The organism is Halobacterium zhouii (assembly GCF_021249405.1).
GTDB lineage: Archaea > Halobacteriota > Halobacteria > Halobacteriales > Halobacteriaceae > Halobacterium > Halobacterium zhouii.
The window spans coordinates 1-56,166 of sequence record NZ_CP089595.1 but is presented as its reverse complement, the minus strand read 5'-3'; the positions used below and the strand labels follow the sequence as shown (position 1 = coordinate 56,166).

The window sequence follows — 56,166 nt, the reverse complement described above, 5'->3', positions numbered from 1 at the left end:
CGCGTTTGGGGAGAACGAAGGTGATGTCGTTCTGGCGGGCGAACGCTCTAACCACTCGATACCGACGGTTCGACGGTTGCCCCATCGCGACGAAGAGGCCGGTATCAGCGATGTGGATGGCGCTCACGCGTCGTCGTCGACGGCGTCTCGGTCGACACCCTCGATATCCGCGATCGACGCGCCCGACTCCTCGATATCGAAGTGCTCGTGGACGACGGGTTCGAGCGCCTGGAGGATGATCTCGGCGGCGAGCGGCGAGATATCGAGATCACGGGCCATCAATCGGTGGGTAACCTCGCCCCGTTCTCGGTCGACGGTGTAGGTGAGCGCTGTCGCGAGACCGGCGATCCCGTGCCGGTCGATGTAGGTATCGATGTCGTCGTCGGTCGCGCGCCGCCCGACGGCGTCGATGAGTGCGGGCGTGATCGTGTACTCGCGAGCGCCGTCAGCGGCCGTGACAGTCAGGTCAATCTCGCGAGCGACGTACGTCCGGGGTTGCTCGTCATTCGTCGCCTCGATGACGCCGGCGTCGACCAGCCGGTTCACGTAGGTGTAGGCCGTGCCCTGCGCGAGGTCGAGGGCGTCCATGAGTTCCTGAACGGTTGCTTCCCCCTCTCGGGCGATATGCGCGTACAGCTGGGCGAGGGCTGGCTCCTCGAGGAGGTCCGCGACTGAGAGGAAGTCGCGGATGATGTCGCCGTTGGCTCGGTTTGAGGTGCGTGACATAGGCAATCCGGTATTTACAGTTTACAACGAATCAGTAAAGAGTGTTGCGGTCAATCTATCCGGACTGGGAGCGGGCAACGAGATGCTCGTCGAGGTCTCGCGTCCAGTACGTCGCTGGCCCGTTGGGACTACAGCGGACACAGAGGTGTAGTGTTCCGTCGAGGTGGCCGAGTTCGACGCGGAAGGTCGTGAGTGCCGGCAACGTATCGACGATGCGTCCACAGCCGTCGCAGGCGTGGTGGTCGAGTTCGTCGGGATCAGGACGCTCCTGAATTGCGCAGTCGACGCAAATCGGGTGTGTGACGAGTTCGTCTTTCCCCCAGGTGCGGGCGTCGCCTAGTTCCGCGCCGGGGAGCGCATCGCAGAACGCACACCCGGAAAGTGTCTGTTGCATTTACGCGTCCTCCTCGTCGGCGTCGCAAGCGGCCGTCCACCCGCGATGGAAGACAGCCAGCTGTCTAATCGAGTCGAACGCCTCGCCACTTGGCTCGTGTACCAGGACTCGCTGGTCGGGAACCGGCCTCACGACACCGTCGTCGACGAGGTCACTGACGAGTTGTCGCGCGGTTCTCTCGCTGATGTCCGCGGTCAAATACCGGGCTGCATCCCGGTCCTGGGCGACGAGTTCGGTTTCGAATCGCTCGTGATCGTCTGTTGTGTCGTCACGTATGTCTGGACCAGTCATGGAATTCAGTCTCCGGCACGCTCGCAGGCGCGCCTCACGCCTTTCGGCGTCGACAAACTCGACGACTGTCGCTGGAACACAGCGAAGCTGCGGAATCACCCCAACCGTCTAATCTGAGGAGGCTCATGTTTCATGTAATGGAGAATTCGCGGACGCCGATCAACTCCCGCGAGGAAGCCGCGCTCGACCACCTCGAGCAGTACCTCGACGCAGCGGGAGAGGACGTGACCCTCACCCGAGAAGAGGCCGTCGCCCATCTCATGGACGAGGGCATCGAACGTCCCGACGCGCGAGCCCACATCGAGCAACTGCTCCTGAAGGGCTATCTCTACGAAGTCGATGACGAACTACGGATTCCACCGCGACCCTGACGCGAGGAGACGGCTGCCGTTTCTCGCCGTCCGTTACAGCCAGACTAACGCGACTGCGACTGTGAGGAGGACGAGCGCAATCCACGACTTCGTGGCCCAGAGACGTCGTCCGACCCGTCGACACAGCAGTCGGAGCTGATCGCGGAGGGCTGCACGCCGTTCTGCTTCCAGGACCTCTACCTCGTCGTAGTAATCGCGCCGATCGGCGGGAAGCGTCCGAAGTGTCGTCTGACACCCGCTGCAGGTGTATTCGAACTCTGCCCGGACGTGCTGGCGGCGGAATTCTTGCTCGCCGTTCTCGTCGTAGCCTGTAACCTCGTACACGAGAAGTTTTGAGACGAAGCGACGGGCCCCGCACTCCGGACATTGGTTCATTCTGAGCGTTGGCGTTCCACCCTCGCTGCTTGCATCGTCTGGCCATGATGGCTGCGAATCTGTGTCCTCGGTATCTCTGGGTGGACTCGTGTGGTTTTCTGACGGCGATGCACTCGCTGTCTCGGAGTTACTGAACGTAGACATGGATTCACCTGTGACTGCACTCAGCTGACACCAGGCTGGACACCACGACGGCTCTCGTGGTGGTGCCCATCGTGCTGAGTGCCGTCACCCTTGGCCGGCGCACAAAAACGTCTCTGCGGGTCAGTTACCTATTCGTCCCACAGTGCTGCGATCCGCTCTTCGACCTCGTCGAGGACGAGTCGCAGGACATCACGATGGTCGATCGGCCAAGAGTCATCGTCACCGGGCGTCGGGGCGGTGGGCGGGGGATGGAAGTGGTCGCGCGTATTGTGGGGGTTCGGATGCCGATCCCATCGGCATTCCCAGGTGTGCTCCGAATGTACCTCTCGATAGTGGATTGTGAAGTCGTCGTTCGTGTACCAGCGGACAGTCAGGGTTGCTTCGGCGACGGACGCTGGGTAGTATGACGATGAAAAGACGACCTGAAGCTCGAGATGGGCGCTTGCATCCGTGATGGCCGCGTGGGAGACCTGTCCGGTGGCTTGGAGCCGTGTCTGAAGGAACTCGAGGATGGGACGATCGATGGGGGCAAGGCTCCCGCCATCGCCTGTCGGTGGCACCATCGAGCGGGCTACCCGGACGCTTGTTCGCGCTCGCCACCCGTGCGTTGCTGGCGTGCGCGTTCGTAGCGGTCACGCTCCTCGCGGGCGGTCGCCCAGTCGGCGAGGTCGCTGTACACGTTGTCGATGGTCCGCTCCTCGCTGCCCTCCGCAGCGGCAACGGCGTCGACGGCGGCCGGTGACGCGGCGTCATACGCCTCCTCATACTCGGTGATGCGCATCGTGAGTTCACGAACACGTTCCTGCAGTTCCTCAACGGAGTGGTTGGCTGCGAGCTGATTGATTCGTCGCCACTCGAAGTACGCGTCATTGCGCTCGTAGGTGGCTGGATGGCCGTCGTGGCGGGTGACGATGCCGAGGTCGTCGAACCAGCCAAGGTACTTCCGGGCGGTTTTTGGATCACAGTCGACAGTGTCGGCGATCGCGCTCGCCGTCGTCGGCTCGCGGGTTTGCAGGATGGTGCCGTAGATGCGTTGTTCGACGTCGTCGCTGCTGAACGCGTCCTCGAAGGGGGGCGGCCCATCGGTGGCGTCTGTTTCGGACATACTTGGGATTGTAGTGCGAAGGATATAGTTCTTACTTCGGGGAATAGTTTCCTGAACTACAGTATCCTGCGGTATCCCCCGTTTTGCGGCGAGATTGAGCGTAGTTAACCAACAAATAGCGCGATATAGCGAGTCTGTTGGTTAATCCTTCTCGACTCGCGGAACCAGAACTCTCGAGGGAGGGCTTCTCGGATGGATGTGAACCAGCGCCACTACTTGGACCGACCACTGAAGAATCGACTCAACAGAGAGGCTGGCTCTGAGTCATCACTGGTCTCTCTCGCAGTACCGGGTTCTTCCTCGGGGGGCTGCTCAGTCTCCCGGTCACGGGCTTCGAGTTCGTCGGTGAGTCGCTCGATCTCTGCTTCCAGGGAATCGATCCGCTCAGTCTTCTGTTCGAGTGTTGCCTCGAGTTCGTCGACGCGCTCGCTCAACAAGCGATTTTTCTCAGCCAGATACGCACGACTCCGGTCTGCGTCATCAGGCGTCCCGCCAGTTGTGACCTCGTCAGATGTGCCGTGGGGATCTGCGGTATCGTCGCCGGCGTCCGGGTCGTAGAACTCCGACGTGGTCGCAATCGCTCGCTCGATGGTCTTCTCGCCGTACGTCGACCCGTCAGCGTAGTGGATCTCGTCCCATTTCTCCCGCATCAATCCCGACTGGCGGAACAGCTGCTCCATCTGTGTCTGGTCACCACCGGTCCAGAACGCCAGCAAACAGCACAGCGCCATGTCGGCCTCGGACTGACTGTCGTAGCCGACCGTATTCCCGTTCCAGAGCCGCTCGAACTTCTCGCCGTTCGATGCGTTTCGCGCTTTCTCGAGGAGGTCCTCGTCTTCGAGGTCGACATCGACGCCGGCTGCACCGGTCGTCGGTGACTCGTCGTCAGTGCCATCATGCTGCTCGGACTCGGAGGCTGTGTCACGCTCGGTGTCCTGGACGTACTCACGGTGAATTGCTGTGAGCGCGTCCTGCCGGCGTGCAACGCGAGTGGGTGTCCGCTTGACGTGGTTGCCAGTGACGGTGAAAAAGCGTGCCGTGTCGTACAGTTCGACGCTCCCGCGACGGTTCCGTCCTTCGGGGAGTGTGCCGGTAATCAGGACGTGATAGCCGGTACCGGACGGTGACACCTCCGTATAGGAGTCGAGTCGCTCGATGATGTCCAACGCTGCGTCGTCGACGTCGCCAGTTTCTGGGTCGCGGCAGTCGTCCAGATCGACGCCGACGATGGGATCGTCGTCGGTAAACACGAACCCGACGCCATCCGCGTACTCCGTCTCGGTGTACTCGTGTGCCGTCTCGAAATCACTCCATGTGGCGGATTCCGTCGACGACGCGAACCCGCCAGCCCCCGGCGTCACCGGGATCTTCGTCGCTTTCCCGTCTCGCTCTTCTTCTCGCCAGCAGACCCACTGCTCGCGCTCTCGTAAGTCCTCTGGAATAACCCCTTGATCGCCGACCAAACCATTACTCATGATCTCATGTCACCTCGCATGGCTCGCACCGCTGATGAGCCCCGACAGAAACCACTCCACATCGATGCTCGATCCAATCCCTTGGTCCCAACGGGGACCCTCCGTTCTATACTAGTTGGTTTTTGCCGTAACAGATCATCTAAATCCGCGAAATCCTGGGTTTGAGGCTCCCGATGCGTGCATACGGCAAAATCTCTCCAGAATGCTTGTGTTACGGCATTTCGGTTGATTGCCGTAACCCCTTGCCGTCTGCTGATTTCGGTGCTGCGGAGACGATATGCCTCGGTGTTCCCGTAATGGGGGATGTATTTCCTGTTATGCAAACTCAAATTTGCATTTACGATATATTTGGCGCTGAGTGTGGATTGCATTGTATTCACCTCCAGCTCTATTCTGATTTGAGTGCAAGCCCCTCGTAGTATCGAACAGAGTCGCCGTTCTCACTGTCTGTGTTCCGCTCGAACGTGACATAGTTCCCGAGGCGACGACCGAACCAGGGTTTGCTATCTGTATCAATCCCGTGAGCTTCAGCCCACTGTTCGTAAATTTCGTAGACATCTCCGGCGGCTACTCTGCTTTGCGGGTCTTCGACGAGGTGTGTCTCTGCGAATCGCTCAACAACCGCCTCTGGATCATCAGCAATATTATCAATCGATGGCTGAGGTGCCTGCTGGATATGGTCAGCCTGTTCTCCTGTCGTTTCTTCGCACTCACTTGTGGTGACGATATCGAGTAAGGTGTCCATCGAGTACGTACCGTCAGTATCGTACACGACCGGGTTGCCTTCCTCAGGGAGAATGACGATAGCGTACGACGTGGGGCTATAATCGGGTGTCTGGAGTTCGGCTTCGGGGACGAATGGCTTCTTGACACGCACCCAGTCGCCCTCGAACGCCGATTTCGTCTCGTAGATATGTTGCTCACCGTGCTCGTATACGATGTACTCGTCGGCAGCGTGGTCGTAGCTGTAGATGGCTGGAACACGATCCTTCGAGAGTTTTCCAAGCGACGGGAGGCGGATGTGTTTCGTCCCGCTGGAATCACGAAGGACGATCTCGTCGCCATCACGCTGCCAGATGTTCTGGGTCCCGTTCTCGTCGTCGGTCGCCGGTCGCACGGCCGTCACCCCACCTTCTTCGGTCGCTCCGCCGTTGAACGTGAGATTCGAGTCAGTCGTGTAGAACCGCGTCTCGCCATTCTGGAGGGTGCGAACGGGTGGTGTGAGAATACCGTTGACACGCTCGGCCCACTCAGTTTCGTCGTTTCCTGGTCGAACGACAAACAGCGGGATATCCCCTGCCACTTGGGCTTTCCGGAGATTCGTGAGTACCTTTGCGGGATTCTCGGGTGTCGTCGTTTCGACTTCGATGGCGAATCGATCGGTAACGTCGGGGTGGCTCGCCCTCGCGTCAGGTTTCTCGCTGCCATCCTGTGCGAGGATCGAGACAGTGAAGCCGAGTGCGGTGAGTTCTTCTTCGATCTGGAGGAGTGCTGCGTCGTGGGCACTCCCACCAGCGGCCTGCACGCTACCAGTATCGGGCGTCGCGACCTCCGCTCCGGCTTCAGTGAGCCGGATGCGGAGCTCGTCGGCGTCGATATCGACGGTCGTATCGAGGTATCGTGATCGTTCTCGGATGTCCGCGAGTGCATCATACGATGGTGGTTCGGCGTCGACGTCGTCGAAGAGCCGTCTGAGTTCGTCATCAACTGCTTCAACGGCCACCCAGCCGTTCTCTTCACGGCACCCCTCTCGAAGCTGGAGACTCCGAACCACCTTCGCAATCGCGACGTCCAGGTCGTCACTCCCGATATCGAGGACCTCGTGTCCGTCGGTAGGTGGTCTCGGTGTTGAGGCGTCTGTTGCAGCCGGCACACCGTGTCTGTCACTGATGTGCTCGTGCATCGAGGAGAGCGTCTCAGTGAACTGCTCCTCTTCACGCTCAGTGAGTGGGGATTCGCTCTCGGGGTGGCCCGGTGGAATCGGGAGTGGTTCGAGACTGAACGGATACGGCCCCGTTTCACCGAACGTCGGGCTTGGCAGGCTGGCGATCCACTCTCCTCGCGGTAACGAACGAATCCGATTGGCGAAATCCGCGGGGTCCATTTCTTCGTGGGCCATCGCTCGGGCCAGTTCCCGGTCGACGTTGATTTTCCCGATGAGCGAACTGCCGATGTTGTTCAGAGCGTTCAGGTAGATCTTCCGCCCACCTTCGGCCTCCATCTGTTCGGGGAACTGCATCGACAGGCCGACAGAGAGGCGAAAGCCCCGCCCTTTCTCGAGGAGATCATTCATGATGTCGGAGACCACGACCGACGCTGCCTCGTCGACGAGCAAGTTCACGACGTAGTCGTCCGGGTGCTCGGAGAGCGCCTGTTTGCGATCTTTGAGGGCTGCATCGAGATTGGTCAGGATCACACCAGTCATGATCCGGGCGGCGTCGTCGCGGAGGTCTCCGAGGTCGAAGAGAATGACCGTATCCTCGTCGAGGACATCCCGAAAGTCGAACTGGTTCTCGGTATTGTTGAAGATCTGCCGCAGGTGCGTATCCTGTGAAATGTACGCAAGGCGGTTTCCGACACCGCCCATCACGTTCGCGAAGGTGTTCGGATCTAACTGGAGCTGCCGTCGAATCGTCCGGGTGACCTCCTCGTCGCTCGACCGTGGGGCGTCGCCGATGTTCTCGTTCGGTGGCCCGGCCTCCCAAAGCTGGTCGACGACGTGTTCTAGCTGTCGGTGGGCGAAGTAGTCCGTCGACGCTCGGTACAGCCCGTTCTCACGGCCGTATTCCTCGTCGAACAGTGCCTTGATGAGTGTCTTGATGAGAGTTGGGGCCACAGTCGCCCGCTCGTAGCGGTCGGTTCCCATCACGAGCTTCAAAATCTCTTCGTAGTGGTCGGCCTTCCGTTGGACGGCGTCTTCGCGGCGCCGTCCGCTCTCCATCGACGGTTCGAGATCGAAAAACGAGAACCCGGGGAGGACGTCCGGGATCGGGAAGTGAACGACGTTCTCTTCGAGGTCGGTCATTCCGAACCGATGCGCGTGAGCTCGCATATAATTCTGGGCCATATCGTCGTTCTTCGGGATGATGAGGATCGTCGGCCCCTCCGTGTTGTCGTACAGCGACAGCATATCGTTGATGAGGGCTTTCGATTTCCCAGAGCCGGTTGTTCCGAATCGGCCGAAATGAGTGGGCAACAGCCCGGGTGGAATGTGTGTCGGCACATCTTCGGCCTCGCCGGTGTCGTCGAGGGCATACCCGATTGCCATCCCGTCTCGGAACTCACGCATGAGGTCCTGGTGCGGACGGGGCAACGGATTCCGACTCTGCTGTTCCGCACGCGTCCCCCGTGTCCCCTCGACAGTCAGCTGTTCCGAGGAGGGGACGAGTACGAAGTGCGCGAGTTCTCGGCCACTCAGGACGAACTCCGGTCGGGTCGTCCCACGGCCGGTCGTGATCTCACGATCCAAGAGCCGCTGCAACGCCGCTCGTGCGTTCCGTTCTTTCGCGGCTGCCCGGAAGCCGCTGTCGCGCAACCGTTCAGCTTCCACCTCATAGTACGGCCCGTCAAGCGGGTCGAATACCGGAACAAGTGATTGTATCCGCTCATTGAGATCATCGCGACCGTCACCACCGGATGGAATCCCGATGGCTCGGATGTTCGCGGTGAACGACCGCTTCGGATTTTTCGCCTCGATTGCCGCGACACGTTTTGCAACGGCGTCGCTCAGCTGGTTTCTGTCCCGGCTCTCCGACTGATCGTCGAGTTCGAAAAGGGAGCCAATAATTTCCTGAGCGAGTGTGTCTCGTCCGTCGATGACGTCCTCCTTGCGAAGATCGGCATCGGACTGCCAGCTCTCGCGTCGTTGGAAGACGACTTGGAACGCTACTGGTGCTGTCGCCTCCATCAGGTGGTCGACAAGCGACGCGAGCGCACCCCCTGGCTGATCGACCGCGGGGAGTTCTGCTTCGTCGTCGGCAGTAAATGGTGAGAGTGACGTCATCCAGTCCTGCTTCCGAGTTGCCGACCCTTGCCACCGCACGCCGAGTGGGGAGACGGTCTCGATCGCTGGCCGCGCGAGTATCGTCCCCTTCGATGTTACCGTTGGTTTGGCAAGCGTCGTGAGTGGCTCATCCTCGGGAATCGCATCTGGTGGGGCGAGTTCGAGGACAGTATCTTCGATTTCGATGAAGTGGTCGGCAGACTGATCGCCGACCGTTCCTCCATCCGCGACTGATTCGGCGTCCCCTGACCCCGCTTGACTGTTGTCGTCAGTGCCACTCTCGTATTGCTCGTCAGGGCCGAACTCGTACGTGAGCTCGCCTGACTCATAGTGCTCGACGAATGTCTCGCGGTCGAATTCGACAGGCTGTACGAGTCGGGATGCGATGTCGACCTCGGTACGCTCGATGTCGAACGTCTCGGGATAGACCGACCGGAGCCGTTTCTCAAGGGTATCCAGATGGTCGTCGGCACCGTAGTAGAATTCGACGGGGTTATCTTTCCCCTCGCTCAGCGCGAGGAATTCGAAGCGTAGTGGTGTGTCGCTATGTAGCGGATTGAGTTTGTCAGCTAGCCCTGTCGAGTCCGTTGAGGTCAGTTTGTGGAGGCTCTCCAGAGCCTGCGGCAGACGCTCCGGATTGAGGCGTTCGGAGGTTGGCGTCACGCGAAGGTACTCACGCATCCTCGTCACCTCCCGCTGCGCCACCATCAGTCTCTGCTGGCGTCTGCTCTGGTGGGCGTTGTCCGTTGTCGGTCGCTCGGCTTTCAATATCGTCTTGGAACGCCTGCACGTCCGCGTCTACAGCATCCTCGCCAGTACCAGGGAGCGAGGATCGCCGTTGCTCGGTTGGCTCGAAGTCGATGACTTGCTTCTCTTTGGGCATCGCTTTGACCTGGATGCCGCGCCACTCGCCGTCGACGCCCACGAGGGCCTCGGAGAAGCCGGCGTCCTCGTTGCCGGGCACGGCGTCCTGGACGAACCGCATCTGCGCGTAGTTCAGCCCGAACTCGTCGGCCCACTCATCATCCATCCCGTCGAGGCGGTGGAACTGCTTGACCGCACACTGGTCGAGAATGGCCTCACTCTCGGCGTGCTCGAAGAACTCGTCGACGGTCTGGGTGACCAGCCGGATCGAGAGGTCGTGGTGGCGGTGGTGCCGGAACACTGTTTCGAGGAACGCCAGGCTCGCGGCGTCCTGCATGATGTAGCGCGCCTCGTCGATGTAGAACACGACCTCCTTCTCCGAGACTTTCGCGCGCTCGTAGACCAGCGAGATGAGCAGTTGCATGGTCAGCGCCGTACTGCTGTCGACGCTCCCCTCCTGTTGGGCGAGGTCGAGATAGATGACCTTCTCGTCCCGGATGTCGAAGTCCGATTCTTGGCCGAGGTTGGCGTGGCGACCGTCGTCCTCGAAGGGGCGGAGCTGGTCGAGGAGCCACGTCGCATCCTCCTTGATCTTCCCTGCCTCTTCGTCGGACCGGACGACGAATTCCTCAGGTTCGTCGACCATATCCTCGAACACGTCCATCATCTCGCGGATGGTCGGACTCGGATTGCTGTGCGTCGAGATGTCGTCGGTGATCCCGTTGCGCTTGTACGCCCGCTTGAGCGCGAGTTCGAGCGTCGTCCGGCGGTCACCGAGCGAGATACCCCGGAGGGCGAAGAAGTTCGTGAGGAAGCTCATCGCGTCGTCGAGCTTCTCGTTGAACGGGCTCGCGTCCTCGCCCATCGCCCGCTGGACGTGTTCGGGTGTCTCTCGAATTTCCAACGGATTCAGCCCGAGCGTCCCACCGACGGTGATTCGCTTGGCGTCGAGCGCCTCTGAGACCCCCGCCCAGTTGTTCAACGGCTCGAGGATGATGCCGATACGGTCCTTGCTCTGCTCGATGGAGCGGATGAAGTTCTGCTTGGAGCTGAACGACTTCCCCGAGCCGGTATCGCCCACGGTGAACATTGCGTAGCCGTTGTCCCGGGCGAACGGATCGATGACCACGGGGCTTTGATTGTCTTTGTGAATCCCGAACTCGACGCCGCCCTCCTCGAGGATCGTCGCGTTGTGAGGCGAGGAGAGTAACGCGCCGACGGCGCCGCCGAGCGCAATCGATGTCCGCCCGAACTCGTTGTCGCCGATGGGTGCGGCGGACTGGAGAGCGAGATCCTGCCGACAGATTGCGGTCTTCGGCGTGAGGTTCGCCGGGTCGTCGCGGAGGGCGCTCTTGACCGTCTGGACGGCATCTCTGAGCTCGTCTTTCTCGTCGGCCCGGACGGTGATGAACATCCCTTGGTCGAACACGTTCGCGCCGTTCTCGACGGCCTTGTACGTCGCTGCGGCCTCGTTGGCGCGCTCTTGGAGATACGCGCTCCGGATACTCTGTTCGAGGTCAGCATCGACCTGGAGGTCGTCAGCGATGTCCTGCAGTTCGTTCCGGGCCAGCTCCTGATTTTTCGGCGTGATGTGGGCCGTCAGATCGAACTGGACATCGGTCATCTCGAAGAGGTCACTCAGATACCCGTCGTTGGGATAGTCGGCATAGTTAGCGATGTACAGCGTCGTCGTCCACTGTTCGCCGACCCGTGCCGCTCGCGTCTCCCACTCGACAGCTCCGGGCGCGGTGACGGTCTTGTGCGACTCGGAGATGTCGTCGAGGAGCTTGCGTTCGGCCTCGCCTTCTTCGAGTGTCTCCTCGTCGAGGACATCGGTGAAGTTTACCTCTGGTTCATCATCCGCAGTGAAGCGGTCCCAGAGGTACTTACTGCCGACGCCAAGGCCGAGACCCACTGCAAGGGCAAGTACTGCACTCTCTGCTGGCGTCAGGTTCTGGAGCCACCCGGCGATGGAGCCAAGCGCGCCACCACCAGTCTGGAGAATCACGTTACGCATCGTGTGGGTCCTCCCGGCGCGAGTGGCCGATGATCGATTGGTCGCGAACGACACGTTCTGCCTCGTCGTAGTCGTGTTCGCGGCCGTTCCAAAAGTCCATATTCAGAACGAACAGCTCGACCGTGCTGAGTCGACGTGCGGACCACCCCGACGCCTGCTGGATGAACTCGGAGCGAATGTCGTTCACGCGACTGTCGAGCTTCTCGAACATCTGCGCACGACGTTCGACGTCAGTGAGGTCCTCGCGGCGGGTGACGAACGGGTTGAACAGGAATCCGATGACGGGGAACTGGGTCAGCTTCTCGGCGGGGGTGCCCTCGTCGCGGAAGCGGTCGTACACTTCTATCGGGCTAACTTCAACGCCGATGTAGTACCGGACCTGCTGAATACCCCGGTCACGCATCTCCTTCGGCCGTGTTTCCCGGTACTCTTCGAGGAGTTCCCGGAAAATCGGGTTTTCCGTGACGTCTTCATCAGTGAGTCGATCCTCGATGGTCTCAGTAATCTGCTCCACCGGAAATGAACGGGTTGTGGCGTGGAGTTTGAGCTTCGAGTCCAGCTCTTTGTTGGCGAACTCTTCGCCAGCGTCCTGGAGCTGCGCCCAGTCGTCGGACATCGCGAAGTCCATGTTGGCCGGATCGATCTCGATGAACGCCTCCATCGCGCCGTCTTCACGCTGGATGGCACCAGCGCCCGGCCACGCCCGCTTGATGTTCGTGAGGTCCTGCGTTCGCTCGTCCGGCTTGAACGGCGTGTAGTTCGCGAGTCCACCTTCATTCCGCTCTGACTCGTTGGTACTCGTGTCGGCGTCGGCGGGCGCACTGAACGTGATCTGAGGTCGCTTGAGGTACCGATAGACGTCTTTGGTCCACGTCCAGGCGTTCAGGTGGGTTGGCGAGACGTAGATGACGGCGACGCCAAAGCCAAGCCCGCCAGCAACGAACGGGAGGGCCAGTGATTCGATCCCGGTGAGGCCCGCGATAAACAGCCCAATAATGGGGAAGGCGATGAGCATACCGACGTCTCCTTCCTCGATATTGAGATACGGGATGCGACTCTCCTCGCCGAACTGATCCATGATGCGCCGTGCGGCCGCGTCTTGATCTGCTGACATTGTTAATGGATTCCTCGATCAAACTCCATCCCACGGTCGTCACTCGCCGATTCCGCTGTCGCTCCACCAGGGTCATTCTCTGTTCGACGGTACGATGGCGTCCCGCTATCGTCTCCTCCATGCCCACCGCGGGCAGCTGCCTTTTGTGCGACGGCGTGGCCAGCGGCGGCTTTCGGCCCCCACCGAGCGGCGGTCGTCGCGACGCCGGCGCCACCGACGTAGGCTCCAGCGGCGACACCGCCAACGAGTGCTGCGCCTTTCGTCGCACCGCCGACGACTTTGGCCGTCAACGGGGTCGCGTATTTGAACGTCTTCCACGTGATGTAGAGGGCGACCAGCGGGAGGGACGCCGCGACGAGATATTTGAGGAACGCTGTTCCTGGTGTGAGCGTTCCACCGCCGTAGATCAAATCGTATCCCTTGAGGACCATCGCTGCTGGGAGCGGGAGGACAGCCAACGGGACAAACCGTTTGCAGAACCCCATCGCGATATCGGATACGACCGGAATATTTCCGTAGGCCAGTGCAAATGCAACCGGCATTCCGTACAGGTAGACATAGAGCAGAATCATCCGGATGTAGAACAGCGCCTCCAGCGCCCACATCGAGATTCCACCAATCACGGCGAACAATAGCCCCAGCCCTGGGTTTGTGATGGCTGCGCCCAAGAACTGAAGCATTGCAGAGGCTACGGAGGAAAGCTCCGGCATTAGTGCAATGGTGAACCCGTCGACGAGGTAGAGTGCGAGAGTTCCAACCCAATACCACGTAATGATTAGAAAAGCACCGACCCAGGCCGTCTTCTTCGTTTTTCGGGCTTCGTAGGTACTTCCAATATTGAAGATCCGAACCGTGTGACGGCCCTGAACACTCATCACAAGGAGCAAAAGGGCAACCAGCATGATTTCGCCGCCGATGAGAGCATCGTGAATCGCTGGCCAGGGTGCGTTGGTTGGTTCACCGAAGACAAATGCTCCGTTCGTCTCTGGGGTCGGGGTTCCGAACATTCCCTCAGTCAGAGTCTCATACCCCGACCTGAGACCGTCCATGAAGAGCCCGATGAACCAATCAACGACGCCTTTGATACCCTCAAGAACGACGTCAATGAGATCAACCATCGTCAGGCCTCTGTGATCGTGACCTCACAGTCTGTCATCTCGTCAGACCCGGAATACTGGACATTGTAGGTACTCGTGACCCGATTTCCACCGACTCGAGTCTCGACGATAACCGTGAACTGCCCGCTGTTACCATCTGGGGAACACCCCATTCCGTCCTCACTCTCTGAACCGAACGGGAACGAATTACTGAACAGGTCGGCCGTCTCGCCAGGGGAGACCACTACCCGGTCGGTTTCGTGCATTCCACTACCTCTGGGGTTCTCAATTGGATTGGGAACGTCCCCAGAGAAGATTAGTTCAGTTATCGCTTCCGGACCACTTCCTGTGTTCTCTACCGTGACGAATGCCTCGCCATTCTTGATCCGGTCTGTCTCGCTCTCACCATAGACTTCGTCCCACGACTTATCTGGGTTATTCCGATAGAGTCCGACATCCTGTATCTGCATCTCTGGACGGAGTTCAGTCGTTGTCTCAACTACTGTCTCCTCCCCTTTCAACGCGAGTACGCGATATTCACCGGGCGCATATGCGGTGCCGATCTCAAACGAGACCTGTTGAGCACCCGCAGCTACGTCACGCTTCCCGAATAGCTCGTCGTTCGGTTGGATGAGATTGACCTGGTCAATGTCGGCCTCTCCGGAGAGTTCGACGACGAGTGTTGTCCCCTCGACAGCGATACGCGTGAGTGGGCCGTTGCCATCTGGAGAGGTCGTTCCGTCACCAGGCGTCCCAGAACCGCCATTGTCGTTCAGACAGCCAGCGACGCTCACGAGGGAGGCACCTGCGACTGTTCGGAGGGCGGTTCGCCGACTGATGTGTGGGTGGTTTCTAGTCATGACTATGGGTTCCGTTGGAAGATGTCTTCTGGACCGAGCATTCGAAGGAGCCGCTTGCCAGCGTAGAACATCACAATGAACGGGATGAGCTGCCAGCCAACCTCGAAAATGAACGCGAACCAACCGTCGATGGTGCCGAGCGGATGCCACCGAGCTGTTGCCGTCGCACTCACATACGCGGGGTCGTGCCCGAGCCACGAACCCGGATGGTACCGTGCCGTGTAGATACCCGGCTCGTCGATCGTCACGATCGCCACCCCGGAGGCGTTGGTCTCGACGCGTTGCTCCGCGACGGTGATGTACCCGTTGCGAGTGGCCCCACCGATTGGATATCGTCGGTCGGGATCGCTGAGCACGATTGGTGCGCCGGTCTCGTTGTCCCGGAGTTCGATGCGGAGTGTGGCCTGACTTTCGTTCTGCTGGAGCACCTCAACAGTCAAATTACTGCGCCGGAGCTGCCGCTCAGAGCCAGCGTCAGGTGCCACAATCGAGGCGTTCACGCCCCGTACGATCCCCGCTACCTGGAGCGCGTCACGGTCGACGTTCTCCGCGCGAACCGCAACACCGTACGTCGTCGTGTACGACTGGTTGACGATGTCGATGTTGATGTCCTCGCCGAGCGTGCCGACCGGAGACGGTCGGTCAGTGCCCCAGATGTCGATGATCTCTGGGCCATCGCGAACTGGTTCAGCACGCGGGCCGATTCGCGACGGGTACGCGTGAACATAGACCGGAATCGCGTCAGACTCGACGGTGGCGCTGTCGGTCCGGTTCGACCTGACGAGTGTATCCCAGTTGGTGTTCCGAGCGGTATAGAACCGCCAGACGCCACGGACCCGTGCCTCACCGTCTTCCGTGAGCGTATATCCCTGCCACGGCCGCGACTGGAAGATGGCCACGCCGGCGTCGCCGTTCGGGTACTCGGCGTAGTAGGGGTACGCCGAGAGATCGTAAATCTCGACGGCGATCGAATCAGAGACGTTGCGTGATTCCGTCCGGTAGGTGATGTCGACGTCCGTCTGGTCACCCAGGTCGGTCCTGACGGTCTTCTTCAGACGAACGCTGATCTCTGCTTCTAGCGTGAGATTCGCGCTCCAGTCGTCCTCGATCTGGTAGTCGAGGGCAGGCGTATGGGACCCGTCACGCTCGGCGATGGTCTCGCCGTTCTTCTTCAATCGGACCTCGTCGATCTCGTGCTCGGTGAGCGACCACGAGATAGTCGTGTTGCCGGAGGAACTCCCGTTGGGCACGCGAACCCGGTAATCAACGAATCCGCGCATCGTCCCATTCGGCGCGATGTACAACGGTGTCTCTCCGGACTCCAGGTGTCCCCGGGTAGAGGGTTGGACCGCGAAGATGGTGGCGTGGGCATCCTCGATGAAGACACCGTCCTCAAGGTCCGCGTGCTGCGGATGCATGGAAGTATCTGCTCCGCCAGCGTCGAGGTCCTCGAAGTCGTTCCGCGTCCACGTTGCCGCAGTCGCCGGCGGCTGTTTGAACGTGATATCCGTCCCGTTTGCTACTTGATGGACAGCGGAACGGTCCTCGCCGTATCGCTGCTGGTACTCCTCCTGGCTGATGTAGTTGTCCGCGTCGCGAGACCACAGCGTCGCTGATTCATTCGCAGTGAGTCCATTCCCCTCCGTGCCTGGCCGTGGCGGGCTTGCAGTAGCGAGACCCGTGACTAGGCTCGTCACGAACAGGGCGGCCATAAGCACGGAGAGCTCTCGTTGTTTCATAGGGGCTCGCGACGGGGGCGGTAGTCGCCTACCAGGGGGCGAGATCTACGCACTGCGCCAGCGGGAGGTTCATCATCGATCCGGCAACGGTGTAGAGTGGTCCAAGGGCGACGAGAACGACCGTAGACTTCATCGCCGATCGCTTGTGACGCTTGAGACCCTTCTTCTGCTCGGGCGTGATCGTGAACATCTCGATGAGGGAGTCGGCCTGCCACACGACTGCGAGGCCGACAATACCCAGCGCCGTGGTAAGCTGGAAGAAGCCCTCGATCATGCTGGGGAGGTTGTCTGCGCTACAGACGGCGTTCGTCTGTGCGGCGGCGGGTTCCACAGCGAACAGACTCAGGACGACGACGATGAACACAGCTTGCCTGGGAAGCCTACTCGATGCCGTCGGCTGACTTTCGGCGCGATTCGGGACCGTCTCGGAGGGCGTATTGTCCTGTGACATAGCGGGTTACTCCTCTGCGTCGTCGACGAGTGCTTTGAGATCGGCGTAGCGATTGGTCTCCTCGACGATTTCTTCTTTCGTGTAGCCCTGTTCGCGGGCCCGTTCGAAGAGATCTCGAAGCTCGTCAGGGTCGACGTCGCGAAGCTCCATCTCGTCTCGGAGGGCGCGGCGATAGAGGGCGGAACCGTTGATATGGCTGTTCCACGTCAGATACAGATCATCGATGTCTTCGATGGTGACTGCCCGTGTGATCATATGTGCGGGGTGGGTATGCACCGGTTGAGCCCCGGTCCATGGTGGTGCGATAGCTAGAAGATCGGTATATGCTTTCTGGCCACCAACTGGCGCAAAATTCTAAAGTAAATTATAATCAGATAGTCCGTTCACCTTGCAAAGGTTCCGTTAACCAACAATGGGGTTAGATGCCGTTGACTGTTGGTTAAGATTGGTATGGCACTCTACTCGAGTTCCACGACCTCTCCACGCCCGTTGTCGAGGATTTCTCGCACCTCGGCCAAGAGTTCCTGACCTTCCTCGTGGAGCCTTGTACCCTTATCGAGGTCACACTCGTCCGCATCGAGCTGCTCAATGATTTCTTCGACACGGGTCAGCCGGTCGTGGATCTCTTGGTCGTTTGCCACGCTTAGATCACCCCCAACCAAAGCCCAGTAATGGCCAACAACAGCAACAGCAGCACAGCGATTGCGGCCTTGTAGTAGACCGGCGGGAGACCCTCGGGTGCGGCCGCCTCGTCGACTGCTTCGGCAAGCTCCCGTTCATGTTCGTGCTCTTGCTGGAAGGTTTCGTACGCGGCGTCGAGTTGCTGTGCCAGCGGTTTGACCTCGCCCGCGAAGAACTCCTCGCGGGAATTCACGATATACTCGCCAGCGGCCGTCGGCGTGATCGTCGCGACGTCCGCCACCTGATCCGCGATTAGCCGGTCGTCAGTATGCCCGATCGCGGTGACAATGGACGTGTTCGCGGTGAAGATCGCCTCCGCGACTCGCTCGGTGTTGAACGCCTGGAGGTTCGAATCACTTCCCCCGCCACGGCCGACGATAATCGCGTCGACATTCTCGGAGCGGTCGAGGTGGTGGATGCCGTTCGCGATGGACGTGGGCGCCTCCGACCCCTGGACGGTGGCGTCCTTCACCAGGATGTCGACGGTGGGGTCCTGCTCGTGGATCGCGTTCTGGATGTCGTACCGGGCGTCGCCCCGGAGCGAGGTCACGACACCAACCCGTTCTGGAAACGCCGGCGGGCGCTGTTTCTGCTCGTCGTCGAACCAGCCACGCTCTTCGAGTTCGCTTCGCAGTCGCTCGACGGCAGCTGCCTGGTCGCCGTCGCCGACGACGATCACCTCCCACGGTTTGAGGTCGATTTTCCCGCCCTCTGTCCAGTAGTCGATATCGCCTTCGAGGATGACCTCCGTCCCGTCCTCGAGGTCAGCGTCCATCTTCTGATAGCGGTTCGCCCAGAGCATACAGGGAAGCTCGGCGTCGCCGTCGGTCAGGGTGAAATAGAGGGCGGTACTGTTCTGGTGGAGATCCGTGACCTCGCCAATACAGCGGACGCCGTTGAGGGCAGGCGTGTCCTGGACGACCGATGCAATTCGGTCGTTCAGCTCTTGGACTGAAAGAACATTCCCGGACGGGGCATCATCTACCTCCCGTTCGGCATCAGCCATCGCACTAACTTAAGACGGGGAGAGCAGATTCAAAAATGTACCTCTCAGTGCCAGTGTACCCTGCCAACTGTTCGGTATCCTTGAATTACTCCAGTAACCCGAGATCAGTGAGCCGATTTTCGATCACTGTAAGCGCTTGTTCAGCATCGTCAAGCTGTTCTCCGCCCGTGATGACGAGCTTGCCACTCCCGAAGAGGAGTGCGACGACGTTCGGGTCGTCAAGCCGGTAGACGAGTCCCGGGAACTGCTCTGGTTCGTATTCGATGTGTTCGAGACCTAGGCCGATCGCAATCGCATTCAAATTGAGTGTGTGGTCGAGGTCCCCACTTGAGACAATATTCTGGATTTCGATTTCTGGGGAGGTAGCGACATCGACACCCAATTCACGGAGCTCGTAGAAGACGTATTCCAACGCAGTCATCACATCGTCGACGCTTTTTGCACCCGTACAGACGACTTTCCCCGAGCGGAAAATGAGCGCTGCTGCTTTGGGATCATGCATCCGATACACGAGTCCAGGGAAGTTATCGGGATCGTAGTCGGTGGCTCCTAAATCCTCAGAAAGCGTTTCCAGATCGATTTCTTGACCGATATCGGACGACGCGACCACATTCTCGACTTGAATTGATTCGGCTGTGACACTCATAGGAGTACCTTCCAGTCACAACCCCCTTAAAACGGGGAGTGACTTCGAGCGTCGTTGTGGTACCTTCCGAATTAGAGGTCGCGGGGTTGGACCGTCTTCCGGTCGTTGGCCTCGGCACGCTCTGCGGCGTCGTCGAGCAGTTCGGCGACCTCTTCGTTGAGGGCGTCGTAGAAATCTGCCGAGACGTTGTGGTCCGAAAGTGCGTCCTTCACGGCTGCTTTGACGATTAGGTCAGACATTCCATCGCGGAATTCTCTGACTACGTATATGAAATTGGGGGAATCATCGCCGAGAACGCGAGTTGTATCGGGAAATATAGTGGCGAAAGAGCAGAAGCAGGTCCATTCCGGGGAGCAGATCCCGGAACGACCTTCAGGTTGGTCGTTCCCACGTATGGCGTCCGTGGGGCCCACGGTGTGCCTGCGGATCGAATCACCGGAGGCGGTCTGTGCGTGCCCTCAGCCGCGGTGGCCTCATCGGGCGACGCTCCCCGAATTCCGGCGCACTCTCGCGACTCGCGAGGGTTATAACGAGTACTCCTTCAGCATTGAATCGCTTAATCGTTGGGATTTCGACTCACCAACACCGGATCTGAGCCCGGAACGAGGCGTCGGAAAAGGTTTATATCGCCCCTCGGGTAGTCTCAATCGAACGATTTCATCCGTTCGCACGCTGGAGAGCATACTGTATCGGTCTCTCCCGACCTCAGCACCGCAGGGATATCGTGGAAAACACCGATCAGTGAATGTCTCCCACCACTCGAAAATCCATGGTCATGGAGTCCCCTCATCAGCCGACATCCCCGTCGAGAGACGGGTATATCCGCCGTATAGCCCACCGCTCACAGCACATACTCTCGCCCACGTATGAGTTCTGACCACGAGAACGATCCACTCGAGACTGTGCGGGCTCAGGTAGAGGCTGAGATACCGGACGATCTCGATATCTCACGGGTGACCTACGAGGGTCCAGAACTCGTCATCTACACTGAAACGCCACGAAAGTTTGCCGAGCGGGATGGAGTGATCCGGAAACTCGCCAATACGGTTCGCAAGCGAATCACGGTCCGGCCCGCGGCGGGCACGCAGGCGAGTCCGGCAGATGCCAAGCCCCGCATTCTCGACCTTATTCCGGCAGATGCCGGCATCACAAATCTGCAGTTCTATCCCGCCACCGGTGAGGTGCTCATCGAAGCTGAGAAGCCGGGCCTTGTGATCGGTCGTCGCGCCAGCACCCTCCGTGAAATCACACAGGAGGTCGGCTGGACACCCGAAGTGCTCCGAACACCGCCGATGGAATCGTCGACGGTCGATAACGTCCGGAACTTCCTGATGCAGGAGCGCGACGAGCGCCGCGAGTTCCTCGAACGCGTCGGGGACCAAATCCACCGCGAACCGATGCACGAACCCGAGTGGGTTCGTGTCACCACACTCGGCTGCTGTCGTGAGGTCGGGCGGGCGAGTTTCATCCTCAGCACCCCCGAAACACGGGTTCTCATCGACTGTGGGGACAAACCTGGGGCGGAAGGCGAGGTTCCATACCTCCAGATACCCGAGGCAAACCCCATCCCAGACCTCGACGCGGTCGTTCTGACCCACGCCCACCTCGACCACAGCGCGTTGCTCCCGCTCCTATTCAAGTACGGGTACGATGGACCAGTGTACACGACGCAGGCGACCCGCGATTTGATGGGCCTACTCCAGCTCGATTATCTGGACGTCGCGGCCAAGGAAGGACGCACGCCGCCGTACGAGAGTGCGATGGTGCGCGAGGAACTCAAACACACGATTACAGTCGACTACGGAGACGTCACCGACATCGCACCGGACATCAAACTCACGTTCCATAACGCCGGCCACATCCTCGGCAGTGCAGTCGCACACTTCCACGTCGGCGACGGCTTCCACAACATCGTCTTCTCGGGCGACGTTCACTATACGGACACCCGCCTGTTCAACGGCGCATCGAACGACTTTCCGCGCGTCGAGTCGCTCATCATGGAGTCGACTTACGGCCGTCGGAACGACTACCAGACCGACCAGGAGGATAGCGAGCGGAAGCTCACCGAGCTGATCAACGACACGTACGAACAGGACGGGATAGTCGTGATTCCAGCGTTCGCTGTTGGCCGGTCACAAGAGTTGATGCTCGTCTTGGAGGAGGCGATGCGTGAGGATCGACTCCCGACGATGCCGATCTATCTCGACGGGATGATTCGCGAGGCGACGGCGATCCACACGGCCTATCCCGAGTTCCTTCGAGATGGACTGCGCCAGCGGATTCTCCATGAAGACGAGAATCCGTTCCTCGCCGAGCAGTTCCACCAGGTCGACGGTGGCCAAGAAATGCGAGAAGATATCGCCGGTGGCGAGCCCTGTATCATCCTCTCGACGTCCGGGATGGTGACCGGCGGCCCGATTATGTCGTGGCTGGAACTGCTTGGGGGTGACCCAAAGAACACGCTCATCTTCGTCGGCTACCAAGCGCAGGGTACGCTGGGACGGCGCATTCAGAGTGGGCGCCGCGAGATCCCGTTCAGTGACCGCGGCAGCCGTAGCGAGCAATTGACGCTTCGGTTCGACGTCGAATCGGTCAGTGGATTTTCCGGCCACGCCGACCGAAACGGCCTCGAGAACTTCGTGCGGACGATGAACCCTCGTCCGGAGCGAATCCTCTGTGTCCACGGCGATGAATCTTCGACGGACCAGCTCTCGTCCGGACTGTATCAAGAATTCAATATCCGAACCCACGCGCCGAGAAATATGGAAACATTCCGCTTCGATTGAGAGACGTGCGTTCCACGCTCAGGAGCGCCGAAAATCAGGACCGAAATGTTCAATCGCGTGAAGCGGCTGTCCGAAACCTATTTATTCGGCACACAGCAACTTCACGTCGTACTAAGGGCTCCGTCCCGTCCTTTCTTCGCTCGCCCATCGGTTCGCCGCCACTGCGGGGGCGTCCCTCGATGGCACTGCTCTGAGATGCGCCGTGCCGGATGCCGACCCGTCTGCGGTGGCCCTGGGTCTCCCTGACGGGACTGGGCACGACCCACGTATCCACCCATGAATGAAACAGACATCCCCTGTTCGGACTGTGGCACGGAGCTTATCGAACGGACGGTCCATGCACGGGACCTTCCAGTCGCGACGAGCTGGCAGGGCCACGTGCGCATCGCCGAGTGCCCGGCATGTGAGGCTCGATACTACCCCGAACAGGCGCTGTCTCAGCTGACGGGTTCAACGAATAATCCCCAGCCTCGTGGTGACAGCTGACTAATGGACGAGAACGCCAACAGCACTGTCGAGACAGAGGCCTTGCAGGTCGATCCGCTCCCGGACAGCCTCAGCGGGGGCGCGACCGTTCTCGTCGCGACCACCGGTGATCCGTCTCAGTACGCCGTGTGTCTCCGTATTCTCTGTGCTCAAGGGACCGAAGAGGATACAGCTTTGTCGTCACGACGACGGAGAGTGCCGATCGAACGATTGCCGTCTATGACCGTCTGGGAGGGGAGACCGGGCGACCATCGATCAGCATCGTCGACACAGTTTCAGAGCAACAATCCGTCTCAGCGCTCTATGGCGAGACACATGTCGTCTTCACACCCTCGCCGGGCGACCTTGAACGGCTGGTCATGGCCCTCTCAGAACTCTCCGACAGTTCGGCACCGAGCAATGGAGCGCATCACCTCGTCATCCGCTCGCTCACACCGATCCTCAAGGCGTCGTCTGCCACTCGTGTGAGTACTGTTCTCGAGCGAATCACTGGGCTTCGTTCCGAGTCGGGCCTCTGTCTCCTCGGGATCGACTACACCGCTCACGATGAAGAGACGATGGCAGCGATTGCTACCCTCGTTGATGGCGTGCTCTGGGTCACCCAGCCATCACCGGCCCGTCTCGCCTTCGACTATCAGCCGACGAGGGGACGACACAGTCGTTCCGTTCTCGACGGTGGTCCTGATGACTGATATCGATATTGCCCTTCCAGCAGAGTGGACGAAGAAACGCGAGGAGGCCCAGCATAGCACCGCAGTCGTCGAGTATCAACACGAAACGGCAGATGACACGACGTTTGTTGTCTCTGTACTATCGAAGACGGCCGATGAGGGAGTCAAACTCCGGTTATCGGCGATCAATCGAACGTCGACGCATGTCCGGCATGATTATCCTGTCGACGAATACGATACAGTCGACAATGCAGTGGAAGGTGCCCAGTCATTCATCGAGATGTTCTCACAGCGGATACAGGAGGGGTCGATTTCGGAAGCTGACCCCGAAATCGAGGCAATACGCGAGACGATCGAGACGTTCAGAGGGGAGCGAGTATTCCCATCGATTGGGCGGTTACTCCGACGGTTTCGGTGACTGGTCGTCTTCGTCGACCGATTTGAGCTCTGGTTCTGTATCGTCGTCCTGTCCGTCGTAGACGAGCTCGTAGGTGGTAGTGCCATCACCAGCTGGCACCTCGATCATCGTCCGTTTCTGTCCGTCTTCGAACGTATAGGTGACGGAGATCGTTTCCGGATGACCGAATGCTTGGACAATCGTATCTATCGCTTCTTGGAGTTGCGAGGTGCTTCCCGACGGGAATCGGTGTGCATCGACCATATCAGGGGCTTACTCTGCGTACGCGTCAATAATTTCATCGAGTGATTTCTCGTCGTCTGAGGAGTTATCAGCGGAGACAGACTCCTCAGATGTGGATTCCTCGTCCGAATCGTCAGGATCGGTAGTCTCCTCTCTCGCAAGAGTAGGAACACGAGATTGCATACGTATCCCTACTCGCGCTGTTGCTATAACGGTACAGGATGGTTTGTACCGCGTCTATGCGAGATCCGGCGTCTCGTCTTCGACACGTCCGGAGAGTTCAACTTCGATCTCCAGTTCCGGCTCGCCGTCGCCTTCGAATTCGATATCGAGTTTGACGGGCTCGCCGAACGCGAACGGCAGCTCCCAGTCGTCGCCGGTAATGGTAATCTCGTCTTCCTCTTTGAACTGCTCCCCGAGCTCGATCAAGAAGTCGCCGGCATCCTCAGCGCCGATGTAGTATTCTTCCTCGAAGTAGCCGTCGGTGACTGTTTCGATGGACGGTTCTTCCTCTTCTTCGGCAGGGACTTCGGGCATAGTACATTCGAGACGTGCGGTCCGTAACAGATAAAATTTCGTTGGAATATTATCTCTATATGGATTCGCTCGACGTACTCGGATCGAAGCCACGCCTCGAGCTGCTCCGATTGCTCTCTCGGCGCGATATGTACGTTTCCGAGTTGATGGAAGCAGTCGGGATGGACGGGAAAACCGCGACGCACCACCTCAAGGTCCTCACTGACGCGGGCATCCTAGAGTCGTATAAAGACGGACGCCGACGGTATTACACGTTGGTTCGGGAAGTACGACTCGAAATTACACCGTCTCCAAACCGTCGTTTCGTTGCTCGGTTTCCCGACCCCGAACCGTCCTGATAGCAGGCAGTATCGGAGAAAGAGAACGCTGAATACAGCGGGTCGAAAAGAGGCGTTGGAGTGCGGCGATGACGATCCTTTTACCCCCGCACTGAGCCCCTTGTGATGACGGCCACCACCGAGCCGCACTTGCTCTCGCCAATCCCAAAGGAGACTTGCCGCCAAGTGCTGACGCTTCGGGTGGCTTTTATCGACGGTCACTCGTAGGTCCGTATATGCCTCGGGAGTTCATTTCTGAGTACGGACTCGACCCGGGAGATTACGTCCAGCACCTGGTGGATACCTTCTGTGAGCGCTGTCCGAAGTTCTCCGAGCAGCCCGTTGAAGAAGCAATCTTCGTCGACGACGGCCCGATCGACTACCTCGTCTGGTTTGCGCTCGAGGACTACGAGACACACACCTTCTTTTACCACGATGACGCGCCCAATCAGGAGGTGCTTCAGCGCTTCATCTTCCTCTCGCCATCACGCGAAGAGATGTCGAAGTTCAAACTCCTCCTCCGGAAGCAGTATGGTGTGTATCGAGAACTCGAGATTGCTCGGCTTCTCGAACTCCCAGATATCTATCAGCCACAGCTGGGTGAACGGCCGCGGGCGAATTTCGGCGTCTGTCACGAGCCAGGAGACGATCGGATCGTCTCCGGCATCAGTGGAACGCCGCGGATTCGAGAGCAGGAGATCTTCGAGGACGTCGACAAGATCGTCCCGGACAAGACGCTGGAGAAATTCATTTCGCGAACGGTGCGGACGGTGAACACGCGAATCGAGGAGGATGCCGACCGGCACACGATCACGGCAGATATTCGAGAGCGGCTCGAGGCAGATCCGGACTTCAGACAGGAGACGACGAAACCTCTCCCCAAGGGGATTCATCCGAAATACACCGATGAGCCGGCTGAACTCTGGCAAAAACCGGCCTCGAAAGTCGACTACATGGACGGCTCACAGGGATTCCTCCAGATCTGGATTCCAGTCGACGAAGACGATATCACGCTCGTCAGCGCAACTGCGGGGGACTACGACCGAGAAGCGATCGTCGATGCGATTCGCGAGGAGTTCCAGACCGCCGCTGTGTGACCAACAGAATCGCCACTAGTGGTCGAACACGAACGAGTCACCCGAGAGGGTTACTCACAACGACTGGAGTCGATCCGCGATATCGGTAACGGTCTGATATTCTGGCTCCGAATACGCGATCACACGAACATCGGTGAGCGACGTGGGCTCGTACGACCAGACTTCTTCACAGACCAGTTGTGCACCCGTCTCGAAATCGAAACCGGCAGCTCCTGTCCCGAGAATAGGAATGACGAGTGACTCACAGCCGAGTTCGTCGGCTTTTTCGAGTGTATTTCGAGTGGCTTCGCGAATGCTCTCGGAGGTCGCTCGACCGTCTCCGTAGTGGGGCATCGCCGCTGCATGAATCACGTAGTCAGCGTCGAGGTCATACGCATCAGTGACGGCCACGCCGCCGAGGTCAACTGGACCTTTCGAGACGGCCTCCTCGTTGATTGGGCCGTTCGCGCCGCGTCGGAGCGCGCCGGCGACACCGCTGCCCATCTGTAAGCTCGTCCCAGCGGCGTTCACCAGTGTATCCGCACTCTCGGCCGCGATATCGCCTTGAATGACGGTGAACTCCATACGAAGACGTACACGGACTGAACAGTAAAATCCACCCGACGATCAGCACCACTTCTCGAAGCAGTTCCGCGAGCAAAAGACGACCGTCCGTGTCTCCGTCGAATCTGATCGGCCAGACCGAAGCGTCGCGTAATAGTGTGCAGTATCGAGATCGACCGTCGAGCCACAATTCAGACACTCCGTCGTCTCCGGCGTCCACATAGCTCGTCGCATCAAATCCTCTACCGTCCACTCTTCATCACCACAGGCTATTGATGAGCGATTCTCAGTCACCTCACCCTGTAGGACGACCAACCATACAATCCCTTCGATGGATGGTCTACCCCCACACCCACTGGACTACTCGTCGTCGCTCTCGGGATAGGGAATCGTAATCGTATCTCCATCATCAGGGAGGAACGCATTGTCACCGAATCTCTCGATAGCCTCGTTCTCGAGCGGCTCAGCATCGGTCGCGTACCGTGAGGAGATATGTGTGAGTGCGAGTCGCTTAACATGGGCCTGCGAGGCGACAGTAGCTGCCTCCTGGGCCGTCGAGTGGCCGGTTTGTTGCGCCCGCTGCTGTCGGTCCTGAGTGAACATCGCATCGTGGATGAGCAAATCCGCTTCCGAAGCGACCGAAACAACAGGCTCTGTCGGTCGGGTATCGCCGGTATAAACGACGCGCCGCCCCGGACGTGGGTCATCGACGACCTCCTCTGGCTGAACGACAGTTCCGTCCTTGAGTTCCACGGGGGATCCCTCGTGGAGCTGTTGGAACTTTGGCCCGACAGGAACACCAAGATCTTCGGCTCGCTCACGGTCGAATCGACCTTTTCGCTCGGCTTCGACGAGTGCGTATCCAACGGAACGTGTTCGATGGTCGGTCTCGACGGTTCGAATCGTGTACTCGTCACGCTCGATAATCGGCTTCCCAGGCGTCGCATCGTGTACCTGAACACGAAAGCCCGGTGTCGTCCCTGTCGCGTCGAGGAGATTCTCAACATCTCCAGAGGTACCTGCGGGTGTGTAGATGTCAAGAGGTGCAGTTCGCTCGTTGAAATCGAGCGTCTGTAGAAGCCCAGGAAGACCAAGGACGTGATCACCGTGGAGATGTGTGAGAAAGATTATGGAAACGTCGAAACCGGTCGAGAAGCGCATCATCTGTCGCTGTGTCCCCTCTCCGACATCGAAAAGAAATCGTTCCCCTTCTCGGCGAAGCAGGATTGCACTCGGATTGCGCTGGGTCGTCGGAACTGCCCCACTCGTTCCGAGAAAGGTCACGTCCATAGTCTCAGTTCGGGGTGCAATGCGGAAAGCAACTTCGAGATTCGCGGATACGACTCCGACGACTCCATCGGTACGATATTACTCGCTCTTGTCCTGTCGCTTGATCTCGTGACGACCGAACCCATACCGGAGACGATTGGCAAGACGCCGTGAGAATCGCGAGTTGCGACTACTGAAGCGTTCGGCCAGTGCGCCGTAGATGAGGGGAACAGGGACCTCCTGTTCGAGCGCTTCCTGGACAGTCCACGTTCCAGTCGAGCCACCCGCAACGTAGTCTGCAACGCCATCCAGATCGTTCCCCTCTTCGCGGAACGCCTCTTCACAGAGTTCGAGCAACCACGAGCGGATTACCGCTCCGTTGTTCCACGTTCGTGCTACTGCTTCGAGGTCGAGATCGTATCGTCCGTTCGCGAGCAGTTCGAAGCCTTCACCGTACGCCTGCATCAGCGCGTATTCGACGCCGTTGTGGATCATCTTCACGTAGTGTCCGGAGCCTGCTGGCCCCATCCGTTCGTGGCCGTCAGGGCCTGTCGCGACGGCATCGAATACGGGTTCGAGTTCGTCGTATGCCCACTCCGGACCACCAACCATCAGCGAGAAACCGCGTTCTGCACCGGCGGGCCCGCCACTCGTTCCACAGTCTAGATACGCAGCATCAGTTGACTCTGCTCGCCGAATCGAATCCTGAAAGTTCGAGTTCCCGCCGTCGACGACGATATCATCACTGGCGAGCGATGGTTCGAGTTCGTCAAGCGCAGCGTCAACTGGGTCACCCGCTGGCACCATAAGCCAGATGCGTTTGTCGTCGCCAAGCTGATCCGCAAGATCCGAAATCGATGCTGCCCCCGATACTCCCCGTTCAAGAGCCGTTGCAACTGCGTTCTCGTCAATATCGAAGGCCACGATGTCATGACCGGCAGCGAGAACCCGATCCACGACGATCTGGCCCATTCTCCCGAGCCCAATTATACCGAGTTTCATACGTGTTCTCCTCTGTAGTCGTGACGGTCGGGACTCGACAGTTTCGATACTGAATAGAGCACCCGGTGGGCTCAGATACACCTCTTTGCGGTCCAAGGGATTGTTACGACTGAGCAGAGAGTGTGAGATGGCGGCAGTGACGAATGGTTACCCCTCTGAGCCCCTTGTGATGACGCGGGAATCCGAGCCGCCATTTCATTCCGATAGAGTCCAGAGTTACTGCTGTCGCGTGGAGCGAGCTGTTCGAACGTCGGCCCCATCCCGAACTTTGTCTTCACAGCTAGGACACACTCGAACAGTCTCCATACCCTCTGGTGCAAACACTCGCACATAGGCCTCAGTCACGAACGAGCCACAATTGTCGCAGGAAGGCATCGTATTTCTCTCTGGTCAACCAGTAGGTATAGGTATTCGGTTCGCTGGATACTGAATTCAAACCCGTTTCATCGTGTATTGACACACAGGGCACTTTCGCTCGTTGCCGTCTACCTCGAAATCAGACTCCTGACCGGTCCACCCGCATTCCGGACACTGTGCAACGTCAGCGGTCATTCTCCTTCGAGATGGAGAGCCCAGCCCCATCTATCTTGGTATATGATACCGAACGTCTCATAACCACCTGCAAGCGGACCGGTTGTTTTTAGTCCACGCCACCGCTATCGTCGCATATGGGTTTTGGGAGCTATGACGAATCCGAGCAGCAGAACCAGGACGTCAATGCCGATGATGACGATAGTGAAGGCGTGAGTGTCCACGAAAACGAGCACGAAGGCGAGATCACGTTCGAAACGGACGCCTCCACCGATGAACTCATGGACCAGCTCGCAGAGATCAAGGACGGCGCTGACGAAGAGTAAAATCGACACCTGGCCCTATTTTCCGGTATTACGAACTGGTCGACCGCACGGCATCTTTGACATCCTCCCAAACCGCTTCGATGGATTGCTCCCCATCGATTTCGATTAGTTCCCCACGGTTCCGATAGAACTCGATGAGCGGCTGCGTGTTTTCCTGGTAGACGCGTAGCCGCTCACGGGCGGTTTCTTCCTGATCGTCCTCCCGGTGATAGAGGTCACCACCACATTCCTCACACGTCCCAGTCTCCGCCGGTGGGTTGAACTCGACGTGGTAGTTTGCCCCACAGTCAGAACACACTCGTCGCCCAGTAAGCCGGTCAACCAGTACATCTTCGTCGACCGCTAAGTAGAGTACCCCATCGAGATCGGTGATCGAGTCGAGATATTCGGCCTGATCGTGATTCCGGGGATAGCCGTCGAGCACAAACCCATCTGCAGCCGTTAGTTCTGCTTCGACGATCTCGTTGACGACAGGGTCTGGAACGAGTTCGCCTTCGTCCATGAAACTCCGGGGCATACCGTACTCTGTCTCCATGTCCTTGTTCGCGCGGAGCGCGTCACCGGTCGTGACGTGCGCGAGATCGAATTCGTCGACGAGGCGTTCGCACTGCGTTCCCTTCCCGGCACCAGGCGCTCCGAGAATGATGAGGCGTAAATCTGCCATACAGGTCAGCGTCTACGAGCAGCCCTAAAACATCGCTGAAATCGAAACTACGCCTCGCAGCGTGTCATAGAACTATTCTCGTACGCTTCGAAATGACCGAAATGATCGATACAGACGACCTATCTGCCACTCAATACAGAAAACGAGCATATCGGGAAGTGATTTCTCGAGGTACTATTTTCTCCCTCCGGAGAGAAACTATGAATATGGATGGCGATTCGGATGTGACTAATATTGCCCTAGAGGAACCAACGTGGCTCACGAAGTTGCGTCCACAGGTTGTCGGTTCACGCTGTTGGAATCGGCTGCATTTAGAAGCCGAAAGCCACGGTAAGTTCTTGAGTTTCCTCAGTTATCTGCCTGCGATAGTCATCACAACTATCGGTATCGTGATTTCCCTTCTTCTGTATGCCATCGGATATACCCTCACACGTCCAGATGCTATGATGGGCGGAGATTAACGACACGACTGTTCAATACAGGGGAAGGGGTGAGTCCTTCAAAGGGTTTATGTCACATGACAATCGATAACACACTTGGCGGCCTCCCCAAAGGTTGGGGCCAACGGGAGCGTCTGAGGCCATCGCTCCCATCTCCTCATAATATGGTCGAATAGATGCTCCTCTGTGAAGTTCGCAATCCTACCTAACGGCTATTTCAGCCCACTCATCCTGTAACAATCTCTTGTGGAGGATTCTATGACACGCTGCCTAGTATCGTGCAGTCCCGACGGCGTTCGACTACCGAGAACGACGTTACAGCTCGAGTTCGGTGGCGCTATCGACGTCGAACCGAATAACTTCGGGTTCGCCGGCGAGGAGATCCGGCAGTGCCGCCTCAAACTCCTGGAAGTGTGCTGTTTCCGTATGCGACTCGAACGCCTCTCCGTCTTCGTACTGCTCGAAGAAGCGGATGACGTTCGAGTCTTGGACATCCGTCGTCGCCCGGTACTCGATCATCCCGTCCTCTGCCTGCGACTGCTCGACGAGGTCGTCGACCAGTTCGAGCGCTTCCTCACGCCGATCCGGATCGATCGGAAAACTCGCGTGAAGTACGATCATCGACAGCCCGGGCCACAAACTGCCAGCCCAAAAGTTCTCCTGATACCTCCCGTTGCTTACTGGAAGCCACGGGGACCGCTCCCGGTCGTGTTCGGCCAGCGTTCTCGGTCGAGTTCTTCATCAATCCGCTCGTAATACTCACTGGTCGCATCGGTCATCGTCGGTCGGATCCGGTCGATAGCGCGATCGAAATGACGCATCGAAATGACCTCCATGTCATCTCGTAGCGCTTCGATTGCGGCCTCTCGGGTGAGATTCTCGAGATCGCTCCCCACGTAGCCGTCGGTCTGTTCGGCTAACTCGCGGAAACTCACGTCGGAGGCGAGCGGCGTTTCTTCGGTATGCACCTTGAGGATCTGTTCGCGATCCTCGAATGTTGGTTCCTCAACTTTGATCAACCGGCCGAACCGTCCCGTCCGCAGGAGTGCCGCATCGAGCATATCCGGCCGGTTCGTCGCCCCGATTACGACCACGTCTTCCATCGACTGGAGGCCGTCGAGTTCCGTCAGGAGCTGGTTGACGACGCGGTCGGAACTCCCACCGTCCGGACCCTGGGCACGGCTCGTCGCGAGACTATCGAGTTCGTCAAAGAAGACGATCGAGGGCGAGACGTTTCGTGCTTTCTGGAAGACCTCCCGGATCGCTTCTTCAGATTCGCCGACCCATTTCGAGAGGAGTTCCGGCCCGCGAACCGGAATGAAATTCGCGTCCGTTTCGTTGGCGACGACTTTCGCGAGGAGCGTCTTCCCCGTTCCGGGAGGTCCATAGAGAAGGACGCCCGACACTGCATCGATCCCGAGTCGTTCGAACTTCTCCGGGCTATCGAGTGGCCAGACAACACTCTCGCGAAGCTCTTGCTTGACGGTATCGAGCCCCCCGACGTGCTTCCACGTTACCTCTGGAATCCGAACGTCGACCTCGCGGAGCGCAGAGGGCTCGATTCCGGAAAGGGCACGTTCGAAGTCGACCGCTTTGACGACTATCTGCTCGACGAGAGACGGCGGTATCTCGTCCTCCTCGATATCGATCTCCGGAAGATACCGTCGGAGGGCGTGCATCGCGGCCTCCTTCGTGAGTGATTCGAGATCTGCACCGACGAAGCCCTGCGTCTGCGTCGCGAGATCACTTGGATGGACGTCTTTCGCCAGTGGCATCGCTCGGGTATGAATACGGAGGATCTCCTCCCGGTCGGCTTCGTTGGGAACATCAATCTCGATTTCCCGGTCGAAGCGGCCAGGGCGTCGAAGCGCTGCATCGACCGCATCGTGTCGATTCGTCGCACCGATAACCACGACCTCCCCGCGGTCGTCAAGTCCGTCCATCAACGAGAGTAGCTGGGCGACAACCCGGCGTTCGACCTCTCCCGTGACCTCCTCTCGGCTCGGAGCGATCGAGTCCAGTTCGTCGATGAAAATGATCGCGGGGGCCTCTGCTTGCGCCTCCTCGAAGGTGTCACGGAGCTCTTGCTCGGATTCGCCGTAGTACTTCGAGATGATCTCCGGCCCGGCAATCGAGTGGAAGCTCGCGGCGGTCTCGTTGGCGACGGCTTTTGCAAGGAGCGTCTTTCCTGTGCCAGGCGGCCCATACAGGAGGACACCTTTCGGTGGTTCGATACCCAGCCGGTCGAAGAGCTTGGGATGATTGAGTGGGAGTTCGATCATCTCCCGGACGCGGTCGAGTTCGTCCTGAAGTCCGCCGATCTCGTCGTACGTTATGCCGTCCTCTGTTCGGACTTCGGGATTCTGCGAGACTGGCGTTTCGCGAACTTTAATAGTAGTGTCGTCAGTGACTTCGACGACCGTTGCAGGATCGACATCGGTCGCAACGAAGGTGAGCGTATCTCCGGGCGAGCGCAGGAACGGCTGCGTGCTCTGGGCAGTTATTGGAACGAGATTATTTTGGGTGACAGAGCGGTGGAGTAACTGCTGTTTGACGATACCGACAACATCGGGATTGAGCGGGATCTGTATCTCGTCGGTCGGTGCGAGCGTGACCTCGTCGGCGAACTGAATCGACGCTGACCGTACAGTAGCTCGCTCCCCGAGAGCGACGCCCGCATTGTCCCGAGCAAAACCATCGATACGAATAATATCCTCCTCCCAGTCCTCGGGATCGGCCCGCTGTGCTTTCATAACCGCCGTCTGCTCCCCCTCGATAGCAACGAATGCGCCAGGACTCAGTTCGAGTTCCTCGAGGCTAGACGGGGCGATTCGAGCAATCCCTTTCCCAGTGTCGGTCGGATACGCTTTCTCGACTGTGAGCTGAATCTCGGTCATATCCCAAACTCTTCGGCAGTAATCACGTGTAGGTCGGCAACCGATACTGAAAAAGGGTGTGGAGGGAGACAACGGCTCTCAAAGCGACGGCCACGCAGACTTTTTACTACTACTGCGAGAATCGGCTTCCGTGGCGAACGCACCCGAACAACGGACAAACATCCCGCGGCAGCGGTTCGATTTCACTCACCAGCCCGAGACGGATCAATCGTTCGAGAACGCGTTAGACAAGGCGAGAAGCGGCGAGCGACTGACTGTGGCCGACGGCGTCGAGCTGATGACTACAGGATCGGATCGACAGGGAATTGATCCGACGCGCAAGGAGGCTGTTCTCGAAGCGGCGGATCGTCGACGGGCAGAACAGGTCGGTGAGGAAGTCACGTTCGTCGCGAATCTCAACAATAACGTCACGACCGCCTGCAACACGGGTTGTCTCTTCTGTAATTTCAAGGATCGCTCCGAGCAGTTCCGAACATCGTATCAAGACGACCATGGCGGCTTCACGAAGACGCCTGCAGAATCGCGGGCCATCGTTCGTGATGCGCTCGAGAAGGGCATCTACGAGGTAACGTCCGTGTCAGGCCTGCATCCCGCATTTGCGCTCGACGATGAACATCGCGAAATCCTCGAATCGAACGAGCGTGGGGATCTGAACTATCGACCTCCCAGCGAGTACGAAAAGAACCCTGGCACGTACTGCGCCCAGATGGAAGCGATGGACGTCGGTGGTGTCCACGTACATTCGATGACACCCGAGGAGGCGTATCACGCCCAGCGCGGTGCGGACTGGGGCTACCGTGAGGTCTACTCGCGGCTGCAAGACGCCGGGCTCGACTCCGTTCCGGGGACAGCTGCTGAAATTCTCGTCGACGAGGTGCGGTCGGTCATCTGTCCCGGGAAAATCAGTACCGACGAGTGGCTCGACGCGATGACCGCAGCGGCCGACGTTGGCCTGCCGATGACCTCGACGATCATGTACGGCCACGTCGAGAACGAGATGCATCGCGTGCTCCACCTCAAGCGGATTCGCGAGCTTCAGGACAGGACCGGAAACATCACCGAATTCGTCCCGCTTTCGTTCGTGCACCAGGAGACGCCGCTCTACGAGCGCGGCATGGTCTCTACTGGGGCCTCCCATGTCGAGGACGAACTGATGATCGCCGTCGCTCGCTTGTTCCTCGACAATATCGATCACATCCAGTCGTCATGGGTGAAGTTCGGGAGCGCAAAGGGATTGAAACTGCTCTCCTGCGGAGCAGACGACTTCATGGGAACGATACTCTCCGAGGAGATTACGAAGCGGGCCGGCGGTGAGTATGGCGAGTTCCGCTCGTTCCAGGACTACGTCGACATGATCACCGCCATCGGTCGGATCCCAGTCGAACGGTCGACGGACTATCAGCAGTTCCGACGACTCGACCCTGACGATCCGCCGTATGGACCGGCTCTCGGTCCGGAGGCTGATGGAACTCCAATGCTCCCTACTGCGTGAGTCCCGACACTACAGTACTTCCCTCACGGGCGAATCTACATCGGCGAAAAGCCGTGGGAGGGGATCGAACCCTCGACTAGACGCTTACAAGGCGTCTGCTCTGGCCAACTGAGCTACCACGGCACACAGCAGAGGTCAGAACGAGAAACGCTTAATCAGTAGCGATATTATTTCGTGGACATGTCAATAGCGATTCTGCCTCACTACTGACTCAATAACTGAGAGCAGGGCGATTAGCTATCAATTCGAATTGCAGTATTATTGCTACCAGTCTGAGTATCATCGAAGCCCGCGAATGCAGTATGGAGGCGGTCGTAAGTTTCCTCGACAGCTTGGACGATAACTTTGGTATCTCCGATAACGGGCATGAAGTTAGTGTCCCCTTCCCATCGAGGAACGATATGGGTGTGCAGGTGATCGTCAATCGACCCCCCACTTCCATCCCCGAGATTGAGTCCAGCGTTAAATCCATCGGGGTCGAACGCCTTCCTCATCGCTTCGAACGTCCGTGTCTTGAGCTGCGCATGACCAAGCAATACCTCATCAGAGAGGTCCTCGTACGTCCCTGTATGCACCCGCGGGATGACCATGACGTGCCCTGGGTTATAGGGGTAGTTGTTGAGCATGACGAACGCGTGGTCGTTTTCCGCGACGATTAGATGCTCACGATCGTCGTCTCGCTCCGGGAATTCACAGAAGACGCACTCGTCCACATCGGGATTCTTATCCTCCCGCTCGATCCATTCAATCCGCCACGGAGCGAAAATCTCGTCCATACCGTTCATTCCGCCATCACCGATTTACCTCCTGTGAAAGGCAACTGTCGATTCTCTCGATGCTGAACTCTTCGGGACGATCCTTGGCGACAGTATTACAAAACTCGTGACTCGCCGGGAGACTTTCGATTAGTCGTGCAACGGAAGGCATCTATCGAACTCTTTTAAGTCGAATAGGATCAGCAGTCCTCGACGGGCGGTGCAGGATTTGAACCCGCGACAATCTGGTCCGAAGCCAGATACTCTATCCAGACTGAGTTAACCGCCCACGGACAGAGGTATCGAATTCTATCGCATAAGACCGACGATGTGGTAATCGATCCTGCTACAGTTCCCCGTGGACCAACTACTCTGGTGAATTAGACTCGTTCGAAGAGCGCAATCCTTTCCACGCGGGGATTTCTAGAGTTAGAGGTGCCTTTGGACGATACTATTCGAGACCGTGTTATCTTCCTGGCCGGGAAAGCAGCGGGTGTCGATTGTCCAAACTGCGAGTTCAGAAGCCGCGACGTCCAACTGGACGCCGTCAGCCTCACGAACACCTCCTGCCCGGAATGTGGGACGACGATCCTAACCGAAGACCAGAAATCACAGCTCCGACAGGCTGGCAAGCTGTGAATTGCGGTATTTAGAAGTGGAGATCCTGAAACGACCAGTCCGAGGGTAGATCCAGCTCGAGATCAGCAATCAGCGCTCTCAATCGTGATTCGATCGATGGGTTCCAGTCGAAGGTGTATTCAGATTTGTCCCACCACTTCCAGTACCGTGGCACAGTCGGTTCAGACGTCCGATCAGGGCCTACGAGACACTCGATAAGGAACCGCTCCTTTGGGACTGTCCGGTCGGGAGTCAACTGGACTGAGAACTCGATCGACTCGTCGGTGACAAGTCGCTCCAGCAGCTCTGTTGCAGCCGCCTGATCGGCATAAAATGCCAGTTCGAGTGCCGACTGCACCCACCGAGGGTTGTCCTCGACACTCTCCTGGAGATACGTCGCGACAGAGTGTGAAGAATGACCGATACCCCAGCCGTACGTCCACGCTTCCTGGCGAGCAAGGAAGCGATCAGACACGCTCGAATAAGCACGGAGATATCGAAGTGCCGTGCTTGGAATCGCCTCGACATCGTCTGATACCGGGTTCGAATGACGAACCGCCCCACGCCATTGACGAGAACGTGACTACAGGCGGGGACGCCAAACTCATCACGCGGTGAATATGTTTCGAGCAGCTCGTCGTAGAACGCCCATCCATGCTGTAGCGCAGTTTTTTCGAGTGAGTTCGCGATCGGGCGATAGTACTGCCAGCGAAGTGAGCGGAGATCCGATGATGAATCCGAGGTCGCTGTGAGTGCTTCCTCGTACGTAGCAACGACTGTTCGCACCGAGTCCGGCTCCTCCGGCGTTGCATTGGTCACAACCTGATCAAGTTCGTCCATACTCACACTTTACCTATTAGAATGCGAGACGGGACTACGAAAAGTAACTCGCGGTTCTATGACCCACTTATCGACGGTGTTCGAGTTCGGCTCGAAGATCGTCGAGCGTGAGATCGTGCATCGAGAGGAGTACTAACAGATGATAGACGAGATCAGCACTCTCGGCGGCAATCTCGTCGGTATTTTCGTCTTTGGCGGCCAAGACGAGTTCGGTCGTCTCTTCACCTAGCTTCTCGAGGACGGCGTTGTCTCCCTTCTCGTGGGTGAACAACGACGCCGTATAGGAACCGTCAGGAAGAGTCTCTTTCCGGTCCTCGATGATCGCAAACAGTTCGTCGAGTATGTCTTCGGTCACGAAAGCACCACCCTGGATACGAGTCTCATACTGAACGTGCGTCACCGCGTTGCCAGAGATGTTTCGATATCCGCCTCATCGAAGACGTATCCAAGACGCAGTACCCGAAGGAATCTATTCCGACCCAGTAGCATCCGACTCGGTGAGCCGATAGAGCCGCTGTCGCGCGTCTGCGAAGTAAATATCGTCCTCGACGACGCCGGCGGATTCGAGTTCGTTTAGTGCATAGCGTACCGTCCGTGGAGACAATAGGGATTTTTCTGCGATCTGTTTCTGGGTCAGTTCGCCGTTGTACTCGAGGACCTTGTAGACAAGCTTGGCACTCGGCGCTAGATCGGACACGCCCTCCGTGCCACAGGTCGACATATCGGACAGATCCATTTGGCGTAGGATGCCCGTTTGAAAATAGTCTGCGATACGTGGCCTTCCCTACGTGAGTTCGTATTATCGGGAGGAGAGACTGATGGCTAAGAGGTAAGATTTTATCGCCTCCCTAGCGAGGGCTAACTGGATTGTGAAGAATTTGGACGAAGAGGAACTCTTCACGCATATCGACTCGGGACAGTTCATCGATCACTATGTCGATCGGTTCGTTCAGGATGTCGAGACGGACCGTATCTCTACATATGAGTTCGACAGGATGCTTCTCGCGGAGGGCGGCGAAGGGAACATTCCTGGAGAAGTGATCTGGGGAGCTATTCGTGATTTTTCGAAGCACATCGGGATGCTCTCTGATATCCCAGACGACGCCGAGACAATACGAGACGTACAGCGATATCTCCAGCACCTCAATGCGAATCCGAATGAACAGGCGGTCAGTGCCTTCTTCACATATCTCCAGGAGAACTACGAGTCTATCACGACTATTTCCGAGAACGCGCTCATCGAAATCCCCGATCCGACCGCTCCGAAGATCGGGGACTACCCGGTCGTCGACGTGATTCTCTACGCGCATCCCGATGGAACAGTAATGAAAACGGTCGAAGCGACACTCTACAGCGCGAGTTTCTCCGTCGACGATCCGGATGCGGTGTTCGACCACGTTAGCCAAAAAATCCCGTCGAGAGACGTCGGGCAATACGCCGATGACGTCTATCAGGCGACCGTTGAGGAGTTCCGAACCCGACTGACGTCCAATCTGATCGATAATCTGGATCGAGAAACGCTCACCGAAGCAGGCTATACAGAACTAAAGGAAGAACCGATCCCCGAAGACATAAATCGGCTTCACGCCGGGAAAACTGCCAGCTACTGGCAGAAAGAGATCTGGAACGTCGACGGGGTCGACGCTACAACGGGGTTTGCTCGAATATGGTTCCTCCCGGACGAAGAGGTCGGCGTCGTTGGCCCATCCGCAGGTGATTTCGACACGGACACTGCGATCTCTCGAATAAAAGCCGAATTGCAGTAATGGCACTCCCCAACCGACGGTCTATCAAGCGTAGAGAAACCATTTCATTTATAATGTATTTTATTTGCCTGGAGAGACGAGAAAGGGTATGTCACCCTCAGAGCTGATCGAGCGACTGAGCGAACACACCCCAGAGGGCGTGACTACCCACGATCAGCGGCAATTAGATGTCTTCGACAGGGACTCTTCGTGACGGAGAATCGAACGAAGCAGTCGCTAGCTCTCCGATCGATACACTCTGATCCAGAATGGACTTCCGCGTCCTCCAAGGCGACATTGCCCAACAAGAGGCGGACGCACTGGTGAACGCTGCGGGGACCTCGCTCAAGATGGGAAGTGGCGTTGCCGGCGCGTTACTCGACGCAGCAAACGGGCCACTCGAACGCGACGCAGTCGCTCGTGGACCAGTCGAACTGGGAGACGTGATCGTCACAGACGCGTACAATCTCGATGCCGACTACGTGATTCATGCAGCTGCGATGTCCCATTCAGGCCCGCACCCAATCGCAACTGCCGAGAGTCTCCGTGAGGCCACGCAAAATTCCCTCAAAACAGCCGATAATCTCGACTGCAAATCGCTGGTACTGCCATTGCTTGGCTGTGGCTCTGGCGGATTCCACACGCACGAAGGCGCACCCCTCATCTGCGACGAGATCCGGGCGTACGAACCGATAACACTCGAAGACGTTCGTGTTATCGCCTACTCGGACCGAGACCGAAACATCCTACGACAGCTCGTGAGCGACCAGTAGCACCCCGAGACGGGTCGACTGAGTGGTGTTTCAAACCTGTTCTCATGGGTCCGCTACTCCAACGGCGGGAAGGTAGTAGCAATACCTGACAGAAAGGGCGTGACCGATAGAGAGGTCCCATGCGCCACGGCGGCTTCTTTTTTGTACTGGAGACGCTAAACCAGCCGCTCAGCAGCCGCGGAGTTCGCGAGAGGTGTCGTCAGGACTCGCGCCACTTGTGGCCGCACTCGACGCAGGTGAACAGCCGAACCTCGTAGGAGCCACCCGGCTTCGGCATCATCTCGTAGTAAGCCCGGTCGCTGTCGCAGTCCTCGGCCGGACAGGGCTCCTGCATCGTCTCGGTGGAGTCCTGATTCGCGTCGGCTACGGCGGGTGCCCCGTCGTCCCGCTGTCCATCCCGGGTCGTCATCGCCGCTTCTGCTTGCGAGTCTCGCGGCTCCTCGTGCTCACAGGAGCGACACACCCACGTGTCGCCCTCCGTGTGCATCAGCGAACCACACTCATCACAGAACTGCATATAAATGGGAGTACACGGGTGCCGGATTTATGTGTTAACTTCCGATCCGTGGAGTTCAGGCAACTGCTCATACTGACTGTATCTCGCACGGCGTCAGAGACGTTCCACGTATTTGGCAGTTGAATATCGGCCACGAGAACTCACACTTTCAGGCTTGAAGCTACACTGAGAGACGTACGATATCAGACGTCCGCTACTGGAATTCGATATCGGCGCGGTCGGTAGTTTCGCCGAACAGCCAGTCGGCGTGCTCGACGGCGTACTCGCGGTGGCCCTCTTCGATGAAGCCGAGCGCATCCTGCACGACGACCGGTCGGTAATCGCGGAGCCCTGCGCTCCCGGCCGTGTGGAGGACACAGACGTTCGCGAGCGTCCCACAGATCAGGAGGTCGTCGATCCCGTGCGTATCGAGATGCCCTTCGAGATCGGTCCGATAGAACGCGTCGTAGGTGTGCTTGACGACGACGTGGTCCTCGTCTCGCACATCGAGGTCGTCGACGAGCTCCGCATCCCACGTCCCCTCGACGACGTGCTCGCCCCACCGCTCGAACTCGTCGTAGTAGTGGGCATCATCGAACTGTTCGGGCGGATGGACATCGCGCGTGAAGACGATTGATGCGCCGGCATCGCGGCCAGCCTGGATGACCTCGTTCACGGGATCAATCGCCTCCTCGCTCGCCGGCGCATACAGACTGCCGTCAGGGTGACAGAATCCGTTCTGCATGTCCACGACGATAACCGCGGTGCTCTCTGGATCGTATGCCATATGCGAACGATTCGGCTCATCAAAGATAGATATTGTGTCGAATCGGGTTCTGAAGAATCTCTACTACAACGTAGGGAGGTGTACAAGGTTTTTGTCCAGATAGGTGCGAGGTAGCATACGGACGAGCCTCATCGGCTCCCGGTGATATCACCGTGAGACGCGGAGGCTCTAGGCAGGTAACCGCTATGAGCCAGTTCGATATCATTCCACCCGAGACGATCAAGTCAGGAGATGCAACCGACGCCTACTTCGACCGGACAGTCGAGACACTCGAATATGCAGACCGGAATCCACAGGTTGTCGCCGAAATCACGGCCGACCAGTTCCCAACCGGCGAGTTCGAACTCCTCGCCGGCGTAAAAGACGCGGCCCACCTCCTCGAGGGATTGCCCATCGACGTGGATGCACTTCCCGAGGGCACGCTCTTCGATGGCGGTCCCGTGTTCCAGATCGAGGGGAACTACCTCGATTTCGCCCGGTACGAAACAGCGCTATTAGGCTTTCTCTCTCACGCCTCGGGGATTGCGACGAACGCGCTCCGTGCTCGCCGCGCTGCTCCCGACTCACTCGTGTTGAGTTTCGGAACCCGACACGTTCATCCGTCGATCGCCGCCGTTGTCGAACGGTCGGCGCTACTCGCTGACCTCGATGGAATCTCACACGTCGCTGCCGGTGAGCTCATCGGTCACGAAGCTGGCGGAACAATGCCCCACTCCTTGATGATCTGTTTTGGAAAAGGAAATCAGGAAGCAGCATGGCGAGCGTTCGATGAAGCCGTCAATGAAACCGTCCCACGAGTGACCCTCTGTGATACCTACTCCGACGAGGTAGACGAAGTCCTCCGTGCGGCGAATGCCCTCGGCGAGTCGCTCGAAAGTGTCCGGCTCGACACGACCAGTTCACGTCGGGGTGACTTCCGCCATATCGCCCGTGAGGTTCGATGGGAACTGGAAGCGAACGGACACGAGGAGATAGACATCTTCGCGAGTGGAGGAATAACCCCCAAGACGATACAAGAATTGCGGGACGTTGTCGACGGGTTTGGTGTCGGAGGCTACGTGAGTAATGCTGATCCGATCGATTTCGCCCTCGACATCGTTGAAGTCGAAGGGGAACCCGCCGCGAAGCGCGGGAAACTCTCGGGCCGTAAGCAGGCCTATCGAACTGCTGATGGCGGGCACTACGTCGGACTTGCTACACACGATGGGCCAGCGGATGGAGAGGCATTACTTACCCCCCTCATTCGTGACGGCGAAATCGTTCACGACTTCGACCTGGACACAGCGAGAGAACGGGCCGTAACCGAGGCAAAGCGAACAGAATTCACGCCATAGAATATCCTACGTCGGCCTCGTAGGGGATCACAGCGATATCATCACTCGGACTTGAAAAGCGTCAGTTCTTCGGTTTCGTAGATGTTGATGAGTTCATTAATGAGTTCGTCATAGGTTTCGTCCTCGATACGGAGCGAATCGAGTCGCTCAACCGTATCTTCATCAAGTGAAACTTCGGGCATCATCCGATCGTCACCACGGAAGCGATATAATCTCTCGGAAGCATCGCTCAGAAATTCCCTCGATCTATTTTCTTATATGATTCACTTCGCACACGGGGTGCCGAACCGGGATATCAACGGGAAACAAACGGACTGCGTCGAGTGGGGAAGAAGATCAAATTCCGGGATAGTGGCACAGAAGTAGCTTACTCAGGTACCGAATCAGCGACGATCTGTTCGTGATCAAAGCCTATCTCGGGCAACAAAGCAGGATCAAACGTGTCTACTTGATAGGCCTCCTCTCGCGGTATCGGTGTCTCGTCCCCAACGGGAGTACATCGATAGGCTGCACTCACGTTTCCGCGCTCGTCTCGGTCGGGATCATCGTAGAGACCGACGAATTCCTCGATAGTTACGTCGAGGCCGACTTCCTCCTTCGTTTCTCGGATACACGCTTCCCGTGCAGTCTCATTTGGTTCGACGAGTCCACCGGGAAGAACCCACGATCCTTCGAACGGTGGATGATTTCGTTCGAGAAGGACAACTTCTCCATCGATTACGATAACAGCGTCGGCCGTCAGTGCCCGTACATCGACCATACGGATTGGTTCAACAACCGGGCACTAAGATATGCAGGAGAAGCAGTCAGGGGGTCAGAATACCTCAGCCGTGACTGTCCCCAAGATTACAATCCCGGAGTATGAGAACGACGAGCATACCATATGGGGTTGGAACCCGTAGAACTAGCTGATGCCCGAAGAAGTACTTTTCAAGACAGAGGAACCGCACTCCCGGTCGGAGATCGCCGAAACGCTCGTCGCTGCTGCCGAGCAGATCGAAGCAGGGACAGTCCAGCTAGAGAGTACGGATCAATCAGAGACTGTCACTGTTCCCGAGGAACCGACGTTCGAAGTCGAGCTCGAACGTCTCACCGACTCGGAAACCGGAGAACAACGATACGAGCTCGAATACGAGCTTCACTGGACGGAATAAGCGCCCCGATAATGGGACCGATCCTCAAAAGGCGGTTCCCTGAGACGCCTCGTAGGTGCCGACTAGCTGCGTCGCTGCGAGAATCTCAGTCTCCATCGCGATCGCCGACCCCAGCCGTGCTTTCCGCGTTTCCTCGGGCATCTCAAGTTCGGAATCGAGCGCGAGGAGCTTGAACCGGTAGTCGTGACTCCCCTCTGGCGGCGAGGGTCCACCGTATCCCTGTTCGACGTAGTCGTTGTAACCCTCGACAGCGCGAGCAGCGTCCCAATCCTCCGGAATCGTTCCGATATCGGGGTCGATGTCCCAGGCCAACCAGTGGTCCCACGTGTGGCCGGCGACGGGCTGTGCATCGGGGTCGTCAAGCACTAACACCAAAGTATCAGCCTCAGCCGGAACGCCGCTAATATCGAGCTGTGGATTGGCGTTCTCGTTGACGTAGCCGGTCGAATCAGGCATCGGCTCGCCGTCATCGAAGGCAGGACTCGTCAGTTGAAGATTGCCTTGCTGTTCGACATCTCCGTGAAGTGGTGTTGACATATCCTATCGACCTCCGTAGTGGGCGACAGACAGGGCTGTCAACCCTCAGATGAGAGGTAACGTGATGGTCTCTTAGTAGTTCAGGATTGAGACAGAGCTTGGTTTTCAGAACGGCCACTCACCACTGACGAAGGGCGCGTGACCCGTGTTCCCACGAGAGAATTCCAAGGAACGTTGCGACGCCCGATAGCGCGGCGAATCCGCCGACGAAGAACACCCACTCGATACCGAACTGGCCCATCACCCATCCACCGGCAAGCGGGGCGAGGACGCTTCCGGGTTTCCAGACGAGCGAGCGAACGCCGAAGCTACTCGCAATGCCCTCGCCTTTCCCCTCATCCGCGAATAGGGCCATACTCGCAGGTTCCCGGAATGCGTCTGCGATACCGAGCAACCCATTCAGAATCAGGACTACGAAGACGGCACCAGTAATTTCTCCTGCCATCGGAACGGAAAACCTGAGAAGTCCGTCGAACGTCGACGCGAACGGGAACGCGAGCGCGATCAGCCCATAGGCGCCGCCGCCGACGAAGACGAACAGCGCTCGACCCTGCCGATCCGAAAACCGCCCCGTGATTGGCTGGCAGAGCATATTCGTCACCTTCTCGGTTGCGAGGACTGCACCGACAACGACAGTACCGTACGCAAGCCCGCCTTGGGCAGCCGACACGCCGACGAAAATGGGCACCCACTTGCGAACGAGGGAGACAGCGACGGCATACTGAGCGCGAAAGCTGGTGAGCGTCACGATCCGGCGATTCAGGGCGAGGTCGGTGAATGCGAAGCCGGTAATCGTGGTTTCATCACTGTCGACGAACAGCCAGATACTCGCAGCAGCGACAACCAAGAGGACCGTCAACAGGCCAAATAGGATATCAAATCCGGTGAGTGCGAAGAGAATACCGGAACCGATCGTCCCCGCGATACCCGCGGCCATCCGAAAGGCGTTGTACTTGCCGATGAGATTCGCACGGCCGTCGTTCGGAGCGAGTTCACCCACAAGGGCGAGCCCCAACAGTCCCGTACCTGTGAGACCGAGTCCCTGGAGGAACCGTGCTGCGAGGAACCCAGAGATGGTCGTGACCCGGGCGAGGGCCAGATATGCCACGGCACTCACGAGCAGTGCGCCGACGAGGAGCAGCCGCTTGCTATACCGATCACCCGCCCAGCCGAGTGGAACGATACCAACCGTCCGGGCGAGTTCGAGCGCGGTGATGAAGAGGCCGATCGTCACGCCGGTTGCCCCGAGCGCATCGATGTAGTCCGGCAAGAGCGTCAAGACCGTCATGAACCCGAAGCTGGTGGCGAATCGAGTCAGATAGAGTGAAGAAAACTGCAACTCGTCGTTCGTCACAGCCATATCAAGTCAGGGTTCCGTCGACATCGCAAAACGGGTTCCGAAACTGAATTCGAATCAGAGTAGACGTACACCGCCGACCCCCCGATATCCTGTCCTCGATCGCTCATCCGTGAAGTTCGGGATGACATCGTTCGATCGCCTCGTGAACTGCATCTCGACGCCCGACAAAGGTGAGATGATCTCCACGACGGAGGGTGAGGTCGGGCTCGGGGATTTGAGACTCACCGTCGCGACTCACCAAGGCGACGAGAACCCCGTCAGGGAGTTCGGTGTCGAGGTCACCGATCTGCATACCGACTAGATTCTCTGCCGTGACCTCGATCTCCTGGACGTCGCCCGTTCTGCCAAGTTCGGTCATCCATTCGGAAAGCGCCGGTCGCTCGATCGCGTTGTCCATCGACTGAGCGATCGACTCGTCAGCTGCGATCGCACGGACACCCAGTTCTTCGAACGCCGAGGCGTTCCCGGGCGTATTTACCCGGGCGATCACGGTATCGACATCGAAGTTCGAGTTCGTGAGCTGGGCGACGAGCAAGTTCGAATCGTCGTCACCGGTGGCTGCCGCAACGATTTTCGCGTTCTCAGCTCCTGCAGACCGGAGTATATCGATGTCGGCGCCGTCCCCATGGTGAACAGTGAAGCCGAGATTACGAGCCTGTTCGACCTGCTCCTGGTCTTTGTCGATGAGAATGACGTTTTCACCACGATCCTCCAACCGTTCGGCGAGGCCGCGACCGACGCGACCGGCACCTACGATGATGACGCGCATTGGTAGTACCTTGAGTGTTTGTGCGATGTGCCGTGCGAATCCGCCCTGCAGAACGACCGTCGTCAGAATGACCAGAAACACCGTCCCGACAAGGACCGTGGCAGCATCGGGATTCGAAGAACGGAGTTCGAGCGCGAACAGGGTCGCGACACTCGCCGGGATGATGCCGCGCGGACCGACCGCACTCATGAACACCTGTTCGCGGAATGAGAATCGGTTTCCATAGGTACACAGCAACACAGCAATGGGACGAACCACTGCCACGACGGTAACGACAACAATGACTCCGCCGAGACCGAGAGACAAGAGATCCTCGAACGACAGGAGCGTCGCGAGCGAGATAAACACGAACGACAGGACGATCAACGTGATATCGCCCTTGAACGCCGCAATCTCGTCTTCGTAGGGCATATCGACGTTGCCGAGGAGGATACCCGCGGTTGCGACGGCTGCGATCCCCGCCTCGGAGGCGATTCCCTCGGCAATCCCATACGTCGCGATCGCCCCGATGAGAACGATCAGCCGGGAATTCCGCACGGCGTTCGACGGCGAGAGATCGACGTGATTGAGCAAATACCACAGGATGCCGGCCGTCAAGATACCGACGAGGAGGCCGGTCCCAAGCCGGGAAATAAACGAGGACACCAGCAACTGGAGCTGTGTCCCACTCCCAACGACAACCTCGAAGATCGCCACCGCCAGAATCGCCGCTGTAACGTCGTTAACGATCCCCTCAGTCTCGAGTGCTGCAGCCACACGGTCTCGCACCGGGACGACCTCCAGGATGGGCGTGATAACGGTCGGCCCAGTCGCAATGAGCAGCGCGCCGATGAGGAAAGACAGCTCCCACGACGCACCGAGTGCCAGCCGGACGACTACCGCCGTGCCGAGAAGGGCAATACCCGCACCGAGAGTGATCAGTCGAAACGCCTCGCGAGGGGTCTGTCGCAGTTTCGAGAGCTTCAGATGGAATGCGCCCTCGAAAATGATGATCGCGACCGAGAGACCGACGATGGCCGAGAGGGGTTCGGGGCCACCGAAGGCTTCGAGGCCAACAATATCAAGACCCTCAGGACCGACGAGAATTCCAGCGAGAATAAGAAAGAGCACGCTCGGGATCTCCAGCCGGTCGGCTAACACCTGGGCTGCGACACCCAGCCCTAAGATGGTCACGACGAGGGGAATCAAACCGGTCCCGGAACTCACAGGGAGCGCACCTATCTGGACGAAACTGCTCCCGATATAAAATCACCGTGAAATCCCTGTCCGGCGATTCCAGCAGATTTCTTCTGATTGTGTCGAAGTCGGAACGGCTTTTTCAATCCTTCAGAAAGTATTCCTATGCGAGTAACTGACGTCGAGACGTTCGTCGTCGACGCCGACTGGCGGAACTGGTTCTTTGTCCAGGTCAAGACAGACGAAGGTATCACCGGTGTCGGTGAGGCACTCAGTGGTGAAGGACTGACCGCAGCCCTCGAAGCCACCGCAGAAGCACACAAGCACTACGTGATCGGCGAGGACCCGCTGAATCGGAAACAAATCAATCGAAAGCTCCGACGCTATCCCTTCGCGTGGCGAGCCGGGAAGCTCATCAACGCGGTCGCTGCGGCGATCGACATCGCACTCTGGGATATCGCCGGCAAGCACTACGGCGAACCGGTCTGGAAACTTCTTGGCGGCAAGGTTCACGACGAGATCCCCGTCTACGCGAACGGCTGGCACATCGGCGACCGCACGCCAGAGAACTACGCCCATCACGCCGAGAAGGCGGTTGAAGAGCAAGGCTATCCGGCGCTGAAATGTGACCCGTTCGCCCACTATGAACACTCGTTAACTGACGCGCAGCTCGACGAAGTTGCGGACCTCCTCGACGCCGTTCGCGAGGCAGTTGGCTGGGACGTCGGCATCGCCCTCGACTGTCACGGTCGGTTTACCCGGCGTGGGGCGATCGAGGTTGCAGACGCCCTCGAAGAATACGACATCATGTTCCTCGAAGAGCCGGTCGAACTCGAGGACCGTGAAGTGATGGCTGACGTCACCCAGCACGTCAATATGCCCGTCGCCACCGGCGAGCGCATCTACAATAACGAGACGATGGAAGATCTCGTCCGGAAACAGGCCTGCGACATCATCCAGCCGGACGTGACAAACTACGGAAGCCTCCGAGAAGTCCAGCACGCCGCCGCGATGGCGGACGCTCGATACATGACGATCGCACCGCACAACCCGAACGCCGGCGTCAGTACGGCTGCGTCAGTCCATCTGTGTGCCGGACTCGAAAATCTCGAAGTCCTCGAACATATGAGTCGAGACGTCGAGTGGGGTGACGAAATCATCGAACACGGGTACACCGTGGAAGATGGGGTTATCGAGGTGCCAGATGAACCGGGACTCGGTGTCACATTCCATCCGGACGCGGCTCGTGAGTATCCCGGAGAGCCAAAGGATAGTCACAGCCTCTTCGACAAGGAAGGCGCACTCAAACGTCCATAGTCCTTCACACTGTACCTTTTAGGACGAGCAGCCAGGACGACACACGTAAAACGTACCACTCCAAGTTCGAGACAGATGAAGAATGTTGATGATCTCATTTCGAATGCTGCTTCCTTAGCCAATCGAGGGGTGTCAAAGGGCGAAATCGCAGACGAGCTGAACGTCTCTCGTGAAACTGCCAGCTGGTTGGTCGAACGGAGTAAATCGACGACCCGAGATACTCAATCGGTAGACACAAAGAAACCTCACGATATTCATGTAGATTGGAATGCCATCGGGCGTGATAGTACACGGTTAACGTATATTGGAAACGCGATGGCTAATATGCTCCCAAACCAACATCAAGAACCAGCACTCACGGTCGGTATTGAGAAAGCCGGGACACCGCTCGCAACCGTCGTGGCCCAAACACTCGACACTGGTCTCGCTACGTACACGCCACGCAAACATCAATGGGAGAACGGTGATATCGAGGGTCTCGAGGGTAGTTTCTCGCGGAATTTTTCCAGTGTCCATGGATACGATTGCCATATCGTTGATGACACGATTACTAGTGGAACGACGTTACGCGAAACTATTGAGGCGATAACCGATACAGGGGGAAACCCAGTCGCTGCAGCTGTACTGATCGATAAACAGGGAGTCGAGGATATCGATGGTGTTCCAATATATTCCCTCATTGATGTTCTATCCGTTAATGCATAATCACTAGTCTACGGGCTACCAACGAACCCCCTACTCAATTCGTTGCGGCCTGAACTGTATGTCGATTTTAAGCCCGCAACAGGATACCGTTTGCTGGAACAAGATGGATTCGAAAGAGACAGTCAGTGGTTATCAAGTTCTGTAACTTTTGTTGTAAGGCATTCTGGACACTGAATGCGCTGGGGAGCAGTCTGAGACTCAAATTCCGTGTTACATTCAGTACAACAGTAGTGATGTGTTGTAGCAGACGACTCACTGAGTCCGAGGACACGCCGGATTTTCTGAAACACAGCCATTCAGCATAGAAGGTGAACCGGCCGTAGACAAATCATTACTGGAGGAGACGTTCCGGGAAACGCGTTAGTAGATCGTTCAGCCGAATCGGACAATACGTCTTGTTTTACTGAATCAAGAAAATCATACTTCCTTGAGGGATCAGAATAGCTACCGTTCCTACTCCCCGTCATCGAAGTGTAAGTCCTGGCATCGTCAACCCTTCCGACGACGACCAAAGTACAAACAGGAGGCGAGTGTAAACGGAGATATGGCATCGGCACTGGCAGACGAAGCGTGTGAAGCGTGTACGTCAGAGGATAAGCCGCTCACCGAGACTGAATACTCGGAGTACCTTGCCGAACTCGACGAAGACGTGTGGGAAGTAGTAGACGAACACCACCTCGAAGGGACCTACGAGTTCGACGATTTTCGTGACGCACTCGAGTTTACCTACGAAGTCGGCGAACTCGCCGATGAAGAATGGCACCATCCAAATATCCACCTCCAGTGGGGAGAGGTGAAAATCGAGATGTGGACGCACAAGATCGACGGCCTCCACAAAACCGACTTCGTGATGGCGGCACGAATGGATCGAATCCACGAAGAGTACGCCCCTGAGTAACGATACTATACGACGCCCGAATCCACGGGTATTTACGTTGGGACCGCCAGTTTCCACGTAACCGAAATACGCGTTGTCCCCGGGAAGGTCATGAAGTCTGGATACATCGACTAATGGTCACAGATTGACCTGCTGTCGAAGCCAGCTTCACACCGGCTCTCCTTCACCAGGCGGACTTTGACGAGTTCTGGGATCGCTCTGATCGGACCCGACTATGGAAATCGAAATCGCAACTATTGGCGGCTACGAGGAAGTCGGCCGCCAGATGACAGCCGTCCGTGCCGGCGACGACATCGTCGTCTTCGACATGGGTCTCAACCTCTCAAAAGTACTGATTCACGACAACCTCCAGACGGAGAAAATGCATTCGCTCGACCTCATCGACATGGGTGCGATTCCCGATGATCGAGTGATGAGCGACCTCGAGGGCGACGTACAAGCGATTGTCCCGACGCACGGTCACCTCGATCACATCGGTGCAATCAGCAAACTGGCGCATCGCTACGACGCTCCGATCGTCGCCGCGCCGTTCACCCTCGAACTCGTCAAGGAAGAGATCCAAGACGAGGGGAAGTTCCAGGTCCAGAACGACCTCATTGAGATGGACGCCGGCGAGACAATGTCCATCGGCAACCGGTGTGAACTGGAGTTCGTCAACGTCACGCACTCCATCATCAACGCCATCAACCCAGTCCTCCACACCCCCGAAGGTGCCATCGTCTACGGGCTGGACAAGCGCATCGACCACACCCCCGTTATCGGTGACCCCATCGATATGAAGCGGTTCCGCGAAATCGGCCGCGAGGGTGAGGGCGTCCTCTGCTACATTGAGGACTGCACGAACGCGAACAAGAAGGGACGAACACCGAGTGAAGCCGTCGCCCGGAGCCAACTCCAGGACGTCATGCACAGTCTCGAAGACTACGACGGCGGGATCGTCGCGACGACGTTCTCCAGCCACATCGCTCGCGTCACGAGTCTGGTCGAATTCGCAGAAGAAATCGGTCGCCAGCCCGTCCTGCTCGGCCGGTCGATGGAGAAGTACTCGGGAACGGCCGAGCGCATCGGCGCTGCGAGCTTCCCCGACGACCTCGGCATGTACGGGCACCGGAAGTCCGTCGATCGGGCCTTCAAGCGCATCATGAACGAGGGCAAGGAGAACTACCTCCCGGTCGTAACGGGCCACCAAGGCGAGCCGCGCGCGATGCTCACGCGGATGGGACGCGGTGAGACGCCGTACGAACTCGACGATGGTGACAAGGTCATCTTCTCGGCGCGTGTGATTCCGGAGCCGACGAACGAGGGCCAGCGCTACCAGTCCGAGAAGCTCCTCGGGATGCAGGGCGCGCGTATCTACGACGACGTCCACGTCTCCGGCCATCTCTCGCAAGAGGGCCACTACGCGATGCTCGATGCCCTCCAGCCGCAACACGTCATCCCGTCGCACCAGGACATGCAGGGGTATTCTGGCTATGTCGACCTCGCCGCAAAGCAGGGCTACAAACTGGGACGTGACCTCCACGTCACCTCGAACGGGAACATCCTTCAGCTGGTCTAACCTCAAGCGAAGAGATCAGCTCGGAAAATAACAACTGGTTTCCCGAGTCTGTCGTATCGTATGAGTATGCAAGATGAACGTCTCGATGTGGAACTCGACTTCGGCGAAAATGGTCTGATTCCCGCGATTGCACAGGACGCCGAGACCGGTGACGTGCTGATGCTCGCGTACGTGTCCCCGGAGGCGCTCGCCGAAACCCAGAACACGGGGCTTGCTCACTACTACTCTCGGAGTCGCGACGAACTCTGGCAGAAAGGCGGCTCCAGTGGACACGTCCAACAGGTAAAGGAAATCCGCGTCGACTGTGATGGTGATGCGCTTCTCTATCGAATCGACCAAGAAGGTGGGGCGTGTCACACGGGCTATCGCTCCTGCTTCTATCGAACGATCGAAGGCGAGACCGTCGGCGAGAAAGTCTTTGAACCGGACGAGGTCTACGATAGCGGTTGTGTCGGCGTGAAATAGCAGGAGGTGGATTTGAACCACCGATCTCCAGGTCATGAGCCTGGTGGAATCTCCGAGCTATCCTATCCCGCTACATACTACTCTACGAAAGTCGCGGATAAGCGTTGAGAAGTCGTCTTCGTGTGGGAATTAGTCACTCTATTTGTCGCTCGACTGCGTCCATCGCCAAACAACCTCGCCGGATGTAGCTGTGTATTCGCCCTTCGATCGGGCACCACAATTCTCACACACCAGCGTGAAAATTCCATACTCGTCGGTCTCAACCTCCTGTTGGGTACTGCAGTCCGGGCAGGTTACAGTTGAGTCAGCCATTGTCAGTAGCGCACCTATGGAGCAGCCGTGCCCTCGAGCCGAGTCTTATCGATGATATTCCCGACAACTGCATCTACGAGTTCCTCTTTTTCTGTCACAGAGGGGAGCCCGAGCGTGGTCTCTAGGGCGTATAAACGGAAGCGGTAGGTCTGTTCCTGGCCGGTCGGGTTGGGTCCACCGTATCCGTGTTCTCCAAAGTCGTTTTGACCTTCTGTCGCCTGTTCGGGATCCCACCCTTCAGGAATCTCTTCCAGTGTTGGCGGAATATCCCACACGAGCCAATGGTTCCAGACATCTTTGCTCGAGGAACGGGGGTTCGGGCTATCGACGATCAACACCAGCGAAGCGCTCTCCGCTGGAACACCTTCGATTGTCAGTGGCGGGTTGATGTTCTCCTCCGTATAGCCGTAGCGATCCGGAATCCGACCGCCATCCTCGAACGCCGGACTTCGTAAGATCAGGTCTGTCATATGTCATCACCGTCTGGCGTATCGACTCCGATACGAAAGACATATAGGAATTCTATGGCCGGCTGAAAAAGCTTCGTAAGCCGTTAAGAGCAAACACTGTACGAGACAATAGATAATTCAATCACAAATCAATTTCTTCGAGGGCTTCAGTAGCTACGTCTCCGAGCTCACCAGCTTCAATATGCGAGTACCGCTCCCGAACCATCTCCTCCGAGTTGTCGAGGTAACGGGCTGCTACAGTGTATCCGAAAGCCCGGACGAGCACCTCACCCATCCCGCGGCGCCCCCCATGAGGTGCAAGATAGTCGTGTTTCGGATGGGCGATGTCGATTTCGGCGGCCTCCGAGAACCGTTGGAGAATCAACCGTGCGCCGTCCGTCGTGATTGACGGCGGCCGAATGTCCTCATCGAGCGCCAGCAGGAGGTCCCGAGCGTACACCTCACGCCGCTCGTCGATTGCATCCGGGCGTTCTCCTCGTTCGGCTAGCTCTTCCGAGACGAGCTCCGCGAGCGTCCGTTGGTCGAACGTCGGAAACACCGGCCACCGCTCCGTCAGTGGGTTCATCAGCTGGCGATAACTTCGCAGCGGAGAAATCACTGGATCGGGGAGACTCGCGGCGTCCCACTGCTGTTTCTTCCGGTAGACGTCCATACTCCCGTCGTCAAGGGAGAGGTCCTCCCAGCGGACGCCGCGCCGGCGTGGGTCGTTTGGGTCCCGAAGGAGTTCCCCCACCCGAACGGCGGTGTACGCGAGTACGAACACCAGCGCCCGGTCACGAGCCGCCTTCAGCGCCGCATAGCGCGCTCGCTGTTTGTCGAGGGGGTCAGTATCCTCCGGGAGTGTCGTGTACGCCTCGACGGCGTCGCGAGCCCGTTCGTCGACGTGGCGGGTGAGGGCGTGGCGCTGTTCGGACGTCCAGGCCTGTTGGTCACCGGGCTTTCGGCCGTCGTCCTCCGGTAACGGCGCCATCGCACTCGCCCGCTGCGCGTAATGCGCTTCCAGATACCCCTCGTTGACACACCACCCGCACCAGGCAGAGATATAGCGGTAATAGGTTTGTACCGTGTTCTGCTTGAGTCCCCGGTCGCCACCAAGATGCCGGGCGTACTCCCGAAACACGCGTTCGTCGAGATCGTCGAAGGTCGGCTCACGGTCGACGTCGTCGGGGACAATCCCGGTCCAGTCGTCGGCGCCGCGGTCGCCGGCGGCCCACTCAGCGAACCGCTCGAGTTCGCGGGCTGCGTTACGTCGATAGTTCCCGCCGTCCCCACCGCGGCCTTTCCCTTTGTCCTGGAGGTAGCGCTCGAAGCTGTCGTCGAGCGGTGTCGAAAGCGCCCGATCAGGCATTCACCGGCCCTCCACCGTCCTGCGGGCCCGGTCTGGTGCCTCTACCCTGGGGGAAGCGTCGTTGTGAGGCGGTTGTAGCATTCGTGCTTCACCGACGGCGGCGGGGTACTTCAAAGTGGTCGTGATTACGGGCATAATCAGGACCACTTGCTGTATTCGGCCCATCGGGAGAATTCGAGGAACTGAAGTCTCTTAGCGCCGGAATTCCGCACTACAGGAAAACGTATATCGTATATCGCTATACAAATTCCCGGTCCTCGTTCTGCGCGAGGTCATTCGTCTCCGAGTTCCGAAAGCCGGGCCTGAATTTCCTCAGAATCCGCATCAGAGAGCGCCTCAATACCGAACTGGACGAGTAGCGGGTAGAAGTGGCGGTTCTTCTTGAACTCGTCCTGGCCCGCCTTGCGGAGCTTCAGCTGGGACTCGAGGTAAGTGTCCTCCATCTCGTCGAGGACATCGTCGGGGATGTAGATCGTCCGCCCATTCCACTCGTCCTTGATGTTCGTCTTCGTTTTGCTCGTTTCGTTCGTTTCACTCGTTGAAGTCGACTCGGTCGTTTCGGTCGATGAACTGGTTTCCACCGGTTCACTCACCTCACTCGTTTCGCTGGAATCAGCCTCGTCGTCCTCCTCTTCGTAGTTGCCCTCGATGCCGGAAGCATCACCCCAGCCGTCGCTCATGCTTCCACCTCCTCAGGCGCAGTCTTCTCGAATGTCCCGTCGAACAGGTCGGCGATCTCGTTGAATAGGTCGCGTGCATCCTCGACGCGTTTGTTCTCCTTGCCAAAGCCGAAGACGGACACACCCTCGCCAATCGACTGAGAGAGGTCGGTCCGCTTCGGGATCTCGAACACCGGGAGGGAGTACGCCGACTTGATCTCCTCGATGGTGTCGCGGTGCTCGGCGTTCTGCTCGACACGGTTACAGACGATGGCGAGCCGATTGATGTCTCCGTACGCCTGTTCGAGGGAACTCAGCTGCTTCGCGAAAATCTGGAGGCTGTTGGCGTTGAGCTTCTCGGGAATGACGGGGATGACGACGTTGCCGGTCGCGACCAGGGCGTTGTCGGTGAGGACGTTCAGGGATGGCGGCGTGTCGACAATGATGTAGTCGTAGTCCTTGTCGAGCTCGTCGAGAGTCATCTCCAACCGCTCGCGACTCTTCGGCGCCTCAAGCAGCGTCTGGATGTTCTTGTTGTTCGCGAGCTTCTCGCTGGCGGGAAGGATGTCGAATTCCTCGTGCTCGACGATGATGTCGTTCACCGACTCCATCTGGTCGAAGTCGAGGACGTCGAACAGCGTCGTACGGTCGGTATCGTAGTACAGATCGTTGTAGCCAAGCGAGCACGTGAGCCCTCCGTGGTAGTCGATGTCGACCAGGAGGACGTCGTGACCTCGGGCGGCGAGTGCGCCGCCAGTATGAATGACGTCGGTTGTCTTCCCCGCGCCTCCCTTCTGATTCGCCACCGTGATTCGTGCGGTATTGGTGTCGGTCATTATCTTCGTTTCTCTCGTTGTGTTCGTTTCGTTCGTTTTGGTCGTTTAGCTCGGTGCGTTCGGTGAGGGTGTTTCACTCGGTGAGAGGATTACTACGATGTTAAAACCAACTGTTCGTTTCGCTCGTTGAACTAATTGCGTTCATTTCTATCACCAGTTCGTTCCGTTCGTTTTGTTCGTTTCTGTAAAGGCCAACC

General features: G+C 58.1%; 59 protein-coding genes, 3 tRNA genes and 1 pseudogene (1 of these 63 only partly in view). 17 read left to right on the top strand and 46 right to left on the bottom strand.

Features of this window, described 5'->3' with window-relative positions; all coding sequences use genetic code 11:
* The 4 genes in view from LT970_RS14245 to LT970_RS14230 are tightly spaced (at most 55 nt apart) and all read right to left on the bottom strand, a layout consistent with a single transcriptional unit that may run on beyond the window.
* A protein-coding gene (locus tag LT970_RS14245; protein ID WP_232688994.1) for a PIN domain-containing protein crosses the window boundary here: on the bottom strand, positions 1–127 show its 5' portion. 374 nt of this gene lie to the left of the window's left edge; 127 of the gene's 501 nt are visible here — the first part of the coding sequence; the start codon lies at positions 125–127; its stop codon lies off the left edge, out of view.
* Positions 124–726 (bottom strand): winged helix-turn-helix domain-containing protein, encoded by a 603-nt coding sequence (locus LT970_RS14240; RefSeq protein WP_232688993.1) that lies wholly within the window; start codon positions 724–726, stop codon positions 124–126. The genes LT970_RS14245 and LT970_RS14240 overlap by 4 nt, the downstream gene beginning before the upstream one ends.
* A gap of 55 nt (positions 727–781) precedes the next feature.
* On the bottom strand, positions 782–1,120 hold the full coding sequence (locus LT970_RS14235; RefSeq protein WP_232688992.1) for a DUF7558 family protein: 339 nt from the start codon (positions 1,118–1,120) through the stop codon (positions 782–784).
* Complete coding sequence (locus LT970_RS14230) at positions 1,121–1,411, bottom strand: DUF8069 family protein (protein ID WP_232688991.1); 291 nt, start codon at positions 1,409–1,411, stop codon at positions 1,121–1,123.
* A 137-nt stretch (positions 1,412–1,548) separates the two neighbouring features.
* On the opposite strand from LT970_RS14230, the gene LT970_RS14225 reads away from it, so the two are divergent.
* Positions 1,549–1,782: a hypothetical protein gene (locus tag LT970_RS14225; protein ID WP_232688990.1), complete on the top strand. Its 234-nt coding sequence runs from the start codon at positions 1,549–1,551 to the stop codon at positions 1,780–1,782.
* A 647-nt stretch (positions 1,783–2,429) separates the two neighbouring features.
* Here LT970_RS14225 and LT970_RS14220 read toward each other — a convergent pair.
* The 15 genes from LT970_RS14220 to LT970_RS14150 form a co-directional block, all read right to left on the bottom strand.
* Positions 2,430–2,864, bottom strand: a complete 435-nt coding sequence (locus LT970_RS14220; RefSeq protein ID WP_232688989.1) for a toxin-antitoxin system TumE family protein — start codon at positions 2,862–2,864, stop codon at positions 2,430–2,432.
* 8 nt (positions 2,865–2,872) lie between these two features.
* Positions 2,873–3,406, bottom strand: a complete 534-nt coding sequence (locus LT970_RS14215) for a DUF7342 family protein (RefSeq protein ID WP_232688988.1) — start codon at positions 3,404–3,406, stop codon at positions 2,873–2,875.
* Between the two features lie 212 nt (positions 3,407–3,618).
* Positions 3,619–4,881: a phage NrS-1 polymerase family protein gene (locus LT970_RS14210; RefSeq protein WP_232688987.1), complete on the bottom strand. Its 1,263-nt coding sequence runs from the start codon at positions 4,879–4,881 to the stop codon at positions 3,619–3,621.
* Between the two features lie 388 nt (positions 4,882–5,269).
* Complete coding sequence (locus LT970_RS14205; RefSeq protein ID WP_232688986.1) at positions 5,270–9,565, bottom strand: type IV secretory system conjugative DNA transfer family protein; 4,296 nt, start codon at positions 9,563–9,565, stop codon at positions 5,270–5,272.
* Positions 9,558–11,765 (bottom strand): VirB4 family type IV secretion system protein, encoded by a 2,208-nt coding sequence (locus LT970_RS14200; RefSeq protein WP_232688985.1) that lies wholly within the window; start codon positions 11,763–11,765, stop codon positions 9,558–9,560. The genes LT970_RS14205 and LT970_RS14200 overlap by 8 nt, the downstream gene beginning before the upstream one ends.
* Positions 11,758–12,879, bottom strand: a complete 1,122-nt coding sequence (locus tag LT970_RS14195; RefSeq protein WP_232688984.1) for a TraC-like domain-containing protein — start codon at positions 12,877–12,879, stop codon at positions 11,758–11,760. Before LT970_RS14195 ends, LT970_RS14200 begins: the two co-directional genes overlap by 8 nt.
* A gap of 2 nt (positions 12,880–12,881) precedes the next feature.
* Positions 12,882–13,997: a TrbL/VirB6 family protein gene (locus LT970_RS14190; protein ID WP_232688983.1), complete on the bottom strand. Its 1,116-nt coding sequence runs from the start codon at positions 13,995–13,997 to the stop codon at positions 12,882–12,884.
* Between the two features lie 2 nt (positions 13,998–13,999).
* A complete protein-coding gene (locus LT970_RS14185; RefSeq protein WP_095637964.1) occupies positions 14,000–14,836 on the bottom strand; it encodes a hypothetical protein in 837 nt (278 codons plus the stop codon).
* Between the two features lie 2 nt (positions 14,837–14,838).
* A complete protein-coding gene (locus LT970_RS14180) occupies positions 14,839–16,575 on the bottom strand; it encodes a DUF8186 domain-containing protein (RefSeq protein WP_193569535.1) in 1,737 nt (578 codons plus the stop codon).
* Between the two features lie 28 nt (positions 16,576–16,603).
* Positions 16,604–17,026 (bottom strand): DUF7985 family protein, encoded by a 423-nt coding sequence (locus LT970_RS14175; RefSeq protein WP_095637962.1) that lies wholly within the window; start codon positions 17,024–17,026, stop codon positions 16,604–16,606.
* A 6-nt stretch (positions 17,027–17,032) separates the two neighbouring features.
* A complete protein-coding gene (locus LT970_RS14170; protein WP_095637961.1) occupies positions 17,033–17,281 on the bottom strand; it encodes a hypothetical protein in 249 nt (82 codons plus the stop codon).
* 203 nt (positions 17,282–17,484) lie between these two features.
* Complete coding sequence (xseB, locus tag LT970_RS14165; RefSeq protein ID WP_095637960.1) at positions 17,485–17,667, bottom strand: exodeoxyribonuclease VII small subunit; 183 nt, start codon at positions 17,665–17,667, stop codon at positions 17,485–17,487.
* Positions 17,668–17,669: 2 nt separating this feature from the next.
* Positions 17,670–18,713 carry an exodeoxyribonuclease VII large subunit gene (xseA, locus tag LT970_RS14160; protein ID WP_232688982.1) on the bottom strand — a complete coding sequence of 348 codons (1,044 nt, stop codon included), beginning with the start codon at positions 18,711–18,713 and terminating at the stop codon, positions 17,670–17,672.
* A gap of 85 nt (positions 18,714–18,798) precedes the next feature.
* A complete protein-coding gene (locus tag LT970_RS14155) occupies positions 18,799–19,359 on the bottom strand; it encodes a TATA-box-binding protein (protein ID WP_232688981.1) in 561 nt (186 codons plus the stop codon).
* 71 nt (positions 19,360–19,430) lie between these two features.
* Positions 19,431–19,598: a DNA-binding protein gene (locus LT970_RS14150; RefSeq protein WP_004048632.1), complete on the bottom strand. Its 168-nt coding sequence runs from the start codon at positions 19,596–19,598 to the stop codon at positions 19,431–19,433.
* 627 nt (positions 19,599–20,225) lie between these two features.
* Between LT970_RS14150 and LT970_RS14145 the strand changes: the two genes are divergently transcribed.
* The 3 genes from LT970_RS14145 (at position 20,226) to LT970_RS14140 (ending at position 23,720) form a co-directional block, all read left to right on the top strand.
* Positions 20,226–22,145, top strand: a complete 1,920-nt coding sequence (locus LT970_RS14145) for a beta-CASP ribonuclease aCPSF1 (RefSeq protein WP_232688980.1) — start codon at positions 20,226–20,228, stop codon at positions 22,143–22,145.
* A gap of 614 nt (positions 22,146–22,759) precedes the next feature.
* On the top strand, positions 22,760–23,323 hold the full coding sequence (locus LT970_RS14730; RefSeq protein WP_432419621.1) for a DUF7504 family protein: 564 nt from the start codon (positions 22,760–22,762) through the stop codon (positions 23,321–23,323).
* Entirely contained in the window at positions 23,316–23,720 is a 405-nt protein-coding gene (locus LT970_RS14140; protein WP_232688979.1) for a hypothetical protein, read from the top strand. Before LT970_RS14730 ends, LT970_RS14140 begins: the two co-directional genes overlap by 8 nt.
* Here LT970_RS14140 and LT970_RS14135 read toward each other — a convergent pair.
* Positions 23,700–23,963 carry a hypothetical protein gene (locus tag LT970_RS14135; RefSeq protein WP_232688978.1) on the bottom strand — a complete coding sequence of 88 codons (264 nt, stop codon included), beginning with the start codon at positions 23,961–23,963 and terminating at the stop codon, positions 23,700–23,702. The two genes, LT970_RS14140 and LT970_RS14135, sit on opposite strands and share 21 nt — an antisense overlap.
* Positions 23,964–24,179: 216 nt before the next feature.
* Complete coding sequence (locus LT970_RS14130; protein WP_232688977.1) at positions 24,180–24,479, bottom strand: amphi-Trp domain-containing protein; 300 nt, start codon at positions 24,477–24,479, stop codon at positions 24,180–24,182.
* 59 nt (positions 24,480–24,538) lie between these two features.
* On the opposite strand from LT970_RS14130, the gene LT970_RS14125 reads away from it, so the two are divergent.
* Together LT970_RS14125 and LT970_RS14120 are read left to right on the top strand one after the other, a co-directional pair.
* Complete coding sequence (locus LT970_RS14125) at positions 24,539–24,817, top strand: helix-turn-helix domain-containing protein (RefSeq protein WP_232688976.1); 279 nt, start codon at positions 24,539–24,541, stop codon at positions 24,815–24,817.
* Between the two features lie 215 nt (positions 24,818–25,032).
* Entirely contained in the window at positions 25,033–25,893 is an 861-nt protein-coding gene (locus LT970_RS14120; protein ID WP_232688975.1) for a hypothetical protein, read from the top strand.
* Between the two features lie 54 nt (positions 25,894–25,947).
* Here the strand turns inward: LT970_RS14120 and LT970_RS14115 are convergent, their stop codons facing one another.
* From LT970_RS14115 to LT970_RS14725, 4 genes are all read right to left on the bottom strand, one after another.
* On the bottom strand, positions 25,948–26,457 hold the full coding sequence (locus tag LT970_RS14115; RefSeq protein WP_232688974.1) for a macro domain-containing protein: 510 nt from the start codon (positions 26,455–26,457) through the stop codon (positions 25,948–25,950).
* 339 nt (positions 26,458–26,796) lie between these two features.
* On the bottom strand, positions 26,797–27,726 hold the full coding sequence (gene rnz / locus LT970_RS14110; protein WP_232688973.1) for a ribonuclease Z: 930 nt from the start codon (positions 27,724–27,726) through the stop codon (positions 26,797–26,799).
* Between the two features lie 78 nt (positions 27,727–27,804).
* Entirely contained in the window at positions 27,805–28,707 is a 903-nt protein-coding gene (gene gnd / locus LT970_RS14105; protein ID WP_232688972.1) for a phosphogluconate dehydrogenase (NAD(+)-dependent, decarboxylating), read from the bottom strand.
* A 216-nt stretch (positions 28,708–28,923) separates the two neighbouring features.
* Positions 28,924–29,082 carry a DUF7563 family protein gene (locus LT970_RS14725; RefSeq protein ID WP_432419620.1) on the bottom strand — a complete coding sequence of 53 codons (159 nt, stop codon included), beginning with the start codon at positions 29,080–29,082 and terminating at the stop codon, positions 28,924–28,926.
* Between the two features lie 293 nt (positions 29,083–29,375).
* Between LT970_RS14725 and LT970_RS14100 the strand changes: the two genes are divergently transcribed.
* Positions 29,376–29,564, top strand: coding sequence for a DUF5786 family protein (locus LT970_RS14100; protein ID WP_232688971.1), 189 nt, complete (start codon positions 29,376–29,378; stop codon positions 29,562–29,564).
* Positions 29,565–29,592: 28 nt separating this feature from the next.
* On the opposite strand, the gene LT970_RS14095 is transcribed toward LT970_RS14100, so the two are convergent.
* From LT970_RS14095 to LT970_RS14085, 3 genes are all read right to left on the bottom strand, one after another.
* Positions 29,593–30,228 (bottom strand): adenylate kinase, encoded by a 636-nt coding sequence (locus LT970_RS14095; RefSeq protein ID WP_232688970.1) that lies wholly within the window; start codon positions 30,226–30,228, stop codon positions 29,593–29,595.
* A 755-nt stretch (positions 30,229–30,983) separates the two neighbouring features.
* Positions 30,984–31,289: a putative quinol monooxygenase gene (locus LT970_RS14090; RefSeq protein WP_232688969.1), complete on the bottom strand. Its 306-nt coding sequence runs from the start codon at positions 31,287–31,289 to the stop codon at positions 30,984–30,986.
* 56 nt (positions 31,290–31,345) lie between these two features.
* Positions 31,346–33,565 (bottom strand): CDC48 family AAA ATPase, encoded by a 2,220-nt coding sequence (locus LT970_RS14085; protein ID WP_232688968.1) that lies wholly within the window; start codon positions 33,563–33,565, stop codon positions 31,346–31,348.
* 130 nt (positions 33,566–33,695) lie between these two features.
* Here LT970_RS14085 and cofH point away from each other — a divergent pair, with 130 nt between their 5' ends.
* Entirely contained in the window at positions 33,696–35,057 is a 1,362-nt protein-coding gene (cofH, locus tag LT970_RS14080) for a 7,8-didemethyl-8-hydroxy-5-deazariboflavin synthase subunit CofH (RefSeq protein ID WP_232688967.1), read from the top strand.
* A 49-nt stretch (positions 35,058–35,106) separates the two neighbouring features.
* On the opposite strand, the gene LT970_RS14075 is transcribed toward cofH, so the two are convergent.
* From LT970_RS14075 to LT970_RS14050, 6 genes and pseudogenes are all read right to left on the bottom strand, one after another.
* Positions 35,107–35,180 (bottom strand) — tRNA-Thr (locus LT970_RS14075).
* 110 nt (positions 35,181–35,290) lie between these two features.
* A complete protein-coding gene (locus tag LT970_RS14070) occupies positions 35,291–35,833 on the bottom strand; it encodes an HIT family protein (protein WP_232688966.1) in 543 nt (180 codons plus the stop codon).
* Positions 35,834–36,026: 193 nt separating this feature from the next.
* Positions 36,027–36,101 (bottom strand) — tRNA-Arg (locus tag LT970_RS14065).
* Between the two features lie 360 nt (positions 36,102–36,461).
* Positions 36,462–37,270: pseudogene (locus tag LT970_RS14750) on the bottom strand (DUF8137 family protein).
* A 67-nt stretch (positions 37,271–37,337) separates the two neighbouring features.
* Entirely contained in the window at positions 37,338–37,625 is a 288-nt protein-coding gene (gene hisE / locus LT970_RS14055; protein ID WP_232688964.1) for a phosphoribosyl-ATP diphosphatase, read from the bottom strand.
* A 114-nt stretch (positions 37,626–37,739) separates the two neighbouring features.
* Positions 37,740–37,991, bottom strand: a complete 252-nt coding sequence (locus tag LT970_RS14050) for a winged helix-turn-helix domain-containing protein (RefSeq protein ID WP_232688963.1) — start codon at positions 37,989–37,991, stop codon at positions 37,740–37,742.
* Positions 37,992–38,139: 148 nt separating this feature from the next.
* On the opposite strand from LT970_RS14050, the gene LT970_RS14045 reads away from it, so the two are divergent.
* Entirely contained in the window at positions 38,140–39,036 is an 897-nt protein-coding gene (locus LT970_RS14045; RefSeq protein ID WP_232688962.1) for a hypothetical protein, read from the top strand.
* A gap of 248 nt (positions 39,037–39,284) precedes the next feature.
* Positions 39,285–39,788, top strand: a complete 504-nt coding sequence (locus LT970_RS14040) for a macro domain-containing protein (RefSeq protein ID WP_232688961.1) — start codon at positions 39,285–39,287, stop codon at positions 39,786–39,788.
* Between the two features lie 199 nt (positions 39,789–39,987).
* Here the strand turns inward: LT970_RS14040 and LT970_RS14035 are convergent, their stop codons facing one another.
* Together LT970_RS14035 and LT970_RS14030 are read right to left on the bottom strand one after the other, a co-directional pair.
* Positions 39,988–40,305 (bottom strand): RPA12/RPB9/RPC11 RNA polymerase family protein, encoded by a 318-nt coding sequence (locus LT970_RS14035; protein WP_232688960.1) that lies wholly within the window; start codon positions 40,303–40,305, stop codon positions 39,988–39,990.
* Between the two features lie 193 nt (positions 40,306–40,498).
* Complete coding sequence (locus LT970_RS14030; RefSeq protein WP_232688959.1) at positions 40,499–41,071, bottom strand: cysteine hydrolase family protein; 573 nt, start codon at positions 41,069–41,071, stop codon at positions 40,499–40,501.
* Positions 41,072–41,256: 185 nt separating this feature from the next.
* On the opposite strand from LT970_RS14030, the gene LT970_RS14025 reads away from it, so the two are divergent.
* A complete protein-coding gene (locus LT970_RS14025; RefSeq protein ID WP_232688958.1) occupies positions 41,257–42,405 on the top strand; it encodes a nicotinate phosphoribosyltransferase in 1,149 nt (382 codons plus the stop codon).
* A gap of 41 nt (positions 42,406–42,446) precedes the next feature.
* On the opposite strand, the gene LT970_RS14020 is transcribed toward LT970_RS14025, so the two are convergent.
* Positions 42,447–42,587, bottom strand: coding sequence for a DUF7557 family protein (locus tag LT970_RS14020; protein ID WP_232688957.1), 141 nt, complete (start codon positions 42,585–42,587; stop codon positions 42,447–42,449).
* A 185-nt stretch (positions 42,588–42,772) separates the two neighbouring features.
* Positions 42,773–43,165, bottom strand: a complete 393-nt coding sequence (locus tag LT970_RS14015) for an NUDIX domain-containing protein (protein WP_232688956.1) — start codon at positions 43,163–43,165, stop codon at positions 42,773–42,775.
* Between the two features lie 151 nt (positions 43,166–43,316).
* Between LT970_RS14015 and LT970_RS14010 the strand changes: the two genes are divergently transcribed.
* Positions 43,317–43,559 carry an amphi-Trp domain-containing protein gene (locus LT970_RS14010; RefSeq protein WP_007996256.1) on the top strand — a complete coding sequence of 81 codons (243 nt, stop codon included), beginning with the start codon at positions 43,317–43,319 and terminating at the stop codon, positions 43,557–43,559.
* Positions 43,560–43,583: 24 nt separating this feature from the next.
* Here LT970_RS14010 and LT970_RS14005 read toward each other — a convergent pair whose 3' ends face one another.
* The 3 genes from LT970_RS14005 to LT970_RS13995 form a co-directional block, all read right to left on the bottom strand.
* Positions 43,584–44,096 carry a YbhB/YbcL family Raf kinase inhibitor-like protein gene (locus tag LT970_RS14005; RefSeq protein ID WP_232688955.1) on the bottom strand — a complete coding sequence of 171 codons (513 nt, stop codon included), beginning with the start codon at positions 44,094–44,096 and terminating at the stop codon, positions 43,584–43,586.
* A gap of 118 nt (positions 44,097–44,214) precedes the next feature.
* Entirely contained in the window at positions 44,215–45,450 is a 1,236-nt protein-coding gene (locus tag LT970_RS14000; protein ID WP_432419622.1) for an MFS transporter, read from the bottom strand.
* A gap of 109 nt (positions 45,451–45,559) precedes the next feature.
* Positions 45,560–47,431: a cation:proton antiporter domain-containing protein gene (locus LT970_RS13995; protein WP_232688953.1), complete on the bottom strand. Its 1,872-nt coding sequence runs from the start codon at positions 47,429–47,431 to the stop codon at positions 45,560–45,562.
* Positions 47,432–47,566: 135 nt separating this feature from the next.
* Here LT970_RS13995 and LT970_RS13990 point away from each other — a divergent pair, with 135 nt between their 5' ends.
* The 5 genes from LT970_RS13990 (at position 47,567) to hisI (ending at position 52,344) form a co-directional block, all read left to right on the top strand.
* Complete coding sequence (locus tag LT970_RS13990) at positions 47,567–48,718, top strand: mandelate racemase/muconate lactonizing enzyme family protein (protein ID WP_232688952.1); 1,152 nt, start codon at positions 47,567–47,569, stop codon at positions 48,716–48,718.
* 75 nt (positions 48,719–48,793) lie between these two features.
* Positions 48,794–49,423, top strand: coding sequence for a transcriptional regulator GfcR (gfcR, locus tag LT970_RS13985; RefSeq protein WP_232688951.1), 630 nt, complete (start codon positions 48,794–48,796; stop codon positions 49,421–49,423).
* Positions 49,424–49,967: 544 nt separating this feature from the next.
* Positions 49,968–50,321 carry a 4a-hydroxytetrahydrobiopterin dehydratase gene (locus LT970_RS13980; protein ID WP_232688950.1) on the top strand — a complete coding sequence of 118 codons (354 nt, stop codon included), beginning with the start codon at positions 49,968–49,970 and terminating at the stop codon, positions 50,319–50,321.
* A gap of 214 nt (positions 50,322–50,535) precedes the next feature.
* Positions 50,536–51,879, top strand: a complete 1,344-nt coding sequence (locus LT970_RS13975) for a ribonuclease J (protein WP_232688949.1) — start codon at positions 50,536–50,538, stop codon at positions 51,877–51,879.
* Between the two features lie 66 nt (positions 51,880–51,945).
* On the top strand, positions 51,946–52,344 hold the full coding sequence (hisI, locus tag LT970_RS13970; protein WP_232688948.1) for a phosphoribosyl-AMP cyclohydrolase: 399 nt from the start codon (positions 51,946–51,948) through the stop codon (positions 52,342–52,344).
* Here hisI and LT970_RS13965 read toward each other — a convergent pair.
* From LT970_RS13965 to LT970_RS13945, 5 genes are all read right to left on the bottom strand, one after another.
* Positions 52,342–52,416, bottom strand: a tRNA-Met gene (locus LT970_RS13965). The two genes, hisI and LT970_RS13965, sit on opposite strands and share 3 nt — an antisense overlap.
* A 254-nt stretch (positions 52,417–52,670) precedes the next feature.
* Positions 52,671–53,126 carry a YbhB/YbcL family Raf kinase inhibitor-like protein gene (locus LT970_RS13960; protein ID WP_232688947.1) on the bottom strand — a complete coding sequence of 152 codons (456 nt, stop codon included), beginning with the start codon at positions 53,124–53,126 and terminating at the stop codon, positions 52,671–52,673.
* 121 nt (positions 53,127–53,247) lie between these two features.
* On the bottom strand, positions 53,248–54,474 hold the full coding sequence (locus tag LT970_RS13955; RefSeq protein WP_232688946.1) for a phage integrase SAM-like domain-containing protein: 1,227 nt from the start codon (positions 54,472–54,474) through the stop codon (positions 53,248–53,250).
* A 272-nt stretch (positions 54,475–54,746) separates the two neighbouring features.
* Entirely contained in the window at positions 54,747–55,154 is a 408-nt protein-coding gene (locus LT970_RS13950; RefSeq protein WP_232688945.1) for a DUF8160 family protein, read from the bottom strand.
* Complete coding sequence (locus LT970_RS13945) at positions 55,151–55,969, bottom strand: ParA family protein (RefSeq protein WP_232688944.1); 819 nt, start codon at positions 55,967–55,969, stop codon at positions 55,151–55,153. Before LT970_RS13945 ends, LT970_RS13950 begins: the two co-directional genes overlap by 4 nt.
* Positions 55,970–56,166 lie beyond the last annotated feature (197 nt).

Coding starts and splice junctions, on each gene's coding strand:
- LT970_RS14095 (WP_232688970.1), bottom strand. CDS start 30,228: ATGGCAGATTTACGCCTCATCATTCTCGGAGCGCCTGGTGCCGGGAAG.
- gfcR (WP_232688951.1), top strand. CDS start 48,794: ATGAAGAATGTTGATGATCTCATTTCGAATGCTGCTTCCTTAGCCAAT.
- LT970_RS14140 (WP_232688979.1), top strand. CDS start 23,316: ATGACTGATATCGATATTGCCCTTCCAGCAGAGTGGACGAAGAAACGC.
- LT970_RS14070 (WP_232688966.1), bottom strand. CDS start 35,833: ATGGACGAGATTTTCGCTCCGTGGCGGATTGAATGGATCGAGCGGGAG.
- hisI (WP_232688948.1), top strand. CDS start 51,946: ATGCAAGATGAACGTCTCGATGTGGAACTCGACTTCGGCGAAAATGGT.
- LT970_RS14120 (WP_232688975.1), top strand. CDS start 25,033: ATGCCTCGGGAGTTCATTTCTGAGTACGGACTCGACCCGGGAGATTAC.
- LT970_RS14180 (WP_193569535.1), bottom strand. CDS start 16,575: ATGAAACAACGAGAGCTCTCCGTGCTTATGGCCGCCCTGTTCGTGACG.
- LT970_RS14725 (WP_432419620.1), bottom strand. CDS start 29,082: ATGCCTTCCTGCGACAATTGTGGCTCGTTCGTGACTGAGGCCTATGTG.
- LT970_RS14135 (WP_232688978.1), bottom strand. CDS start 23,963: ATGGTCGATGCACACCGATTCCCGTCGGGAAGCACCTCGCAACTCCAA.
- rnz (WP_232688973.1), bottom strand. CDS start 27,726: ATGGACGTGACCTTTCTCGGAACGAGTGGGGCAGTTCCGACGACCCAG.
- LT970_RS14115 (WP_232688974.1), bottom strand. CDS start 26,457: ATGGAGTTCACCGTCATTCAAGGCGATATCGCGGCCGAGAGTGCGGAT.
- LT970_RS13980 (WP_232688950.1), top strand. CDS start 49,968: ATGGCATCGGCACTGGCAGACGAAGCGTGTGAAGCGTGTACGTCAGAG.
- LT970_RS14205 (WP_232688986.1), bottom strand. CDS start 9,565: ATGCGTGAGTACCTTCGCGTGACGCCAACCTCCGAACGCCTCAATCCG.
- LT970_RS14215 (WP_232688988.1), bottom strand. CDS start 3,406: ATGTCCGAAACAGACGCCACCGATGGGCCGCCCCCCTTCGAGGACGCG.
- LT970_RS14130 (WP_232688977.1), bottom strand. CDS start 24,479: ATGCCCGAAGTCCCTGCCGAAGAAGAGGAAGAACCGTCCATCGAAACA.
- LT970_RS14025 (WP_232688958.1), top strand. CDS start 41,257: ATGAGCCAGTTCGATATCATTCCACCCGAGACGATCAAGTCAGGAGAT.
- LT970_RS14100 (WP_232688971.1), top strand. CDS start 29,376: ATGGGTTTTGGGAGCTATGACGAATCCGAGCAGCAGAACCAGGACGTC.
- LT970_RS13960 (WP_232688947.1), bottom strand. CDS start 53,126: ATGACAGACCTGATCTTACGAAGTCCGGCGTTCGAGGATGGCGGTCGG.
- LT970_RS14220 (WP_232688989.1), bottom strand. CDS start 2,864: ATGGTGCCACCGACAGGCGATGGCGGGAGCCTTGCCCCCATCGATCGT.
- LT970_RS14040 (WP_232688961.1), top strand. CDS start 39,285: ATGGACTTCCGCGTCCTCCAAGGCGACATTGCCCAACAAGAGGCGGAC.
- LT970_RS14225 (WP_232688990.1), top strand. CDS start 1,549: ATGGAGAATTCGCGGACGCCGATCAACTCCCGCGAGGAAGCCGCGCTC.
- LT970_RS14015 (WP_232688956.1), bottom strand. CDS start 43,165: ATGGTCGATGTACGGGCACTGACGGCCGACGCTGTTATCGTAATCGAT.
- LT970_RS14155 (WP_232688981.1), bottom strand. CDS start 19,359: ATGAGTGTCACAGCCGAATCAATTCAAGTCGAGAATGTGGTCGCGTCG.
- LT970_RS14240 (WP_232688993.1), bottom strand. CDS start 726: ATGTCACGCACCTCAAACCGAGCCAACGGCGACATCATCCGCGACTTC.
- xseA (WP_232688982.1), bottom strand. CDS start 18,713: ATGGCTGATGCCGAACGGGAGGTAGATGATGCCCCGTCCGGGAATGTT.
- LT970_RS14050 (WP_232688963.1), bottom strand. CDS start 37,991: ATGTCGACCTGTGGCACGGAGGGCGTGTCCGATCTAGCGCCGAGTGCC.
- LT970_RS13990 (WP_232688952.1), top strand. CDS start 47,567: ATGCGAGTAACTGACGTCGAGACGTTCGTCGTCGACGCCGACTGGCGG.
- LT970_RS14150 (WP_004048632.1), bottom strand. CDS start 19,598: ATGTCTGACCTAATCGTCAAAGCAGCCGTGAAGGACGCACTTTCGGAC.
- LT970_RS14035 (WP_232688960.1), bottom strand. CDS start 40,305: ATGCAGTTCTGTGATGAGTGTGGTTCGCTGATGCACACGGAGGGCGAC.
- LT970_RS13950 (WP_232688945.1), bottom strand. CDS start 55,154: ATGAGCGACGGCTGGGGTGATGCTTCCGGCATCGAGGGCAACTACGAA.
- gnd (WP_232688972.1), bottom strand. CDS start 28,707: ATGAAACTCGGTATAATTGGGCTCGGGAGAATGGGCCAGATCGTCGTG.
- LT970_RS14085 (WP_232688968.1), bottom strand. CDS start 33,565: ATGACCGAGATTCAGCTCACAGTCGAGAAAGCGTATCCGACCGACACT.
- LT970_RS14005 (WP_232688955.1), bottom strand. CDS start 44,096: ATGTCAACACCACTTCACGGAGATGTCGAACAGCAAGGCAATCTTCAA.
- LT970_RS14090 (WP_232688969.1), bottom strand. CDS start 31,289: ATGATCGTACTTCACGCGAGTTTTCCGATCGATCCGGATCGGCGTGAG.
- LT970_RS14230 (WP_232688991.1), bottom strand. CDS start 1,411: ATGACTGGTCCAGACATACGTGACGACACAACAGACGATCACGAGCGA.
- LT970_RS14030 (WP_232688959.1), bottom strand. CDS start 41,071: ATGGCATACGATCCAGAGAGCACCGCGGTTATCGTCGTGGACATGCAG.
- LT970_RS14170 (WP_095637961.1), bottom strand. CDS start 17,281: ATGATCACACGGGCAGTCACCATCGAAGACATCGATGATCTGTATCTG.
- LT970_RS14145 (WP_232688980.1), top strand. CDS start 20,226: ATGAGTTCTGACCACGAGAACGATCCACTCGAGACTGTGCGGGCTCAG.
- LT970_RS14010 (WP_007996256.1), top strand. CDS start 43,317: ATGCCCGAAGAAGTACTTTTCAAGACAGAGGAACCGCACTCCCGGTCG.
- LT970_RS14235 (WP_232688992.1), bottom strand. CDS start 1,120: ATGCAACAGACACTTTCCGGGTGTGCGTTCTGCGATGCGCTCCCCGGC.
- LT970_RS14020 (WP_232688957.1), bottom strand. CDS start 42,587: ATGCCCGAAGTTTCACTTGATGAAGATACGGTTGAGCGACTCGATTCG.
- LT970_RS13975 (WP_232688949.1), top strand. CDS start 50,536: ATGGAAATCGAAATCGCAACTATTGGCGGCTACGAGGAAGTCGGCCGC.
- LT970_RS13955 (WP_232688946.1), bottom strand. CDS start 54,474: ATGCCTGATCGGGCGCTTTCGACACCGCTCGACGACAGCTTCGAGCGC.
- LT970_RS14210 (WP_232688987.1), bottom strand. CDS start 4,881: ATGAGTAATGGTTTGGTCGGCGATCAAGGGGTTATTCCAGAGGACTTA.
- LT970_RS13945 (WP_232688944.1), bottom strand. CDS start 55,969: ATGACCGACACCAATACCGCACGAATCACGGTGGCGAATCAGAAGGGA.
- LT970_RS14200 (WP_232688985.1), bottom strand. CDS start 11,765: ATGCGTAACGTGATTCTCCAGACTGGTGGTGGCGCGCTTGGCTCCATC.
- LT970_RS14125 (WP_232688976.1), top strand. CDS start 24,539: ATGGATTCGCTCGACGTACTCGGATCGAAGCCACGCCTCGAGCTGCTC.
- LT970_RS14175 (WP_095637962.1), bottom strand. CDS start 17,026: ATGTCACAGGACAATACGCCCTCCGAGACGGTCCCGAATCGCGCCGAA.
- LT970_RS14185 (WP_095637964.1), bottom strand. CDS start 14,836: ATGACTAGAAACCACCCACACATCAGTCGGCGAACCGCCCTCCGAACA.
- LT970_RS14190 (WP_232688983.1), bottom strand. CDS start 13,997: ATGGTTGATCTCATTGACGTCGTTCTTGAGGGTATCAAAGGCGTCGTT.
- LT970_RS14195 (WP_232688984.1), bottom strand. CDS start 12,879: ATGTCAGCAGATCAAGACGCGGCCGCACGGCGCATCATGGATCAGTTC.